The organism is Acidovorax facilis, assembly GCF_023913775.1.
Classification (GTDB): domain Bacteria; phylum Pseudomonadota; class Gammaproteobacteria; order Burkholderiales; family Burkholderiaceae_C; genus Acidovorax; species Acidovorax facilis.
In genome coordinates, this window is record NZ_JAMXAX010000036.1 from 1 (window position 1) to 42,034 (window position 42,034).

General features: G+C 62.1%; 40 protein-coding genes and 1 pseudogene. 32 read left to right on the forward strand and 9 right to left on the reverse strand.

Features of this window, described 5'->3' with window-relative positions:
- The coding region (gene dnaG, locus NFX52_RS12430; RefSeq protein WP_252635660.1) for a DNA primase at positions 1-1,555 on the reverse strand (1,555 nt) is incomplete at its 3' end.
- A gap of 60 nt (positions 1,556-1,615) precedes the next feature.
- On the opposite strand from dnaG, the gene NFX52_RS12435 reads away from it, so the two are divergent.
- The 3 genes from NFX52_RS12435 to NFX52_RS12445 are packed head-to-tail and all read left to right on the forward strand — an operon-like array spanning position 1,616 to position 6,090.
- The gene (locus NFX52_RS12435; RefSeq protein WP_252635661.1) at positions 1,616-2,719 is read left to right on the forward strand and encodes an ABC transporter substrate-binding protein; all 1,104 of its coding nucleotides are present in this window, start codon (positions 1,616-1,618) and stop codon (positions 2,717-2,719) included.
- Positions 2,720-2,722: 3 nt separating this feature from the next.
- Positions 2,723-4,393 (forward strand): diguanylate cyclase domain-containing protein, encoded by a 1,671-nt coding sequence (locus tag NFX52_RS12440; protein WP_233559231.1) that lies wholly within the window; start codon positions 2,723-2,725, stop codon positions 4,391-4,393.
- A 50-nt stretch (positions 4,394-4,443) separates the two neighbouring features.
- Complete coding sequence (locus tag NFX52_RS12445; RefSeq protein ID WP_055398674.1) at positions 4,444-6,090, forward strand: acyl-CoA synthetase; 1,647 nt, start codon at positions 4,444-4,446, stop codon at positions 6,088-6,090.
- Positions 6,091-6,099: 9 nt separating this feature from the next.
- On the opposite strand, the gene NFX52_RS12450 is transcribed toward NFX52_RS12445, so the two are convergent.
- The 3 genes from NFX52_RS12450 to NFX52_RS12460 all read right to left on the reverse strand — a co-directional run bounded on the left by NFX52_RS12450 (position 6,100) and on the right by NFX52_RS12460 (position 7,948).
- Positions 6,100-6,363, reverse strand: a complete 264-nt coding sequence (locus NFX52_RS12450; RefSeq protein ID WP_055398673.1) for a hypothetical protein — start codon at positions 6,361-6,363, stop codon at positions 6,100-6,102.
- Entirely contained in the window at positions 6,360-6,857 is a 498-nt protein-coding gene (locus NFX52_RS12455; protein ID WP_055398706.1) for a hypothetical protein, read from the reverse strand. The genes NFX52_RS12450 and NFX52_RS12455 overlap by 4 nt, the downstream gene beginning before the upstream one ends.
- A gap of 191 nt (positions 6,858-7,048) precedes the next feature.
- Positions 7,049-7,948, reverse strand: a complete 900-nt coding sequence (locus NFX52_RS12460; protein WP_055398672.1) for a helix-turn-helix transcriptional regulator — start codon at positions 7,946-7,948, stop codon at positions 7,049-7,051.
- A 192-nt stretch (positions 7,949-8,140) separates the two neighbouring features.
- Between NFX52_RS12460 and NFX52_RS12465 the strand changes: the two genes are divergently transcribed.
- The 3 genes from NFX52_RS12465 to NFX52_RS12475 all read left to right on the forward strand — a co-directional run bounded on the left by NFX52_RS12465 (position 8,141) and on the right by NFX52_RS12475 (position 10,528).
- Positions 8,141-8,686, forward strand: a complete 546-nt coding sequence (locus NFX52_RS12465; RefSeq protein ID WP_055398705.1) for a carboxymuconolactone decarboxylase family protein — start codon at positions 8,141-8,143, stop codon at positions 8,684-8,686.
- Between the two features lie 237 nt (positions 8,687-8,923).
- Positions 8,924-9,553 (forward strand): pyridoxamine 5'-phosphate oxidase family protein, encoded by a 630-nt coding sequence (locus NFX52_RS12470; protein ID WP_055398704.1) that lies wholly within the window; start codon positions 8,924-8,926, stop codon positions 9,551-9,553.
- A 219-nt stretch (positions 9,554-9,772) separates the two neighbouring features.
- Positions 9,773-10,528, forward strand: coding sequence for a sulfite exporter TauE/SafE family protein (locus tag NFX52_RS12475; RefSeq protein ID WP_055398671.1), 756 nt, complete (start codon positions 9,773-9,775; stop codon positions 10,526-10,528).
- 178 nt (positions 10,529-10,706) lie between these two features.
- Here NFX52_RS12475 and NFX52_RS12480 read toward each other — a convergent pair.
- Positions 10,707-11,021, reverse strand: a pseudogene (locus NFX52_RS12480) (IS110 family transposase); the annotation flags it as partial.
- 154 nt (positions 11,022-11,175) lie between these two features.
- On the opposite strand from NFX52_RS12480, the gene NFX52_RS12485 reads away from it, so the two are divergent.
- The 3 genes from NFX52_RS12485 to NFX52_RS12495 all read left to right on the forward strand — a co-directional run bounded on the left by NFX52_RS12485 (position 11,176) and on the right by NFX52_RS12495 (position 12,267).
- Positions 11,176-11,529, forward strand: a complete 354-nt coding sequence (locus NFX52_RS12485) for a hypothetical protein (RefSeq protein ID WP_156358750.1) — start codon at positions 11,176-11,178, stop codon at positions 11,527-11,529.
- Between the two features lie 101 nt (positions 11,530-11,630).
- Positions 11,631-11,819: a hypothetical protein gene (locus tag NFX52_RS12490; protein WP_156358749.1), complete on the forward strand. Its 189-nt coding sequence runs from the start codon at positions 11,631-11,633 to the stop codon at positions 11,817-11,819.
- A 133-nt stretch (positions 11,820-11,952) separates the two neighbouring features.
- Positions 11,953-12,267, forward strand: coding sequence for a hypothetical protein (locus NFX52_RS12495; protein WP_156358748.1), 315 nt, complete (start codon positions 11,953-11,955; stop codon positions 12,265-12,267).
- 131 nt (positions 12,268-12,398) lie between these two features.
- On the opposite strand, the gene NFX52_RS12500 is transcribed toward NFX52_RS12495, so the two are convergent.
- From NFX52_RS12500 to NFX52_RS12515, 4 genes are all read right to left on the reverse strand, one after another.
- Positions 12,399-14,234 carry a gamma-glutamyltransferase family protein gene (locus NFX52_RS12500; protein ID WP_055398669.1) on the reverse strand — a complete coding sequence of 612 codons (1,836 nt, stop codon included), beginning with the start codon at positions 14,232-14,234 and terminating at the stop codon, positions 12,399-12,401.
- 181 nt (positions 14,235-14,415) lie between these two features.
- Positions 14,416-15,990: an alkaline phosphatase D family protein gene (locus NFX52_RS12505; protein WP_055398668.1), complete on the reverse strand. Its 1,575-nt coding sequence runs from the start codon at positions 15,988-15,990 to the stop codon at positions 14,416-14,418.
- Between the two features lie 173 nt (positions 15,991-16,163).
- The gene (locus tag NFX52_RS12510) at positions 16,164-17,708 is read right to left on the reverse strand and encodes a GGDEF domain-containing protein (RefSeq protein ID WP_055398667.1); all 1,545 of its coding nucleotides are present in this window, start codon (positions 17,706-17,708) and stop codon (positions 16,164-16,166) included.
- Positions 17,709-17,813: 105 nt separating this feature from the next.
- On the reverse strand, positions 17,814-18,788 hold the full coding sequence (locus NFX52_RS12515) for an NADPH:quinone oxidoreductase family protein (protein ID WP_008905961.1): 975 nt from the start codon (positions 18,786-18,788) through the stop codon (positions 17,814-17,816).
- A 139-nt stretch (positions 18,789-18,927) separates the two neighbouring features.
- Here NFX52_RS12515 and surE point away from each other — a divergent pair, with 139 nt between their 5' ends.
- From surE to NFX52_RS12630, 23 genes are all read left to right on the forward strand, one after another.
- Positions 18,928-19,716 carry a 5'/3'-nucleotidase SurE gene (gene surE / locus NFX52_RS12520; RefSeq protein WP_055398666.1) on the forward strand — a complete coding sequence of 263 codons (789 nt, stop codon included), beginning with the start codon at positions 18,928-18,930 and terminating at the stop codon, positions 19,714-19,716.
- Entirely contained in the window at positions 19,716-20,486 is a 771-nt protein-coding gene (locus NFX52_RS12525; RefSeq protein ID WP_055398665.1) for a protein-L-isoaspartate(D-aspartate) O-methyltransferase, read from the forward strand. Before surE ends, NFX52_RS12525 begins: the two co-directional genes overlap by 1 nt.
- A gap of 12 nt (positions 20,487-20,498) precedes the next feature.
- A complete protein-coding gene (locus NFX52_RS12530) occupies positions 20,499-21,413 on the forward strand; it encodes a peptidoglycan DD-metalloendopeptidase family protein (protein ID WP_252635662.1) in 915 nt (304 codons plus the stop codon).
- 8 nt (positions 21,414-21,421) lie between these two features.
- Positions 21,422-22,459, forward strand: a complete 1,038-nt coding sequence (locus NFX52_RS12535) for an RluA family pseudouridine synthase (protein ID WP_369801356.1) — start codon at positions 21,422-21,424, stop codon at positions 22,457-22,459.
- Positions 22,460-22,605: 146 nt separating this feature from the next.
- Positions 22,606-23,361, forward strand: coding sequence for an SMC-Scp complex subunit ScpB (gene scpB / locus NFX52_RS12540; protein WP_055398663.1), 756 nt, complete (start codon positions 22,606-22,608; stop codon positions 23,359-23,361).
- Positions 23,361-24,950 carry a pseudouridine synthase gene (locus NFX52_RS12545; RefSeq protein ID WP_055398662.1) on the forward strand — a complete coding sequence of 530 codons (1,590 nt, stop codon included), beginning with the start codon at positions 23,361-23,363 and terminating at the stop codon, positions 24,948-24,950. The genes scpB and NFX52_RS12545 overlap by 1 nt, the downstream gene beginning before the upstream one ends.
- Before the next feature lie 90 nt (positions 24,951-25,040).
- Complete coding sequence (gene ndk, locus NFX52_RS12550) at positions 25,041-25,466, forward strand: nucleoside-diphosphate kinase (RefSeq protein ID WP_015013410.1); 426 nt, start codon at positions 25,041-25,043, stop codon at positions 25,464-25,466.
- Between the two features lie 87 nt (positions 25,467-25,553).
- The gene (rlmN, locus tag NFX52_RS12555) at positions 25,554-26,675 is read left to right on the forward strand and encodes a dual-specificity RNA methyltransferase RlmN (protein WP_121505919.1); all 1,122 of its coding nucleotides are present in this window, start codon (positions 25,554-25,556) and stop codon (positions 26,673-26,675) included.
- Positions 26,676-26,711: 36 nt separating this feature from the next.
- Entirely contained in the window at positions 26,712-27,545 is an 834-nt protein-coding gene (pilW, locus tag NFX52_RS12560; RefSeq protein WP_055398660.1) for a type IV pilus biogenesis/stability protein PilW, read from the forward strand.
- A complete protein-coding gene (locus NFX52_RS12565; protein ID WP_055398659.1) occupies positions 27,538-28,449 on the forward strand; it encodes a helix-turn-helix domain-containing protein in 912 nt (303 codons plus the stop codon). The genes pilW and NFX52_RS12565 overlap by 8 nt, the downstream gene beginning before the upstream one ends.
- A gap of 20 nt (positions 28,450-28,469) precedes the next feature.
- On the forward strand, positions 28,470-29,732 hold the full coding sequence (gene ispG / locus NFX52_RS12570) for a flavodoxin-dependent (E)-4-hydroxy-3-methylbut-2-enyl-diphosphate synthase (protein WP_199726978.1): 1,263 nt from the start codon (positions 28,470-28,472) through the stop codon (positions 29,730-29,732).
- Positions 29,733-29,887: 155 nt separating this feature from the next.
- Positions 29,888-31,153, forward strand: coding sequence for a histidine--tRNA ligase (gene hisS, locus NFX52_RS12575; protein WP_055398702.1), 1,266 nt, complete (start codon positions 29,888-29,890; stop codon positions 31,151-31,153).
- 14 nt (positions 31,154-31,167) lie between these two features.
- Positions 31,168-31,854: a YfgM family protein gene (locus NFX52_RS12580; RefSeq protein WP_055398657.1), complete on the forward strand. Its 687-nt coding sequence runs from the start codon at positions 31,168-31,170 to the stop codon at positions 31,852-31,854.
- 2 nt (positions 31,855-31,856) lie between these two features.
- Positions 31,857-33,023, forward strand: coding sequence for an outer membrane protein assembly factor BamB (bamB, locus tag NFX52_RS12585; RefSeq protein WP_156358747.1), 1,167 nt, complete (start codon positions 31,857-31,859; stop codon positions 33,021-33,023).
- A 13-nt stretch (positions 33,024-33,036) separates the two neighbouring features.
- The gene (gene der, locus NFX52_RS12590) at positions 33,037-34,380 is read left to right on the forward strand and encodes a ribosome biogenesis GTPase Der (protein WP_055398655.1); all 1,344 of its coding nucleotides are present in this window, start codon (positions 33,037-33,039) and stop codon (positions 34,378-34,380) included.
- 106 nt (positions 34,381-34,486) lie between these two features.
- Positions 34,487-34,741, forward strand: a complete 255-nt coding sequence (gene hfq, locus NFX52_RS12595) for an RNA chaperone Hfq (RefSeq protein WP_010464175.1) — start codon at positions 34,487-34,489, stop codon at positions 34,739-34,741.
- 69 nt (positions 34,742-34,810) lie between these two features.
- Positions 34,811-35,977: a GTPase HflX gene (gene hflX / locus NFX52_RS12600; RefSeq protein WP_156358746.1), complete on the forward strand. Its 1,167-nt coding sequence runs from the start codon at positions 34,811-34,813 to the stop codon at positions 35,975-35,977.
- 54 nt (positions 35,978-36,031) lie between these two features.
- Complete coding sequence (hflK, locus tag NFX52_RS12605; protein WP_055398653.1) at positions 36,032-37,408, forward strand: FtsH protease activity modulator HflK; 1,377 nt, start codon at positions 36,032-36,034, stop codon at positions 37,406-37,408.
- A gap of 9 nt (positions 37,409-37,417) precedes the next feature.
- Positions 37,418-38,326, forward strand: a complete 909-nt coding sequence (hflC, locus tag NFX52_RS12610) for a protease modulator HflC (RefSeq protein ID WP_055398652.1) — start codon at positions 37,418-37,420, stop codon at positions 38,324-38,326.
- A 31-nt stretch (positions 38,327-38,357) separates the two neighbouring features.
- Complete coding sequence (locus NFX52_RS12615; protein ID WP_055398651.1) at positions 38,358-38,540, forward strand: DUF2065 domain-containing protein; 183 nt, start codon at positions 38,358-38,360, stop codon at positions 38,538-38,540.
- 90 nt (positions 38,541-38,630) lie between these two features.
- The gene (locus tag NFX52_RS12620; RefSeq protein ID WP_055398650.1) at positions 38,631-39,779 is read left to right on the forward strand and encodes an ATP phosphoribosyltransferase regulatory subunit; all 1,149 of its coding nucleotides are present in this window, start codon (positions 38,631-38,633) and stop codon (positions 39,777-39,779) included.
- A 27-nt stretch (positions 39,780-39,806) separates the two neighbouring features.
- Positions 39,807-41,183 carry an adenylosuccinate synthase gene (locus NFX52_RS12625; protein ID WP_055398649.1) on the forward strand — a complete coding sequence of 459 codons (1,377 nt, stop codon included), beginning with the start codon at positions 39,807-39,809 and terminating at the stop codon, positions 41,181-41,183.
- Positions 41,184-41,240: 57 nt separating this feature from the next.
- Positions 41,241-41,765 carry a phosphoribosyltransferase gene (locus tag NFX52_RS12630; RefSeq protein ID WP_055398648.1) on the forward strand — a complete coding sequence of 175 codons (525 nt, stop codon included), beginning with the start codon at positions 41,241-41,243 and terminating at the stop codon, positions 41,763-41,765.
- The last annotated feature ends 269 nt before the right edge of the window (positions 41,766-42,034 follow it).

The following is a 42,034-nucleotide window of genomic DNA, read 5'->3' on the forward strand; positions in this document are numbered from 1 at the left end:
TCTTCCAGTTGCTCTTCCAGTCGCCACCCTTGCGGAATGCGGGCCTGTTGTTGCCGTAGCCGCTGCCATTGCCATAGCTGCCTGGATATCCTCCGGCCGGTTCCCCTTGGGGCGGCCACGTTCCGGCATCGGGCGGGGCGTCCCAGGACGGCGGTTCGTGATCGTAGGCCGCCGGGGCCTGCCGGGCTGGCGCACTGCCTGCGCCGGGGTGACCAGAGTAGCCAGAGTGGGAGGACCGGGGTGCCTCGCGCGACGTGGCCTGGCCCCACAGGTCGGCCAGGTCCTGGGCCTTGAGCTGGGTCAGGTCCGCCAGATCGCTGAGCACCTGGCGCTTGAGCACGCCATCGGGCAGGGCCGTCCACAGCGGGCGGGCGTTGCTGGCCATGTGGGCGCGGCCCTCGGCGGTGGCCAGATCGCAGCCATCACTTGCTGATTCAACCAGGAAGCGGCTGAGCGGCACGGCCTCGGCAATGCAGCGGGCAAAGGCGTCGGTGCCGTGCTCGCGCACGTAGCTGTCGGGGTCGTGCTCGGCAGGCAAAAACAAGAACTTGATGCTGCGCGTGTCGGTGGCGTGGGACAGGGCTCCATCGAGTGCCTTGCGCGCAGCGCGACGACCTGCCGCGTCGCCATCGAAGCTGAACACCACCGATTCGGTGAAGCGCAGCAGCTTTTGCACATGTTCAGGTGTGCAGGCCGTGCCCAGCGTGGCCACCGCATTCGGAAAGCCCAGCTGCGCCAGCGCCACCACGTCCATGTAGCCTTCGGTGACCAGCGCGTAGCCGTGCTCGCGGATGGCGGTGCGCGCCTCGAACAGACCATACAGTTCGCGCCCCTTGTGGAACACCGGGGTTTCGGGTGAGTTGAGGTACTTGGGCTTGTCATCGCCCAACACCCGCCCGCCAAAGCCGATGCATTCGCCCTTGACGTTGCGGATGGGGAACATCACCCGGTCGCGAAACCGGTCATAGCGCTTGCCGCCATCTTCGTCGTTGACGATGACCAACCCGCTCTCTTCCAGCAACGGGTCGTCGTACTGGGGGAACACGCTGGCCAGGCTGCGCCAGCCCTCCGGTGCGTAGCCCAGGCCATAGCGCTTGGCCACGGTGCCCGAGACGCCACGGCCTTTGAAGTAGCCGATAGCGCGTTGTGACTCGCGCAGGTGGCGGCGGTAGGCGTTGGCGGCTTTTTCGAGCACATCGGTCAGCGTGGCCTGCTTTTGGCGGGCGGCGGCGGCGCGCTCTTTTTCCTGCGGGGAGATGTCGTCGTCCGGTACCTGCAGGCCCACCTGCTGGGCCAGATCCTGTACCGCCTCGACAAACCCCATGCCCGCGTGTTCCATGAGGAAACTGATGGCATTGCCGTTTTTCCCGCAACCAAAGCAGTGGTAGAACTGCTTGGCGGGGCTGACGCTGAACGAGGGGGATTTTTCGCCGTGGAAGGGGCACAGCCCCATGAAATTGGCGCCACCTTTCTTCAATGGCACGTAGCGGCCCACGATGTCGACCACATCGACGCGGGCAAGCAACTCCTGAATGAAAGACTGTGGGATCGTCACACCCCGTATTGTCCGCGTAAACTATTTGTTACCAGATATTGCAGAAGCGGGGCTTTCGGCATGGCAGTCACGTTGCGGCACCAGGCGGTGGGTGGGGCAGGCACCCCGGCGCAGCACATGCTGCGGCGCCGGGATGTGGCTGTGCTGCTGCCGCTGGTGGCAACAGGCCTGTGGCCCACGGCCGCGCAGGCGGCGCCGGTGCTGCGTGTGCTGTCCTGGCCCGGGTATGCCGATCCCGATATCGTCGCGGTTTTCGAGAAGCGCCATGGCGCCAAGGTAGAGATCACCACCGTCGCCTCTGACGATGTGCTGCGTGCCAAGCTGGCCAACCCCCAGGGAGTCGGTTTTGACCTGGTGGCCGCCAATACGGCCGAAATTGCGCGGCTGGTGGTCCGCCGGCTGCTCGCACCGTTGCCCGTGCACAACATCCCCAACACCGAGCGGCAGCTGCCGCGCTTTCGGCAACTGCATGCCATCGCTGGCATTGCGCAGGGTTCGGACGTGTATGCGATGCCCTACACCTATTCAGAGATGGGGCTGATCTACGACCGCCAGCAGATCAGTACCCCGCCTGCCTCCATTGCCGTGCTGTGGGACCCCCGCTGGCGCGGGCGCGTGCTGGCATTTGACGGCAGCAGCCACGGTTTTTCGCTGGCTGCGATGTACCGGGGGATGGCGCCGTTCCATATCCCTGCCGCGCAGTTCGGCCCGCTGGCGCGGGATCTGGTGGCCCTGCGCCGCAACGTGCGCTCGTTTTACAGCCTTCCCGAAGAGTCGCTGGAGCTGTTTCGCAAACACCGCATTGCGGTCATGCACGCCAACTATGGCCAGCAGCAGCTCAAGCAGTTGCGGGATGCGGGGCTGGATGTGGGCTATGTGGTGCCGCGCGAAGGGGCGCTGGCCTGGCTGGACTGCTGGGCCATCACCCGCAGGTCCACCCAGGTGGCGCTGGCCACCGAGTGGATCAACTACATGCTCGACCCCTCCGTCAGCCGCGAACTGACCCGGCGCCAGGGCCTGGCCAACACGCTCGAAGAGCCGCTCGCGCTGTCGGGCGATGCCCCCGCAGGCGCCATCGTGTGGCTGGAGCCCGTGGAGGACGAGGCCCGCCGCGCGCAGCTGTGGCAGCGCATCCTGTCGGGCGACCGACCGAACCGGTTCTGAGCCATGAAAACCCGCATGAAATGGGGCATTGCGCTGCGGCTGGGGATGCTGCTCGCGTCCTTCAGTGTGTTTGCGGCCATTCTTGCGGGTTACTACACCTTTGATTCCAGCCGCGCGCGCCTGCAGGGGCGGGCCGAACAGGCGTTGCTGGCCACCACGCAGGTGCTGGCGCGCCACATGCAAGCCGGCTTTGGCACCGTGGCGCGCGACACGGCTTTTCTGGCCAGTGTGGCGGCCATAGAGCAGGACAAGAACGTGCTGGCTGATGTGTTTCGTGCCAGCTTGATCACACACCCGAGCTACCTGCAGATCCGCTTCATTGGCGTGCAGGACTTTGGCCTGGAGCTCGTACGCATCGACCGGACTGGCGACGCGTGGGTCCGCGCCAGCGAGGACGAACTGCAGGAGAAGGCCCACTTCCCCTTTGTGTTCGAAACCCTGGCGTTGGCGCCGGGCGAGGTCTATGTGTCGGAGTTCGGCATCAACCACGAAGGCGCAGCCGATGCCGAGCCGCTGCCCGTGTTCAGCATGGCTTCGCCCGTGGTGCGGGGGGGGCAGGTGCGTGGCGTGGTGGTGGTGCGTGTGGCGGCGCAGCATTTCCTGCGTAGCTTCAATACAGCGCTGCCCGCGCCTTATGGTTTCTTCCTCAGCAACCGCTGGGGCGATTTTCTGGTGCACCCGGACGCCAGCCAGACCTTCGGGTTCGACCGGGGCCAGCGCATCCTGATCCAGGACAGCTTTGCGCCCGTGGCCGCACTGGTCGGGGGCCACCAGGAAGAGGTGGTGCTCAGCCTGCCGGGCACTGACGACGAAGAGGCCCGCGTCTTCTCGTTCGTGCGCATGCCCTTCGGGCGCGAGGAGGAAAAGCGGTTCATGGTGGTGGGGCTCTCGCAACCACTGGCGGCGGTCCAGGGCGAGGTGGTGAACCTGGGCAACAGCATCCTCAAGATCCTGCTGGTGCTGAGTGCCGTGGGGGTGGTGCTGGCGGCGTTGGTTTCACGCGTGGTCACCCAGCCCCTCAAAGCCATGGTGCGCGCCACGCAGGCACTGCCGCAGGGCCGTCCCCACGGCGTGCTGCCGGTGGATCGCGAGGACGAGGTGGGTGAGCTGGCGCGCAGCTTTCAAGACATGGAGCAGCAGATCCTGCGCCAGATGACCGAACTCAACGCCAGCCGCGATGCCATGGCCCACCTGGCACACCACGACGCACTCACCGGCCTGCCCAACCGACGCATGTTCGAGCAGCGCCTGGCGCAGGCGCTGGAGCTGTCGCGCCGCAGCGGGCGTGACTGCGCGCTGCTGTTTGTGGACCTGGATGACTTCAAGGCCATCAATGACGGGCGGGGGCACGCCGTGGGCGACCTGGTGTTGCAGGCCGTGGCCCGCACCATCGTAGGCGCCGTGCGCCAGGCCGACACCGTGGCCCGGCTTGCGGGCGACGAATTCACCGTGTTGTGCGAGAACGTGGATTCCGAAGATGCGGCCCTGCAGATCGCTGCCAAGCTGGAGCAGGCCTTCGAGTCTCCGCTCGACATCGAAGGCCAGCCCTTCCCGGTGCGAGCCAGCATCGGCGTGAGTCTGTTCCCGCGCGACGCGCACGACGCGCACACGCTGCTGGCCAGCGCCGACGCGGCGATGTACCGTATCAAGCAGAGTCGCCGCCGAAGGGTTTGAGTCAGCCTGGGGCGGTAGGCTGCGTTCTGTTTACCTCTCAGCACCGACCCATGACCTCCATCTTTGACCAGCACCTGCCCCGCACCGAAGCCAACTTCGCTGCCCTGTCCCCCCTGTCGTTCATCGAACGCACGGCCGAGGTCTACCCCGACCGTCTGGCCATCGTGCACGGCACGCTGCGCCAGACCTGGGCACAGACCTACGCGCGCTGCCGCCAGCTGGCCAGCGCGCTGACCCAGGCCGGCATTGGCAAGAACGACACCGTGGCCGTGATGCTGTCCAACACCCCACCCATGGTGGAGGCGCACTTTGGCGTGCCCATGGCCGGCGCGGTGCTCAACACCCTCAACACCCGGCTCGACCCGGAGGCCATCGCCTTCATGCTCGACCACGGCGAGGCCAAGGCCGTGATCGTGGACCCGGAGTTCAGCGGCACCATGGCCAAGGCGCTGGCCCTGCGCACGGGCACCACCCCCATCCGCGTGATCGAGGTGCAGGACGCGCTTTATGGCCCCGCCTTTCAAAGCCTGGGCGGCACCGACTACGAAGCCTTTGTGGCCAGCGGCGATGCGGCCTTTGCCTGGAGCCTGCCCGCCGACGAGTGGGATGCGATTGCGCTGAACTACACCAGCGGCACCACGGGCAACCCCAAGGGCGTGGTCTACCACCACCGGGGCGCGGCCAGCAACGCCATCAGCAACGTGCTGGAGTGGGACATGCCCAAACATGCGGTGTACCTGTGGACGCTGCCCATGTTCCACTGCAACGGCTGGTGCTTTCCGTGGACCATCGCAGCCCGCGCAGGCGTCAACGTGTGCCTGCGCAGGGTGGACGCGCAGGCCATCTTCGACGCCATCCGCAACCACGGTGTCACGCACTACTGCGGCGCGCCCATCGTGCACGGCCTGCTGGTCAACGCGCCCGATGCGATGAAGGTGGGCATCCCCGCAGGCGTCAAGGCCATGGTGGCGGGCGCCGCGCCACCGGCCTCGATGATCGAGGGCATGGAAAAAATGGGGTTCGACCTGACCCATGTGTACGGCCTGACCGAGGTGTATGGCCCCGCCACCGTGTGTGCCAAACACGAAGCCTGGGATGCCCTGGACATCGGCGAGCGCGCCCGCCTCAACGCCCGCCAGGGCGTGCGCTACCACCTGGAGCGCGACGTGCGCGTGCTCGACCCCGAGACCATGCTGCCCGTGCCACAGGACGGCGAAACCATGGGCGAGATCATGTTCAAGGGCAACATCGCCATGAAGGGCTACCTCAAGAACCCCAAGGCCACCGACGAGGCCTTTGCAGGCGGCTGGTTCCACAGCGGCGACCTGGCCGTGCAGTACCGCGACGGCTACATCAAGATCAAGGACCGCAGCAAGGACATCATCATCTCGGGCGGCGAGAACATCTCGTCCATCGAGGTCGAAGACGTGCTCTACCGCCACCCCGACGTGCTGGCCGCCGCCGTGGTGGCCAAGCCCGACCCCAAGTGGGGCGAGACGCCCTGTGCGTTTGTGGAGCTGAAGGCCGGTGCGCAGACCACGCCCGAGGACATCGTGGCGCACTGCAAGAAGCACCTGGCGGGCTTCAAGGTGCCGCGTGCCGTGGTGTTTGGCGAGCTGCCCAAGACCAGCACGGGCAAGATCCAGAAGTTCGAGCTGCGCAAGCAGGCCGGGTCGGCGGCCGCCATCAACGTCTGATCACCCGGCTCAGCCAAAACCGCACGCCAGCGTCTGCCGACCGTCCTCCAGGTTGTATTCGGACTTCCAGTAGTGCCGGTCTTCGATGGCGGTGAACTCCACGCCAGGCCCGGTCGGGTAGGCCTTCGCGAAAGGGCGGCGCAGGATCACGAGCAACTCGCACCGGGGCGGCCAGTCCGCCACCTCGTCGATGACGTTGCCCTGCGCCAGTTCGGCCTCCAGGATCACGCGCAGCGGGGCGGCCAGCGCGGCGAGAACCTGCTGGCGGCTCATGCGCAGGGCTGGCTGGCGGCTAGGGGCCTCGCCGACCGCTGGGTCGCCGCATCGTCCAGCAGCCGCTGCAGCGCCTGCACCTGCCACTGGTGCTCCGGCTCAAACGCCGAGAGGTCTTGCACCGCATACCCGCCATAGGCATACACCGTGGCATAGGCCGCGTAGCTGGCGGCCTCCAGCGCCCGGCCCGCCAGCGCTTTGGCCACAGCGTAGGTGGCCGACACGGCGGCATGGGCCGACCCGTCCAGCGACTGCGAGCCCCGGTGGTGCGAGGCCACCGCTTTCAGCCGCTCTGCTGCGTTGGCCAAAGTGGCCGCATCCACTGTGCCCGCCGTGAACGCGGCCAGCACGTCGAGGCCGGCGATGGCCTCCGGATCTTCCAGCAGATGGCGCACGCGCTGCACACAGGCCAGGCCAAAGGCCAGGCGCAGCGGGGTGTGGGCGTCGCTGGCCAGCCCGCAGTCGGCTGCCAGTTGGGTGAGAGCGGCGTTCATGGTGTGCATCCTTTCCGGCGGCTGATCCATTTACAGAGTTTTGCTATCATTTACATAGCTTTTTGCGCAATCAGGATAAGCGTCAGGGCCTGTTTTTATCAAAATCCTGGCGCTGCGCAGCCGGCGCTGGAAATTGTGGCGGCCCGTGGGCCGCGCGTCCAGCCGGGCAGAGGAGGTGGCGGCTTAGCTCGCTATGCCGCAAGGCCCTCCAGCCAGACCCGTGGCGACATGCCCACCTTCTGCGCAAACACGCGCGACAGCGCCGAGGGGTTGGCGTAACCCAGCTCGTTGGCAATCGACTTCAACGACCGTCCGCCGCGCAGATGGGCCTGCGCCAGCGTCAGCCGCCAGTGCGCCAGGTAGTCGGCGGGGGTGTCGCCCACCACGGCCTTGAAGCGGGCCGCAAACGCGCTACGCGACATGCCTGCCTGCTGCGCCATCTGTGCCAGGCTCCATGGCTGGCCTGGCGCATCGTGCAAGGCGGTGAGGGCGCGGGCCAGGGCAGGGTCGGCGAGACCCGTGAGCAGGCCGGGCGGCATGCGCGCCTGCTCGGGGTGGTCCAGCAGCCAGCGCAGCAGCTGCAGCAGCACCACTTCAAACAGCCGGTCGGCCAGCACGCGGTGGCCGCAGCGCAGGCGGTCGGTTTCGGCAAACAGCAGGTCCAGCGACTGCTGCAGCCCGTCCACCTTGCCCAGGGGCAGCAGCACCAGCGGGGGCAGGGCGCGGGCCAGCGGGTGGCTGGCACCACCGTCAAAGTCCAGCGCCGCGCAGGTGAAGTCCGAGCCCTCCGTGGGCGCGTTGTGAAAAAAATGCTCCAGCGGTCGGGCGTAGAAGAGCAGGCTGGGCTCAGCTACCTCCAGCCGCTCCAGTGGCCCCGCCTGGGGCTGGTGCGTCACCACCATCTTGCCACGGCGCAGCACATGCAGAAACCCGCGCCCGGGCGCCGCCGCAAAGTGGGTCACGCCGCACAGCGGGCCGCTGTGGAACAGGTGGGCGCGCACCCGAAAGCGCTCCAGCAGCGACGACAGCCGGTCAAACGGAGCGGGTGCCTGCATTGGCAGAGGCGTGGTGCAGGTGTTGCGGGCATTCATGGTGATTCTGGATGATTGGGTATGAATAATGGATTTTATGTGTCCAATGGTACGCGCTGACGCTGGACACTGCAGGGGTGCTGAGAACAGGCACCCGGTGCTTAACCCCTTAACCAAGCACCGGCCCTTTAAACCAAACCGTCTTTCATGACCTTCAAGGAAATCCACACCATGTCCGCTAACTCCTCTTCCATTGCCCGCGTCCCCCTCGTTGACCGCACCGCCGCCACCGGCTCCGTGCGCACCGTGCTCGACCAGATCCACGGCGCTTTCGGTGCCACCCCCAACATGTTCCGCGCGGTGGCCAACTCGCCTGCCGCGCTGCAAAGCATGTGGGCCGCCTTTGGTGCGCTGGGTGGCGGCGTGATCGGTGTCGCACTGGGCGAGCAGATTGCCGTGGCCGTGGCCAACCGCAATGCCTGCGACTACTGCCTGGCCGCCCACACTGCGCTGGGCCGCAAGGCAGGCGTGAGCGGCGACGATTTGGCCGCCGCGCAGTCGGGAGAATCCGCCGACCCGCGCACCGCCGCCGTGCTGCGCTTTGCGCTGAAGCTGGTCAATGAACGTGGCCAGGTGGATGCCACCGATGTGCAGGCGCTGCGCGACCAAGGCTGGAGCGACGAGCACATCGTCGAGATCGTGGGCCATGTGGCGCTCAACCTGTTCACCAACTACGTGAACGTGGCGCTCGCGGTGCCGGTGGATTTCCCCGGCGTCAAGCTGCGTCCCGCACGCTGAACAAAGGAGTGGCGCGTGTCTTGCCTACGGGCCGGATTGCGCACCGCCCCTGGCGCGGCATGTGCCGTGCCAGTGCCATGCGCTGGGGGCAGGGCAGTGGGGCCGGCACTCCCACGTGCCGGACTCCATGCGTGCGCTTTTTGCACGCGTGACCTGCCGCAAAGTCGTTTGTCGGGGCGGCGGGCCTGCCGCACCATGGCTGTTCTGTTGCCACCCTACCCCAAGGAAGCTACCGCCATGACCCCCGCCCGCGACGAGCACGCCATCGACACCCTGCCACGCCTGGAGGCCTTGCTGGGCCCACTCAGCGATGCCTCCGTCCACAAAGAGCTGCCGTATGTGCACCCCGCCTACCGCGCCATGATCGCGGCGTCGCCCTTTGCCGTGCTGGCCACCACCGGCCCTGGCGGGCTGGACGCCTCGCCGCGTGGTGACCCGGCGGGCTTTGTGCAGCTGCAGGACGATAAGACCCTGCTCCTGCCCGAGCGTCGTGGCAACAACCGCGCCGACAGCCTGCGCAACATCGTGGCCGACCCGCGCGTGGCGCTGCTGTTCCTCATCCCCGGCGTGGGCGAAACCCTGCGCGTCAACGGCCACGCGCGCATCAGCGTGGCGCCCGACCTGATGGAGCGGTTCGTGGTCAACGGCCAGCCGCCCAAATGCGTGATCGTCGTTGATGTGCAAGCCGTGTACTTCCAGTGCGCCCGCGCCATACAGCGCTCGCGCCTGTGGAGCGCTGTACCGCCTGGCACCCCGCGCACGGTGCCGACCCCTGGTGCCATCCTCGCGTCCATCACGCAGGGCCGGTTTGACGGCGCCACCTACGACCGCGAACTGCCCGCGCGCCAGCAAGCCACGTTGTATTGATGGACAAGCTGTGTGCGGGCCAAAGTGCTCCTGTGCCCGAGTGGGCCCGCGAACCAACCTGCACAATGGACCCGGCTGGCTTGGCAGCCCCTTAAAACGAATTGCGTGTCTGCGATCTACCGAAGCCGTTCAGGCGGAGCTGGTCGAAGCCTTGTGCAGCGCTCCGACAAGCTCAGCGTGAGCGGATTGTTGAACGCAGCCGATAGCAGTGGAGGTGCAATGGATTCCGTGCTGTTGATCGTAGCCCTGGGCGCCGTGGCCGCCGGGTTTGTGCAGGGCCTTTCGGGCTTCGGCTTTGGCATGGTGGCCATGTCCTTCTGGGCCTGGACGCTGGAACCCCGCCTGGCCGCCGTGCTGGCCGTGTGCGGCGCGCTCACGGGCCAATTGGTGGCAGCGGCCACCGTGCGCCGGGGTTTTGACCGGGCGCGCCTGCTGCCCTTTGTGCTGGGCGGCCTGGCGGGCATCCCCATCGGCGTGGCCGTATTGCCCCGCCTGGACATGGACGCGTTCAAGGTCATCCTGGGCACGCTGTTGGTGCTTTGGTGCCCGGCCATGCTGATGGCCAAACAGCTGCCCCGCATTACCCGGGGCGGCCGCGTGGCCGACGCGGTGGTGGGCCTGGCCGGTGGGGTGATGGGTGGCCTGGGCGGCTTCACCGGCGTGCTGCCCACCCTGTGGTGCACCTTGCGCGGTCTGGACAAGGACGTGCAGCGCGCCATCATCCAGAACTTCAACCTGGCCATGCTGCTGGTGACCTTCATCACCTACCTGGCCACCGGCCTGGTTACCCGCGAAGCGCTGCCCCTGGTGGCCATCGTCATACCTGCCATGCTGGTGCCTACGCTGCTCGGCGCCAAGCTGTACCACGGCATCAGCGAGGCGCGGTTTCGGCAGATTGTGTTGGGGATGCTGACGTTGTCCGGGGTGGCGATGCTGGTGGCGAGTGTGCCCAAGCTGTTGGCAAGGTGGGGGTGATTGTGAGATTGCTCACCTATTGATAGCTGCTAGCGCTTGATGGATAAGCGCTAGAGGTTTTTTTTGTTAGATCCAGCGGACAGGCAGTGCCCCTGGCAGCCACTTTCACTACATGGGTGTAGGTCATGGGGGTGGACACATCACTATGGTCCAGCAACACGCGGCTTTTGATGTCCTTGACGGCTTCACAGATGGCAGCGGCATCAGCCGCATCGTTCTTGCCGCACTTACCGGGGAGACGGTAGGGGGCGACGAACTTGGGCGCCATCAGGCGCACGGTGTGGCCGAACCTCTGGAATTCGCGAGCCCAGTGGTGGGCGCCAGAGCACGCGTGCATACCAATGAGACATGGTGGCAGCGCGGCGATGAGTTCGAGCAGCTTGGCACGCAGCACACTGGGACGCAAAAGTACCGGCTTGCCTGTGGCATCAACGCCATGCACAGCAAAGACGTTCTTTGCCAGATCGATTCCGATGGAGACAATGGCAGACATGGACTTCCCCTTCCAACAAGCGAGTGAGTTGATGAGAGATCGAACTTCCCATTGTGGCAACTGGATGCCTTATGCCACAACTGCGCGGTTCACTCGGGACGGGGAAGTCCCTTCCATTCGTTAGATTGATTACATAGAAAGAAGGAGTTGTTATATGAGTTTTTTTGGTAGTGTCGTAAAAGGCATTGGCAATGCAGCCCAAGATGTAATTAAAAAGGGCATTTCTGAGAACTGGAAAAAAATCAATTCGATGTCGCAAAATAGACTAGAAGAAATTTATAGCGAGCGAGAGGAATCAGGCCAGCGCGACACAACTCATACTCTCATTGTTTTAGCTCTTGTTGTAAAAAACCCCTTTATCATTGATTCATCTTCAAATAGCGAAGATTTAATTAGAAAAGTAAAAAGCATTAAGCGCAGCATCGAACTTGAGGAGTCTCGCGAGTTCCGAGAAATTCGAGAAGCAATTCGATCGTTCGAGAATAAATTCAGCTCCTCCGATAGCTAATTTGACTTATAAATCTAACCTGGTCACCAAATTAATCCGTATAATGGTGGCTTAATTTATTCGCTAGAATTTAAATTCCATTGACAATAAGGAAGCAACGAATGTCCACGCTCGAATCAATAACTGCTGGTCTCAAAGAGTTACTTGAAGCCGCCAAAGATCTTCCCACAGAAAAAGTCGCAGTCGTCGGACTTATTCTTCTCGGAACAGGAGCAATTTTGAAGGATTTGGCATCAGGCAATGCGGCCGAGGCAATCGAAAAAGCAAAGGGAATAATTGACTCCCAATAGTTCTAACTATTCGTCGCAGCCGACCGCCTACGGCGGCGGCTGAACTCAAGGCGTTAAGCAGAACAAGGCCCACCCACCGCCGAGGAACGCCAGCATTGCCGTCCGAACTCATGAAATTCCCTGGGAGTGCAAATTGTCATACTTCTACATGCCACTTCAGCTGGCCCCCACAGCGCTCTCCCAGCCCATCCTTCCAAATTGGTCGTTCAATCTCTTTCAGGTCAACTTGGGAGCGACTTCAAACGCCAAGGTAGAGCAAGCCGCGCTGGAGAAGGTTGGCAGTTACGGCAAGCAAATTGGCAGGCTCGCAGAGGCACTGGAAGTTGTGATCCACCAACTCCATCTTCTCGACAGTGCGGACCTTTCGCGTGAAGACAAGGATGCCCTGCAAGTTTTCCTTGGCGACGTTGCAGCGGTTCGCAAGATCAAGGCAGGCCTTCAGCCCTGAATGGCCTGTTCGGGCACAGCTTGTCGAAGCCTTGCGAGTCGCTTCGACAAGCTTGTGGGGCTCGCAGCGTGAAGGGTTTCAAGTCCGGCTGCAGATGGAAGTGTTGATGCCGAGGCATCAACACCTCCATCTCAATCCCCCATCACCACCCCTTCACGCCGTGGGTCGGCCCCGCCCATCCACAGCTTCTTGCCGTGTGCCTGGCCACGCGTAATGGCCTGCAACCCACTCGTCATATTCATCTCGCGCACCTCGGCGCCGCGTGCGCGTAGGGCTTCGACGGTGGCGGGCGGGAAGCGCTTTTCTTCCAGCAGCGTGGGGCCGTTCATCGAGCCGAAGTTGGGCAGGTTGATGGCCTGTTGGGGCATCAGGCCCCAGTTGAGCACGCCGTAGAGCGTCTTGGCGGTGTAGTGGATGATGGCCGCGCCACCGGGGCTGCCGCCGCTCATCAGCAGCTCGCCGGTGGCCTTGTCGAACACGAGGGTGGGTGCCATGGACGAGCGGGGGCGTTTGCCGGGCTGCACGCGGTTGGCGATGGGCTGGCCTTGGGCGTCGGTGGGGGCAAAGCTGAAGTCGGTCAGTTCGTTGTTCAGCAAGAAGCCCTTGACCATCTGCCGCGCGCCGAACTGGTCTTCGATGGTGGTGGTCATGGCCACAGCGTTGCCAAAGGCATCGACGATGCTGATGTGGCTGGTGCCGTATTCGGGCTGGTCGGGCATGGGGGCGTAGCTGGTCTTCACGGCGGCTGGGTTGCCGGGCTGGGCGACCTTCATGCTTTGCGTGCCGATGAGCTTGGCGCGTTCGGCCAGGTAGGCGGGGGCGATCAGGCTGGTCCAGCTGCCGCCGGGTGGCTGCACAAAGTCAGGGTCGGCCACGTACAGCGCACGGTCGGCAAAGGCCAGGCGGGCGGCCTCGGTGTACAGGTGCAGCCAGTCGGCGGATGGGATGCCGTCTTGCAGGGGCTTGGCGGCGGCGTCGGTGTTTTTCAGGATGCCCAGGATCTGCCCGATGGCAATGGCGCCCGAGCTGGGCGGCGGGAAGCCGCAGATGCGGAAGTCTTTGGCCTGCACCTGGTAGTCGTCGCACAGCGCTTCGCGCTTTTTGGGTTGGTAGCCGGCCAGGTCGGCCATGCTCAGTTTGCCGGGGTTGGTGGGGTGTTTTTGCACCTTGTCCACGATGGCCTGGGCGATTTCGCCTTCGTGCAGGGCCTTGCTGCCTTCGGCGGCAATCTTGCGCAGCACGGCGGCCAGCTCGGGGTTGCGCAGGTTCACACCCACATCGCGTGCGTCGCCGTCGGCCTTGTAGAAATAGGCGGCAGCCACCGGGTCCTTCTTGAGGTGCGGGTCGGCCTTGACCAGGGTGTTGAGCCGTGCGCTGACTTTGAAGCCGCCTTCGGCCAGGGTGATGGCGGGTTGGAACAGCGTGGCCCAGGGCAGCTTGCCGTGCTGCTTGTGCGCCATCTCCAGCATGCGCACGGTGCCGGGCACGCCGACCGAGCGGCCGCCCACCACGCCGTCGTAGAACTGCACGGGTTTGCCGTCGGCGCCGAGGAAGAGTTTTTCGTCTGCAGCGGCGGGGGCGGTTTCGCGGCCGTCATAGGCCTCCACGGTTTTGCCGGTGCTGTGCAGCAGGAAGGCGCCGCCACCGATGCCGCTCGATTGCGGCTCCACCAGGGTCAGCACCATTTGCACGGCAATGGCTGCGTCGATGGCAGAACCCCCGGCCTTGAGGATCTGGTAGCCCGCATCCGTGGCCAGCGGGTTGGCGGCGGCCACGGCAAATTTCTCGGTGGCCCAGCCGGGCTTTTCGGTGTAGCCGGACGAGCCTTCGGGCTGGGCGGGCACGGTGTAGGCGAACTGTGCCGGGGCGCTGGCGCAGCCTGCCAGCAGCACGGCCGAGGCCAGCAGGCTCAGGCTGAAGGTGATGGCACGAGGGGAGGGCAGGGGGTGCGTGGTGGTTTGGGGCATGGACAACTCCTGGGTGGCTAGAAGCGAAGGGGCGAAGAAGTGGCCATGGTACGCGGACCGGCCGGAGCGACGCCGGGGCGTTACATCGCGCTACAGGCTCCGAAGATTTGGGTGTTTTTAGCCTCTGGCGCTTATCCATAAAGCGCAAATAGCTATAAATAGCATAGCATTCAAGCAACCGTCATGCTGGCTTGGGCCCGGGCCGCCCGTTTTCCACCACAAAGCGGGCGAGCGTGGTGGCGGCACTGTCCGCGCGCAGCGGGTCGTCCAGCACGCGCAGGGTGGTGGTCCAGCGCGTGGGGGTGATGTCTGCCAGCCCATAGCCGCGCTGGTCGCAGCGGGCCAGCAGCACATGCGGGTTGTGCCGGGCGATGGCGTCCACCTTATCTTGTGTGGTGCCCGAGCGCGAGCTGATGGACGTGCCGCAGAACTCGCTGGCCACCACGGGCGACTCTGGGCGATCGGGATTGGCGTGCACCCGGCACACATAGTTCTGGTGGATGTCGCCGCCCAGCAGCACGGTGTTGCGCGGGGCGTGCTGGGCCACGGCCTGCAGCAGGCGCGCGCGGGCTGCGGGGTAACCGTCCCAGTTGTCGGCGGACGTAACGCCCGAAGGGTAGTGGCGCGGCGAAAGCAGGGTTTGCTGTGCCAGCACGCTCCAGTGGGTGGCGTCTTTGGTGTGTGCGTCGGCGGCCAGGCCGGTGTCCAGCCACTGCTCTTGCGTTGCGCCCAGCAGCGTGCGGGCGGGGCTGGCCAGGTCGGCGCAGTCTGCCGCGCGCACAGCGCCCGCGCTGGTGGACTGGGGCGTGCGGCAGGCCTGCCAAGTGCGGTACTGGCGGCTGTCCAGCAGGTGGATGTGGGCCAGGCGCCCCCAGCGAAGGCGGCGGTAGACCTGCAGGGCGTCCCAGCGGGTGCCGGAGGCGGGGCCGTTCAGGCTGGCGGCGCGCAGCGGCATGTTTTCGTAGAAGGCTTGCCATGCGGCGCCTCGCAGCGTCAGAAAGCTGCCATCGTCGCCCTTACCGGTACCACTGGCGTAGTCGTTCTGCACCTCGTGGTCGTCCCAGGTCACGGCCCAGGGGCAGGCAGCGTGGGCGGCTTGCAGGGCGGGGTCGCTTTTGTGCAGGGCGTAGCGGTCTCGAAAATCCGCCAGCGTGGTGGCGTGGCGCAGGTTGTGGGTGCGCGCCAGGTCTGTGGTGTTTTTGGGCGAGGCGTACTCGTAGATGTAGTCGCCCAGAAACAGCACCAGGTCGGGCTGGTCGGCCACCAGATGGTGCCAGGCGGCGTAGTGCCCGTGTTCCCAGCGCTGGCAGGAGGCAAAGCCGATGCGCAGCGTGGCGGGCAGGTCACCGGGGGCCGGGGCCGTGCGCGTGCGGCCGGTGGCGCTGATGGCATCGCCCAGCATGAAGCGGTAGTGGTACCAGCGGCTTGGTGCCAGGCCCTGCAGCTCCACATGCACGCTGTGGCCGAGCGCAGGCAGGGCGGTGGCTTCGCCTTTTTGCACGATCTGTGCAAAACGCACATCGTGCGCCACCTCCCACCGCACGGTGTGGGCCGCTTGCATCAGCGCCGGGTTGGCCAGCACCAGCCGCGTCCACAGCACCACACCGTCGGGCGCCGGGTCTCCACTGGCCACGCCCAGCGCGAAGGGGTTGCTCTGTAGTGCTGGTGCGTTGCTCCATGCCCAGCGGGGCAGTTGGGTGGCAGCGGCGGCCAGGATGGCCTTCCGCAAAAATGCGCGTCTCTGCTCTGGATTCATTGCGGGGCGCTGGATAGGTGCGCTGCGCTTAGAACCGGCGCGGCCCAGGCCAGCGGCCACCGCGGGAGGGCCGCCAAGCTGCGGATGCGGCGCTTCGCTTGCGTGCGCTGGTGGCGTCCCCCTCCCGAAGGAGAGGGGGAAGGCGCCGACGGCGACTCAGGGGGTGCTTCACCCTATGCCGCCATGACCCGGTTCTTGCCCGATCGCTTGGCCAGGTACATCGCCTGGTCGGCGCGGCGGATGGCGTCGGGGCTGCCTTCGCTGTCGTGCAGCTGGGCCACACCAGCGCTGAACGTGATGAGCACCTTCTCGCTGCCCTGCAGGAAGAAGCGTGTGGTCAGCTCGCGCTGCAGCCGCGTCATCGCGGCCACGCCGCTTTCTACCGAAGTGTCGGGCAGCACCAGCACGAACTCTTCGCCGCCATAACGCGCCAGCAGGTCCTGTGGCCGCATGACTTCGCGTGTGACTTGGGCCAGGTGCACCAGGGCCGCGTCCCCGCCCGAGTGGCCCAGGCGGTCGTTGATGGTCTTGAAATTGTCCACGTCCAGCAGCGCCAGGCACAGCGGCGAGCCCAGGCGGCGCGCGCGGGCGATTTCGCGCTCCATGGCTTCGTCCAGGCCCTTGCGGTTGAGCGAGCCGGTGAGCGGGTCGTGCCGGGCCTGGGCGCTGGCGCGGTCCAGCTCTTCCTGCAGCTTGGCGACTTCAGCGCGCTTGGCTTCGGTGCGCTCGCGCAGGTCGTGAAGCTCGTCGTGGGCCACACGGCTGTCCAGCGCCATCGAACGGGTGGCGGTCATCACCTCTTGCAGCACGGGGGCGATTTCCTCAAGCGTGTTGGCCTTGCCGATCAGGTCGGCGCAGCGTGCCATGGTGCCCTGGTAGGTGGTGCTGGACGCCGTGATTTTGGCCAGCCGTTCGATGAAGGTGGCCAGCATGTCCTTCATCTGCTCCTGCGCTTCCACGGTGCGCGCCTTGGCCTCGGTCTGCTTGAAGATCACGTCCTTGAGCCGGCGCTGCACATCGTCCAGGCGGCGCAAAGTGAGCGGCGGCGTGGATGCGGCCATCAGCGCCTCGGCCTGGCCTTGCAGCCAGCGGTCTTCCACGCTGAGCACGGCGATGTTCTCGAACACCATGTGCAGCAGCTCCAGCAGGCTGGAGCGGATGGCGGCCTGGTCTTCGGTGGCAAACGACAGCCGGTAGGTAAAGTTGCCCAGCATGAGCTGGACGGTGGAGATGGGCGGCGCGGGCTCTTTCAGAAAGGCGATGAGCTTTTGCGCCATCTCGATCACGCGGGCATCGTCTTCGCCCAGCGCGGGCAGCGTGTTGTCGATCAGGCGGGCGAGCATCTGCGCGAACTCGTCCGGCAGGACACCAGGGTTACCGGGGGCGGTGGTGCTTGCAGCGGTCTCTACTGGGGCTGCAGCCGCCGCCGGGCTCAACCCCAGGTTGGCGTAGCCGACCAGCACACTTTGTAGCGAAGTCCAGTCTTTGTTGTTGACGGCGCGCTCAAATTGCCCCAAGAGCCGCTTCTGGGCCGGTGTCTGCCCTGGCAGCACCCGCAGGATGTGGTGCAGTTGGCCGTCCGGGAACGGCTGGGGGCTGCGGGTTCCTGCGATCTCGTCGTACAGCGCCAGGTAGTTGTCGGGCGTTGGGGGCAGGCGGCGGGTAGCCAGCTGCTTGAGCGTCTCGCGCGCAATTTCGGAAGGTGGTCGGTCGGCCATGTGCGGACACCAGTGTCAGAGGAAAGCAGGAGGTGCGAGTGTGACACAGCGCCGCTTTCTGAGGGGCTGGCTCTGCCAAGCCTTGTGGCCTGGCAGGCGCAGGCGTCAGTTCACCATCACGAGCTTGCCCATCACCCCCCGTGAACCCATGTGCGCGTAGGCGGCGGGCAGCTCGGCCATGGGCATGGTGCGGTCGATCACGGGCTTGATCTTGCCCTGGGCATACCACTGCGCCAGCTCGCCCATCATGGCGGCGTTGGCCTTGGGCTCGCGCTTGGCGAAGTCGCCCCAGAACACGCCCACGATGGAGGCGCCCTTGAGCAGCGCCAAGTTGAAGGGCAGGGCCGGGATGGGGCCGGAGGCAAAACCCACCACCAGGTAGCGGCCGCGCCAGGCAATGGAGCGGAACGCGGGCTCGGCAAAGTCGCCGCCCACAGGGTCATAAATCACGTCGGGGCCCTTGCCGTCGGTCAGCGCCTTGATGGCGTCGCGCAGGTTGTCCTTGCTGTAGTTGATGGTGGCATCGGCCCCGATGGAGGTGCACAGCGCACATTTTTCATCGCTGGAGGCCGCTGCAATCACGCGCGCGCCCATGGCCTTGGCGATCTGGATGGCGGCCGTGCCCACGCCCCCGGCGGCGCCCAGCACCAGCACGGTCTCGCCCGCCTTGAGCTGTGCGCGGTCTACGAGGGCATGGTGCGAGGTGGCGTAAATCATGATGAACGCCGCAGCGTCCACGTGCGAAAAGCCATCCGGCAGCGGCATGCACAGGGCTGCCGGGGCGATGGTGTGGGTGCCAAAACCGCCGGTGCCAGACAGGCAGGCCACGTTCTGGCCGACCTTGAGGTGGGTGACGCCTTCGCCCACGGCTGCCACCACGCCTGCGTACTCCGAGCCGGGGACGAAAGGCAGGGGCGGTTTCATCTGGTACTTGTTCTGCACGATCAGCAGATCGGGGAAGTTCAGGCTGGCCGCCTTGATCTCGATCAGCACCTCGCCCGCCTTGGGCGTGGGCGTGGGCAGTTCGGTCCAGGCCAGGGCGTCAACGCCGGTGGGGTTGGTGCAAAGCCAAGCGTGCATGGGAAAAGTCTCCTGTCAATGTGGTCTGCATGATAGGCGGGGCACCCGGGCGCACGATGTCCCACGAGCGACGGAGGGCGGGCCGTTGGGTGTGTGCGGGTACCCCACCTACAATCCGTTGCAAGCTCTACCGCAACCCATGAAAATTCTGATCTCCAACGACGACGGCTACCAGGCTCCGGGCATCGTGGCGCTGCACGATGCCCTGAAAACCCTCGACGGGGTGGAGGTTGAAGTCGTCGCGCCCGAGCACAACAACAGCGCCAAGTCCAATGCGCTGACCCTGCATTCGCCACTGTATGTGCACAAGGCCCACAACGGCTTCCGCTATGTGAACGGAACGCCGGCCGACTGTGTGCACATCGCTCTGACGGGGCTGCTGGGCTACCGGCCCGATCTGGTGGTGTCGGGCATCAACAATGGCGCCAACATGGGCGACGACACCATTTATTCAGGCACCGTGGGCGCCGCGATGGAGGGTTATCTGTTTGGCATTCCGGCCATTGCCTTCTCGCAGGTGGACAAGGGCTGGGGCGAGATCGAGGCTGCAGCGGCCAAGGCGCGGGAGATTGTGGAGCAGATGCGCGCCCAGAACCTGGTGACCGATACACCCTGGCTGCTGAATGTGAACATTCCCAACATGCCGCTTGCGGCGCTGCAGCCCATCAAGCTGTGCCGCCTGGGACGCCGCCACGCGGCCGAGCGCGTGATCGTGCAGGAAAGCCCCCGGGGTGAGGCGATGTATTGGATTGGTGGCGCGGGAGCCGCCAAGGACGATGCGGAGGGCACGGATTTCCATGCCACGGCGCAGGGCCATGTGTCCATCACGCCACTGAAGGTGGACCTGACCGACCATGACAACCTTGGCTACTGGGCGCAAACGGCGTCCCGGCTTGCGGCAGGGGCGGCTGGCGCCCCGGAGCTCTGATGCAGCGCCGCCCTGGATTCCCGGCCCGGCTGCCCGGATCGGGTCCTGCGGCAGTCCGGTCCACGCCGGTGGCTCCCGCTGCGCGCAATCCAGTGGCGGCACCCCCTGTGGGCGTTGGGCTGGATTCTGCGGCGGTGCGCGCGCGCATGGTGCAAAAGCTGGCGGCAGGGGGCATCACATCGGCTGCGGTGCTGCAGGCCATGGGCACCGTGGAACGCCACCGTTTTGTGGACAGCGCCCTGGTCAACCAGGCGTACGAGGACACCAGTCTGCCCATTGGCTTGGGGCAGACCATCTCCAAGCCCAATGTCGTCGCCCGCATGTGCGAATTGCTCCTGGGCGCCGAAGGCGCACGCACCGGTGGGCTGGGGCGTGTGCTGGAAATCGGCACGGGCTGCGGCTACCAGGCCGCCGTGCTGAGCCACCTAGCGCGCGAGGTCTACACCCTGGAGCGCCTGCGTGGCCTGCACGACAAGGCGCGCAACAACCTGCGCCCATTTCGGCTGGCCAATGTGCACCTGCTGTTCGGTGACGGCATGCTCGGCTATGCCAAGGGTGCGCCTTACGCGGCCATCATTGCCGCAGCCGGTGGTGACGCTGTGCCCCAGGCCTGGTGCGATCAATTGGCCGTGGGCGGCAGGCTGGTTGCGCCCATGGCGCTTGCGGGGGGGCAGCAGATGTTGCTTGTGATCGACAAAACCCCACACGGATTGAAACAAAGCGTGCTGGAGCCTGTGCATTTTGTCCCTCTAAAATCGGGGATTGCCTGAAGGGAATTGCTTATGTTCGTATCGCGTGGTCTTGTGGTTGGGTTTACTGTTGCACTGGCGGGTTTGGCGCTCAGTGGCTGCGGCACCCGGCTGAACAAGGCTCCAGTGGAAGACCGAGGCACATCCTCCTCCGCTCCCTCATCTTCTACACAGCCAGGTGTGGTGGTTGGCGCCCCCATCAAGCCACTGCCAGGTGCCGAAAATGCGGGCAAACCTGGCTATTACACAGTCAAGCCTGGAGATACCCTGATCCGAATCGGGCTGGAGTCCGGCCAGAGCTGGAAAGACATCGCGCGCTGGAACAACCTTGACAACGCAAATCTGATCGAAGTGGGCCAGGTTCTGCGCGTAGCGCCACTGGTTGCTGCTTCGCAGGCGGTCGCGTCGGACAGCGGCGTGGTCACCCGTCCTGTCACGTCTTCCTCCATCACGCCTGCAGCACCTGCGAGCACGCCTGCCCCTGCGGCCAGTGCCGCGAAACCTGCAACATCGGCGGCTTCTGGCCCTGTGGTGGCCGTTGCCCCCGCCACGCCTGCCGCACCCGCTGCCGCGGCCGAGGATGACATGGCGTTCATCTGGCCTGCGCCTGGCTCGTTGATTGCCGGTTTTGACGAGGCACGCAACAAGGGCTACGACATTGCTGGCAAGGCAGGTGACCCGGTCTTGGCCGCCGCCGATGGCCGCGTGGTGTATGCGGGCGCTGGGCTGCGCGGATACGGCAACCTTGTCATCCTCAAGCACAACAACACGTTTTTGACGGCATATGCCCATAACCAGACCTTGCTCGTCAAGGAAGATCAGGCCGTGCGCAAGGGGCAAAAAATCGCCGAGATGGGCAGCACCGACGCCGATCGCGTCAAGCTGCACTTTGAAATCCGCCGCCAGGGCAAGCCGGTGGATCCATCGCGTTACCTGCCTCCCCGTTGAGCCCGGCTGTGGCTCAACCGCCTCTGGGCGCATCTGGCAGTGCGGATGAACCGGCCGGAGCCGCAGATGACTTGCTGAGCGAGGAGTCTGAAGGACTGGCGGACGAATCCGGGAGCGAGCTACGCTCCACGCAGATCGGCGCCGGGCAGCACGCCGCCCGGCTGGACAAGGCACTGGCCGATCTGGTGCCCGAGTTCTCCCGCAGCTATCTGCAGCAATTGCTGGTGCAGGGGTTGGTCAGCCTCAATGGCAAACCGGTCACGAAGTCGGCGACCCGGGTGAAGGTGGGCGATCAGGTGGTGCTGGAAATGCGGCCCACGCTGCAGAGCCAGGCGTTTCGGCCCGAGCCCATGCACATTGAGGTCGTCCATGAGGATGCGCATCTGCTGGTGGTGAACAAGCCCGCTGGTCTGGTGGTCCACCCCGCGCCGGGGAACTGGAGTGGCACCTTGCTCAACGGCTTGCTCGCCCGCGACGACAAGGCATTGACCGTGCCACGCGCTGGCATCGTGCACCGGCTCGACAAGGATACGAGTGGCTTGATGGTGGTTGCCCGTGATCGTGCCACCATGGACGCGTTGGTTGCACTGATTGCGGAGCGCAAGGTACAGCGCCAGTATTTGGCCATGGCCCACGGCGCCTGGTCGGGACCCAAGACGCGAACTGTGGATGCTCCCATCGGCCGGGATCCACGCAACCGCCTGCGCATGGCGGTGGTGGACTTGGCACTCCATGCTGGCAAGTTGGCACGGACCGATATCCGCTGCCTGGCTGGTACGGACGACGGTTGCTGGGTGCAATGCACCCTGCACACGGGGCGCACCCACCAGATCCGGGTGCACATGGCATCTCTGAAGCACCCACTGGTGGGGGACAGCCTCTATGGGGGAGCTCCGCTCGGGGCGATGCAGCGGCAGGCCCTTCATGCCTACCGCCTGGCCTTTGTGCATCCCGTCACGGGCCAGGCGCTGGAATTCCATGCTCCTGTGCCCGAAGACATGCGCCAAGCCCTCTCCTTGTGGGGGCTGGGCTACAATGCGCCCTGACGGCCAGACTGGCCCCAGCCCGAAGACGGAATCCCGCCGGGCTTCTGCGTCGCGCCAGCGCCCTTGCACAGCGCGCCATTGATTGCCCCTGCTGTTGATGTGCCACCCGTTGCAACGCGTGGCACTTTTCCAGGAATCGCTGAACCATGAACACGGTGGATGCCAAACGGGTCCTCGAAACTGCGCTGATCTGCGCGCAGCAGCCTGTGCCCCTGCGTGAGCTGCGGGTACTTTTCAATGATGCTCTGGGGTCGGACACGCTCAAGTTGCTGTTGCAGGAGTTGCAGCTTGAATGGACGCAGCGGGGTGTAGAGCTGGTGCAGGTGGCCACGGGCTGGCGTTTTCAGAGCCGTCCCGAAATGCGTGAATACCTCGACAGGTTGCACCCCGAAAAGCCTCCGCGCTATTCGAGGGCCACCATGGAGACACTCGCGATCATTGCGTATCGCCAGCCGGTTACGCGCGGCGACATCGAGGACATCCGGGGGGTAACGGTCAATAGCCTGATCGTCAAGCAGTTGGAAGACCGGGGCTGGGTCGAGGTCATTGGTCACCGGGAAACGGTGGGGCGCCCCGCGCTGTTTGCAACCACCCGGCAGTTCTTGGATGACATGGGTTTGCAGTCGTTGGACCAATTGCCGGTGCTTGACGACCCCTCGGGCAATGCGAATGTGCTGGAAGCAATGGCCGCTGCAGCGCAAGGAGTGATAGAGCCGGAATCAACGCCTGAGGCCGAGGCTGAACTGCTGGCTGTGGCGATGGATAGTCAGCCATCAGAGTCTTTGGAGGCTGTTGCCGCCAGTGGGCAGTTGCTGCGTGTGGATGATTTTTTTCAGAGTGCGGAGACGGATCTCCGTGATGACGATGCCGATACCCCGGGTGGTATCCAGGGAAATACTTGATGAACGATTCGACCCCCGAAATCCCGGCCGATCTGCCGGATGCTGATCCTTCAGCGACCGCCGCAGTGCCCAAAAAAGCCGCTGTCAAACGTGCCCCGCGCAAGAAAAAAGTCGAGCCAGCGCAAGCCGTGGAAGTGCAGGATGCTGTGGACGTGCGCGTTTTGGATGCTGCTGAGGCACCTGCCCTGGCCGGGGGGTTGCCGCATGGGTTGAGCCAGCAGGATGTACCGGTCGCTCCTGTGGTTGCGCATGAGCCTGCAATTCCACAGGTAGAGGCGGGGGCGTCTGACGCCACCCCCGAACCTCGCCATGGCGAGCACCAGAATCGTGGGGACGGGCGGGCTCGGCAGCCGCGCCTCGACGGCGCTGGGCGCGACAAGCGCAAGGTGGGTGCTCCTGCGGTTCAGGGATATCAATTTGAAGATGTGGTGTCGGGGCGCTTCGATGAGGATGATGCCTCCGCAGAGATGGTTCCCGCTAAGCGGGTGCTTCTGCCCCAGGTGGAAACCCCCAAGCTTCACAAGGTGCTGGCGCAGGCGGGACTTGGCTCGCGCCTGGAGATGGAGCAACTTATTCTGGAAGGGCGCATCTCCGTCAACAACGAGCCAGCCCACATCGGCCAGCGCATCCAGTTCGGCGATCAGGTCAAGGTCAATGGCAAACCCATCCGCTACCGCATAGACCCGCCGCCAGCGCGGGTGATTGCTTACCACAAGCCTGTGGGGGAGGTGGTGACCCATGACGATCCCCAGAACCGGCCCACCGTCTTTCGCAAGCTGCCCCGGCTCATGCAGGGCAAATGGCAGTCGGTCGGGCGCCTGGATCTGAATACCGAAGGCCTGCTGCTGTTCACCAGCTCGGGAGAGCTGGCCAACAAGCTCATGCATCCTCGTTTTGGGCTGGAGCGCGAATACGCTGTGCGTGTGCTCGGCGCCCTCAGCAATGAGGAAAAGCAGAAGCTGCTCGATGGCGTGCGCCTGGACGATGGCATGGCGTCGTTTGGTTCCATCGAAGATGGTGGAGGCGAAGGTTCCAATTGCTGGTACCGGGTCACCATTTCCGAAGGGCGCAATCGCGAGGTGCGCCGCATGCTCGAATCTGTGGGCCATGCGGTCAGTCGGTTGATCCGCATTCGTTACGGTGCCATGGTGCTGCCACGGGGTCTCAAGCGCGGTGCCTGGCTGGAACTGGATGAGGGCGACATCCGGGCCCTGGTGCAGGCGGCGGGCGCCGGGCGTCCGGAAGCAGCGGAAGCTCGTTCGGATGAAGGGTCGGGGGCTGGCGGCGGACGGAGTGGCAACAAGCGCAACCGGGGGCGCAATGGCCCCCGCGTGGGCGACGGGCCGCGCCGCGACATGTCGCAGGGTGCGCCCGGTGGTCCCCGAGGGCAGAAACCCCGCCGTGATGGGGGGCAAGGGTTCGACCGTGGCAACAATGCAGGTGGTGGAGACCGCCCGCGCGGCGCGGCGCAGCCCGATCCGATGAAAACATCGGTGGGCTATATCGGCATGGACAGTCTCTCGCGGCATCGCCAGGACAAACGCCGCCCTGGTGGCGGAGGTCCACGTCGGGGCGGGGGCGGGCGCTAGGCGCTGTGCTGCCCCGGGCTCCCCGGTTAGAATCGAGGGCTTTGTCCGGTGGACAAACGAATCACAGCAACATCAATTCAGGAAATCAATATGGCAATCGAACGCACTCTCTCCATCATCAAGCCCGACGCAGTGGCAAAGAACGTCATCGGTCAGATCTATGCACGCTTCGAAGCGGCAGGTCTCAAGATCGTGGCTGCACGTATGGCTCACCTGTCGCGCCTGGAGGCCGAGCAGTTCTACGCTGTGCACAAAGAGCGTCCTTTCTTCAAGGATCTGGTGGATTTCATGATCTCCGGTCCTGTGATGATCCAGGCTCTGGAAGGTGAAAACGCGATTCTGAAAAACCGCGAACTCATGGGCGCCACGGACCCCAAGAAGGCAGAAGCCGGCACCATCCGCGCCGACTTCGCGGACAGCATCGATGCCAATGCAGTGCATGGCTCCGACGCTGCGGAAACTGCCCAGGCAGAAGTGGCTTTCTTCTTCCCTGGTCTGAACATTTACTCGCGCTGATATGGGTGTCCCCATGCCTGTTCCCGCACACGTGGGATACCTGCGCCATGGGGACGACTGCGTTCGGCCCACCCCGGGGAGGGCGCAGTGACCACCAATCTTTTGGAATTTGATCTCGACGGTCTGGCGGCTTTCTGCCAGCAGTTGGGTGAAAAGCGGTTTCGCGCCACGCAGTTGTTTCGCTGGATTCATCAGCGCGGCGCCAGTGACTTTGACGCCATGAGTGATCTGGCAAAGGCCTTGCGCGACAAGCTCAAGGGCTGTGCTCGCGTCGAGGCCTTGCCCGTCATCTCCGAACATGTCTCCTCAGACGGCACGGTCAAGTGGCTGTTTGACGTGGGGGATGGCAATGCGGTCGAGGCGGTTTTTATTCCCGAAGATGATCGCGGAACCCTGTGTATATCCTCGCAGGCTGGCTGCGCCGTGGGTTGCCGCTTCTGTTCCACGGGGCACCAGGGCTTCAGCAGAAATCTCACCACAGGGGAGATCGTTGCACAGCTTTGGTTTGCTGAACATTCCCTGCGCCAGCGCCTCCAATCTGAGGACCGCGTCATTTCGAATGTGGTGATGATGGGAATGGGAGAGCCGCTGCAGAACTACTCGGCCCTCGTTCCGGCCTTGCGCGTCATGCTGGACGACCATGGGTATGGTTTGTCACGCAGGCGGGTCACGGTTTCAACGTCGGGTGTGGTTCCGATGATGGACCGCTTGTCCGTGGATTGTCCTGTGGCTCTCGCGGTGTCTTTGCATGCGCCGAATGACCCCTTGCGCGACAACCTGGTGCCGCTGAACCGCAAGTATCCCATTGAAGAATTGCTTGCTGCCTGCAATCGATATCTGGCGCATGCGCCGCGCGACTTCATTACGTTTGAATACTGCATGCTCGATGGTGTCAATGACCAGGTTGAGCACGCACGGCAGCTGATCGAACTTGTCAAGCCCGCCCGTGGTGTGGGTGTGCGCTGCAAATTCAACCTGATTCCTTTCAATCCGTTTCCCGCGTCAGGGCTGTTGCGTTCGCCACAAAATCAGGTGCTGGCTTTCGCCAAAGTCTTGAGCGAAGCGGGTATCGTCACGACCGTGCGCAAGACCCGCGGAGATGATATCGACGCTGCGTGCGGTCAGCTCGCAGGCGATGTCAAGGACCGCACAAGGGCTGCCGAGCGCATGGCAAAGCAGCGGACAATCGTGCTCAAACCGGTGACTTGATCAACAAGCAATCGGCATACTTCAAGGAGGCTCTACATGGTGAGATTGGTTGGACGCTGGCAGCAATGGGGCCGCTGGACTCTCACGGCATGTGGCGTGGTGGCCTGCGTGGCTGCGCTTCAAGGGTGTGCAACCAATAGCGGCATGCCGACCGCCGACGCCAACGCGGGAATGATCACCCCGTCTGATGAGCCAGAGACGCGGCGCCGCGCCCGTATCCGTCTGGAGCTTGCTTCCAACTATTTTGAGAATGGTCAGACGGCCGTGGCGCTCGATGAAGTCAAGCAGGCGCTTGCAGCTGATCCCACCTACGCCGATGCCTTCAATCTTCGTGGCCTCATCTACATGAGGTTGAGCGATTTTGCCCAGGCGGACGACAGTTTTCGCCGAGCATTGGCGCTGCGGGGCGGGGATCCCAATCTGCTGCACAACTACGGTTGGTTGTTGTGCCAGCAGCAAAAGTACGCCGAGGCGAATCAGCACTTTGGTCGGGCTCTCGCAAATCCTGCATACACAGCACGCAGCAAGACCTTGATGGCCCAAGGCCTGTGCCAATCAGGCGCTGGCCAGTTTGCGGAGGCCGAGCAGTCGCTGCTGAAAGCTTATGAACTGGATGCGGCAAACCCTGTGGTCGGTTATCACCTCGCGGCACTTTTGTTGCGTCGCAATGAATTGACCCGGTCTCAGTTCTATATCCGGCGGCTCAACAACAGCCAGTACGCCAATTCCGAGTCGTTGTGGCTGGGGATCAAGGTTGAGCGCGCTTTGGGTGATTCCGTGGCCATGAAGCAACTGGCTGACCAGTTGCGCAAGCGTTTCCCGGACTCACGGGAGTTGGGTGCATACGAGCGTGGGGCTTTCAATGAGTGAGGTTTTGGAAAGTGGTGGGGTGACAGCGGGTAGTTTGCTGAGGGAGGCGCGACAAGCGTCTGGTATGCACATCGCTGCCTTGGCTGTGGCACTGAAAGTGCCAGTCAGCAAGCTGGAAGCGCTGGAGGCGGATAACTATGAGGCCTTGCCCGATACAGTGTTTGTGCGTGCGCTTGCCTCCAGCATGTGCAGAACGCTCAAGTTGGACCCAGCCCCCATTCTGTCGCTGTTGCCACAAAGTAAAAGCCCTCGCTTGGCTACAGACAGTGCGGGATTGAACGCTCCGGTGAAAGGCAGTATCGGGAAATCGTCTTCCTCATCGGCTTCCTTTTCCTCCGGGTCTACCTCACGGTCCGTAACGGTGGTGGTTTTGGCGCTGCTGGTGGGGGCACTGATCCTGGTCTTTTTCCCCAGGCAGCAGGACGGTGTAACGAGCTCGCTTGTTGCCCCCGCATCGATCCAACCGCCGGCCAATGTGGTCGAGCAGCAGGCCGCCCCTGCTGTCACGGGTGCGTCGGATGCAATCCCCGCTGCTGCCCAGCGCATCCCCGACGTTTCTCTGCCGTCAGTGGCAGGTCGCACAGACGCGGCTCCCGCCGTTGCGGCTGCTGCTACTAACAACGCTGCGTCAGCCCCAGTGGAGGCGGCAAGCGCTACAACGCCACCGGCCGGGGCATTGGTGCTGCGCGCGCGCAGCGAATCCTGGGTGCAGGTGCGTGATTCCGCAGGCACCGTGGCGTTGCAAAGGAATCTTGCGGCGGGTGAGTCGGTGTCTGTCGCAGGCCAAATGCCGCTGGCCGTGGTGATTGGTCGTGCCGACGTGACAGAGGTATTCGTGCGCGGAAAGCCTTTTGACTTGGCGCCTGTGTCCCGTGAGAACGTAGCTCGCTTCGAGGTGAAATAATGGAACGGTTACCTTGTGAGATGGAGCCCATTGCGGTGGCGTCCCCCTTGCCACGACGGTCCCGCCAAGCCAGGATTGTGTGGGGATCGCGCGTGGTGACCGTGGGCGGGGATGCTCCGGTGCGAGTGCAGTCCATGACCAACACAGACACCGTGGATGCCATTGGCACGGCCATTCAGGTCAAGGAACTGGCGCAGGCCGGCTCGGAGTTCGTCCGGATCACGGTGAACACCCCTGAGGCCGCAGCGGCAGTACCCTACATTCGTGAACAATTGGACCGTATGGGAGAAAGCGTCCCCTTGGTGGGGGACTTTCACTACAACGGGCACCGGCTTCTTACGGATTTTCCTGAGTGCGCACAGGCGCTCTCCAAGTACCGCATCAATCCCGGCAACGTAGGCAAGGGCGACAAGAGGGATCGGCAGTTCGGCCAGATGATCGATGCAGCCATTCGCTGGAACAAAGCCGTGCGTATTGGTGTGAATTGGGGCAGCCTTGACCAGGACTTGCTGGTTGATTTGATGGATGCCAACAGCCGCCGTGCTACTCCTTGGGAAGCACGCCAAGTGATGTACGAGGCGTTGATTACCTCGGCCATTGAATCTGCGCGCCGGGCCGAAGAAATGGGCCTTGATGGCAACCAAATCATCTTGTCCTGCAAAGTCAGCGGTGTGCAGGACCTGATTTCTGTGTACCGTGAACTGGCACGCCGCTGCGACTACCCTTTGCACCTGGGACTCACGGAAGCAGGCATGGGAACCAAAGGCACAGTAGCGTCGGCTGCTGCGTTGTCTGTGTTGCTGCAGGAAGGTATTGGTGACACCATTCGCGTGTCTCTGACGCCCCAGCCCGGTGAAGCGCGCACACAGGAGGTCGTGGTGGCCTCCGAGATACTGCAGGCTCTGGGCTTGCGTGTATTTGTTCCCAGTGTCACGGCGTGTCCTGGCTGTGGTCGCACTACCAGCACCACCTTCCAGGACCTCGCCAAGCAGATTGATGATTTTCTGCGTGCCCAGATGCCTGTATGGCGCGTTCGCTATCCTGGCGTCGAAAACTTGCGTGTTGCGGTGATGGGATGCATTGTCAATGGGCCTGGTGAGAGCAAGCACGCGGACATCGGCATCAGCCTGCCTGGTACGGGGGAGGCGCCAGCAGCCCCGGTGTTCATTGATGGCGAGAAGGCGATGACGCTGCGGGGTGACAACATCGCCCATGAATTCCACCAAATTGTCGAGCAGTACATCGAAAAGCGTTTTGGCGCCGCCGCTGTGACTTTGGCCTGAGCGTTGCTCGCCTTACCCTGATTGATACTGAGCCGCTATCTTGAGATGGTGGGTGATGTCCTTCGAATAGTTGCCAGATAGAGAAAAGAACAGTTGTGAGTAACGAAAAAAGCGCTTCGTCGACCAAGCCGGAAAAGCTGGTGGCCGTGAAAGGCATGAACGATATCCTGCCTCCTGAATCCGCCCGATGGGAGTGGCTGGAGTCCAAGGTCCGCACCCTTATGGCTCGATATGCCTATCGCAACATCCGTACGCCGATTGTTGAGCCCACGGCGCTGTTTGTTCGTGGCCTCGGTGAGGTCACGGACATCGTCGAAAAAGAGATGTACTCATTTGAGGATCGTCTCAATGGCGAGCATCTCACTTTGCGTCCCGAAGCGACTGCAGGGGTGGTTCGCGCAGTCGCTGAACATTCCATGCTGTATGACGGAGGCAAGCGCCTCTACTACATGGGGCCCATGTTCCGCCATGAGCGTCCGCAGCGCGGGCGGTATCGCCAGTTTCACCAGATTGGCGCTGAAGCGCTCGGCTTTCCTGGTGCGGAGGTCGATGCGGAATTGATTCTTCTAGCCCACTCGCTGTGGCGCGAACTGGGGTTGCAGAACGTGCGCCTGGAACTGAACAGCCTGGGTGAACCGCATGAACGCAAGGCGCACCGAGCAGCGCTGATTTCGTACCTAGAACAGCATGTCGAGGTGCTGGATGAGGAGGCGCGTCGGCGTTTGCATAGCAATCCGTTGCGCATTCTGGATACCAAGAACCCCGCTATGCAGGCTGTGGTGGAGGCTGCGCCTCGATTGATTGATTTTCTGGGGCCAAAGTCGCTCGCGCACTTTGATGCTGTGAAGTCCATTCTGAGCGCCAATGATGTGGCCTGGACAGTGAACCCCCGGCTGGTTCGGGGCATGGACTACTACAACCTTACGGTCTTTGAGTTTGTCACTGATCAGCTGGGGTCGCAGGGCACCATTTGTGGTGGTGGTCGCTACGACTATCTGATAGAGCAGATCGGTGGCAAGGCAGCCCCGGCGGTGGGTTGGGCGCTGGGGGTTGAGCGTGTGCTTGAACTGCTCAAGGAGCAGACCAGCACGGTCCCAGCCCTTGTACCTGATGTCTATGCCGTGATTCCCTCTGTGGCGGCGCTGCCCGTGGCTGTGACCACCATCGAGCGCCTGCGGCAGTTGGGCCTCAGTGTGCAGATGCATGCTGCGCCTGCAGGGGGCGAAGGTATGGGCAGCATGAAATCCCAATTCAAGAAGGCAGATGGGAGTGGCGCGCAGCACGCGCTGGTCTTTGGGGACGATGAGCTGTCCCGGGGGATGGTTGTCGTCAAGTCATTGCGCGATGGTGTGGGTGCACAGTCTGACCATCCGCTAGATTCCCTGGCCGATTGGGCCTCCAACCTACAATCCAACCGCTAAACAGAACACATTCCATGGCAAATCACCTTGATCTCGAAGAACAAGAGCAGCTTGATCAGCTCAAGCATTTCTGGAACACCTGGGGCACCCTCATCAGCTCCGTGCTGATTTTGGTGGCAGGCTCCTTGGTCGCCTGGAACGGATACCAGTATTGGCAGAACCGGCAGGCAAGCCAGGCCGCAGCGCTCTACGATGCTGTAGACGTGGCTGCCCGAGCGGGTGACCAGGCGCGCATGGCACAGGCGTTTGCCGACCTCAAGGCCAAGTATGCGGGCACTACCCAGGCCAGTCAGGCGGGGCTTGCATTGGCCAAGACCATGGTTGAGGCAGGCAATGCTGATGGCGCCAAGGAGGCGCTTGCCTGGGTGGCTGCTCAGTCGGGAGATGATGGTCTCAAGGCATTGGCCAAGGTTCGCTTGGCCAGCGTGCTGATGGATCAAAAAAACTATGACGACGCACTCAAGCAGTTGTCTGGCAGCGCTCCTTTGGAATTTGAAGCGGTCTTTGCAGATCGCAAGGGAGACATTTATCTGCTGCAGGATAAGCGTGCGGAAGCTATTGCGGAGTATGCCAAGGCCTATAAGTCCTTCGAGGAGGGGGTGGAGTACCGTCGTCTTGTGGAGGTAAAGCTCGGTGCTCTGGGTGTTTCTCCACAAGGTGTTGCAGTAGCTGCCGCCGGATCCATTGATGGGGTGAAATAGCCATGGCATTCATTTGTGGAGACGGAGCAAAGGGCAGGGTGTTCGGCCTGCGGTGCATTTCTTCAGCGGTCCTGGTTGCCACATTGGCTGGATGCTCGCTGTGGAACAGCGGGAGCTCCAAGCCGATGCCGGCAGATCTGGGGGCCAATGTTGCAGTGCTGGGTGTGCGGCAGGCTTGGACTGCGCGCATTGGCAGCGTTGCTGGATTGCCACTTGATGTCCATTCCGCAGGCAATGTGGTGACTGTTGCCTCCTCCGACGGGGTTGTGGCGGCCATCGACGCCCGAACCGGTGGCGACGTTTGGCGTGTAGCGCTTTCAGAGCCTTTGTCTGCGGGGGTGGGTAGCGACGGAAAATCGGCTGCGGTTGTTTCCCGCAGCAACACCTTGATCGTTCTGGATGCTGGCCGTGAGCGGTGGCGCCAATCATTGGCTGCGCAAGTATTCACCCCCCCTCTCGTTGCGGGTGGACGCGTATTTGTGCTTTCGGCCGATCGTTCTTTGGCGGCATTTGATGCGGTGTCTGGCCGCAAACTCTGGAGTCAGCAGCGCCCCGGTGAGCCTCTGGTTTTGCGCCAGGCGGGCGTTTTGCTGGCTGTTGGAGATACCTTGGTTGCGGGGTTTTCCGGCCGTGTTGTAGGTCTGAATCCAGACAATGGCAGCGTTCGTTGGGAGGCTCCTTTGGCGAGTGCGCGGGGCACCAACGACGTTGAGAGGCTGGTGGAGTTGGTTGGGCGTACCAGCAGAGTAGGCGATTCCATCTGCGCACGTGCCTTCCAGACGGCTGTGGGTTGTGTCAATGCCGCCAGAGGTGCAGTGACTTGGACGCAACCCGCCAGTGGTGCCGATGGCGTGCATGGAGACGGGGAGGCCCTGTTCGGTGCCGAGGGCAATGGCACGGTCATGGCGTGGCGTCGCAGCGATGGTTCGCGTCTGTGGGCCACCGACAGGCTCAAACACCGCAAACTGACGGCGCCCTTGTTGCTCGGCCGCTCTGTCGTAGTCGGGGACGACACAGGCCTCGTCCACCTGCTATCCCGCACAGACGGCTCTCCGCTCAACCGCATCGCCACGGACGGATCTGGCATTGCCGCAGCACCCGCTGTAGCCGCAGATACGTTGGTGGTAGTTACTCGCAATGGTGGTGTCTACGGATTCCGTCCAGATTGATGGATTTTATTTAATGAAGCCAGTTATCGCCCTCGTGGGGCGTCCGAATGTCGGCAAGTCCACGCTCTTCAACCGCCTGACCAAGTCCCGCGACGCCATTGTTGCGGACTTTGCAGGGCTTACGCGTGACCGACATTACGGCAATGGCAAGCAGGGCAAGCACGAGTACATCGTCATCGATACCGGCGGTTTTGAGCCTGATGCATCGAGCGGAATTTACAAGGAAATGGCCAAGCAGACGCAGCAGGCCGTTGCCGAAGCTGATGTGGTCATTTTTGTGGTGGATGCGCGCGCAGGTGTATCTGCGCAAGACCATGACATCGCCAATTATTTGCGCCGCCTTGGTAAACCTTGTGTACTTGTTGCCAACAAGGCCGAAGGCATGCTGGAAGGCGTGCAACTCGCCGAGTTCTATGAGCTGGGTCTGGGCGAGGTTTACCCTGTGTCTGCTGCCCATGGCCAGGGTATTCGAAGCCTGGTGGAGATTGCGCTGGAGCCGCTTCAGCTTCCTGACCCCGACGACTCTGATGTTGAATCTGACAAAGGCATCATCAAACTTGCTGTGGCAGGTCGGCCGAATGTTGGCAAATCGACGCTGATCAACACCTGGCTCGGCGAAGAGCGTCTGGTTGCGTTTGATATGCCGGGAACGACCCGTGATGCGATCACGGTACCCTTCGAACGCAATGGGCAGCGCTTTGAATTGGTGGATACGGCGGGATTGCGCCGCAAGGGAAAAGTTTTCGAGGCGATAGAGAAATTCTCGGTCGTCAAGACGCTCCAAGCCATTGAATCGGCCAATGTGGTGCTGCTGTTGCTCGATGCTACCCAGGGTGTCACTGATCAGGATGCGCACATTGCGGGGTACATCTTGGAGAGCGGGAGAGCCGTGGTCGTTGCGGTTAACAAGTGGGATGCCGTTGATGACTACCAGCGTCAGTTGTTGGAGCGGTCTATCGAGACCCGACTCGCATTTCTGAAATTTGCGTCCTTGCATTTCATCTCTGCAAAAAAACGGCAGGGTTTGGGGCCGGTGTGGGCGTCGATTGCCCAAGCCCACAAGGCGGCGACCTGCAAGATGTCAACGCCGATATTGACGCGCCTGTTGCTAGAAGCTGTTCAATTTCAGAGTCCGAAACGCGCAGGCATGTTTCGACCAAAGATGCGATATGCCCATCAGGGAGGCATGAATCCCCCGGTGATCATCATCCATGGTAATTCGTTGGAACACGTCACAGATGCCTACAAGCGCTTTCTGGAGGGCCGCTTCCGCAAGGAATTCGACTTGGTGGGTACACCGCTCCGGATAGAGATGAAGACATCGCACAACCCCTTCGCTGATAAAGAGGAAGCCTAGGTCAAAGGCTGGATTCCCAAAGGGCCATGTATCCTGAGGCGGGGTTGTGCTCCGTGCTGTGGTAAGGTGCTGGTTTACAACAACATTTTTGAACACGGAGAATATCGTGAGCAACAAAGGCCAGCTTTTGCAAGACCCCTTCCTCAACGCTTTGCGTCGGGAGCATGTTCCTGTTTCCATCTATCTCGTGAACGGAATCAAACTGCAGGGGCAGATCGAATCGTTTGATCAGTACGTGGTGTTGCTGCGCAATACAGTCACCCAGATGGTCTACAAGCATGCCATTTCCACCATCGTGCCGGGCCGCGCGGTCAACTTTTCTACTGCCGACACTTCTGATGCAGATAGCAACAACGCTTAAGTTGTTGTTTGTGTTGCCGTTGTCGCGTCTTGCCCTGATCGGGCGAGTGGGCAATCTACTTTGCAATCGATGACCGCATCGTCGGAAGATGGCACCCCGGTGCTTCTGGTTGGGGTTGACTTTGGTCTTCCTCACTTCGACGGCGATCTCGAAGAATTGGGATTGCTTGCCCAGACAGCGGGTATGAAGCCTGTCGCCCGCTTGACGTGCAAACGCAAGGCTCCGGATGCTGCCTTGTTTATTGGTAGTGGCAAGGCGGATGAAATCCGTACGTTGGCACAAATGCATGGCGCGGCGGAAGTCTTGTTCGATCAGTCGCTCAGTCCGGCGCAACAGCGAAACCTGGAGCGTCACCTTGAGCTTCCAGTCAATGACCGAACGTTGTTGATCTTGGAAATCTTCGCGCAACGTGCCCGCAGCCACGAGGGCAAACTCCAGGTGGAGTTGGCAAGATTGCAGTATCTCAGCACCCGCCTTGTGCGCCGCTGGTCGCATCTGGAGCGCCAAACAGGGGGCATTGGTGCGCGCGGCGGCCCAGGTGAAAAACAGATTGAACTGGATCGTCGGATGATTGGCGACGCTGTCAAGCGTACGCGCGAGCGCCTCGTGAAGGTCAAGCGCCAGCGGACTACCCAGAGAAGGCAGCGTGAGCGACGCGATACGTTCAATATTTCATTGGTGGGATACACCAACGCGGGTAAGTCCACGCTCTTTAATGCGCTGGTGAAGGCACGCGCCTACGCTGCAGACCAATTGTTTGCAACACTAGACACCACAACACGGCAACTCTATTTGGGCGATGCTGGGCGATCGGTATCCCTCTCGGATACCGTAGGGTTCATTCGAGACCTTCCCCATGGCTTGGTGGATGCATTCCAGGCAACGTTGCAAGAGGCCATTGATGCGGACCTTCTGCTTCATGTAGTGGATGCTTCCAATCCGGGCTTTCCTGAACAAATGGCTCAGGTTCAAAAGGTCTTGAACGAGATTGGTGCAGCTGACATCCCCCAGATACTTGTGTTCAACAAGTTGGATTCTCTACAGGCTGAGCAGCGCCCCCCGCTTCTTGAAGACCAGTACGACGTGGATGGGCATGTCTTCCCGCGCTTGTTTGTGAGTGCTCGTTCTGGTGAGGGGTTGGATGCCCTGCGCCATGCGCTCTCGCTAAGGGTACTTGCCGCTCAAAAATGCATGACCCCTGATGCCGCCATTGAATTGCCAGGGGCCGCGCCCTGATTGGGCACAATGCCAGCATTACCAATGCCATCCAGAGAACCAGAGACTTTGCGCATGAATTTTCAAAATCGCACCCTACGCTGGGCTTCGCTGCCAGAACGTATTCGGGGCATGTTCAATCTGAATGACCCTCGGTGGGGGCGCGGCGACGATAACAAGGCAGACGACAGTGCACGTCCGGAGGAGCGTCCTGCTACGCCTCCTCCTGCTGGAAATCGTGGCGGCGATCAGCGGCCTGGCAACGGGCAGCCGCCCGACCTTGATGAGCTTTGGCGCGATCTCAATAAGAAGCTCGGAGGTTTTTTTGGCTCCAAGAACGGCGGTGGCCGTGGTCCGGGCAACGGTGGTAGTTCTGGGGGGGGCTTCCAGCCAGATATGAAGAGCGCCGGTGTGGGCGTGGGGCTGATCGCTGGGATTGTCTTTGTGATCTGGATGGGAACAGGATTTTTTATTGTTCAGGAAGGTCAGCAGGCGGTCATTACCCAGTTCGGCAAGTACAAAAGCACCGTGGGTGCAGGTTTTAACTGGCGTTTGCCGTACCCCATCGAGCGCCACGAACTGGTATTTGTCACCCAGATTCGGTCTGCCGATGTGGGGCGAGACAGCATCATCAAGAGCACCGGTCTGCGTGAGTCGGCCATGCTCACGGAAGATGAAAATATCGTCGAGATCAAGTTCGCGGTCCAGTACCGCTTGAGTGACGCCCGCGCGTGGCTGTTTGAAAGCAAGAACCCTTCGGATGCGGTGGTTCAAGCTGCGGAGACGGCAGTTCGGGAGGTGGTCGGGAAGATGCGCATGGATACGGCATTGGCCGAAGAGCGTGATCAGATTGCTCCCCGTGTCCGCACACTCATGCAAACCATCTTGGATCGCTACAAGGTAGGTGTCGAGGTGGTGGGTATCAACCTGCAGCAAGGTGGTGTCCGTCCACCTGAGCAGGTGCAGGCCTCCTTTGACGATGTCCTCAAAGCGGGACAGGAGCGTGAGCGGGCCAAGAATGAAGCCCAAGCCTATGCCAATGATGTGATTCCGCGTGCAGTGGGGTCCGCATCGCGCTTGAACGAAGAAGCTGCAGCCTACAAGGCCCGGATTGTTGCCCAGGCACAAGGTGATGCGCAGCGGTTTTCTTCGATTCTGGCAGAGTATCAGAAGGCTCCACAGGTGACCCGGGACCGCATGTATCTGGAGGCGATGCAGCAGATTTATGGCAACGTAACCAAGGTGCTGGTTGAATCACGGCAGGGTTCCAACCTGTTGTATTTGCCACTGGACAAGATCATGCAAAGTGTCGCCAGCGGAGGGGGGGCATCAGATGCTCCAGCTGCAAATACTACGGCCCCCGTTGCGGTGCCTGCAGCCCCTTCGACCACTTTTTCGAATGATCCCCGCGCGCGTGACAGCAGTCGCACACGCGATCGTGAAACTCGCTAGGAGCAACTCGTGAACAGAGTCGGATTTATTGCATCTACCCTCTTGGTGGTGCTGGCCCTGATGAGCTCCATGCTTTTTGTGGTGGACCAGCGCCAGTTTGGTGTGCTTTACGCCTTGGGGCAGATCAAGGAAGTGATCACAGAGCCAGGCTTGAATTTCAAGCTGCCCCCGCCTTTTCAAAACGTGTCGTACATCGACAAACGCCTTTTGACGCTGGATAGCAGTGACACGGAGCCCATGTTGACTGCGGAGAAGCAACGGGTGGTCATCGACTGGTATGTGCGGTGGCGTATTTCCGAGCCAACGGAGTACATCCGTAACGTTGGACTGGATGAGAGTGCCGGAGCGATGCAACTCAATCGCGTGGTGCGCAATGCTTTCCAGGAGGAAATCAACAAGCGCACCGTCAAGGAGCTTCTTTCTCTGAAGCGGGAAGCGCTGATGGCTGATGTGAAGCGCGAAGTGCTGGAGACCGTTCGCGGCGCCAAGCCGTGGGGTGTGGATGTTGTCGATGTTCGCATTACCCGCGTCGATTACGTGGAGGCGATTACGGAATCGGTGTATCGGCGCATGGAGGCCGAGCGCAAACGCGTGGCCAATGAACTCCGTTCTACGGGGGCGGCGGAAGGTGAAAAAATTCGTGCTGATGCAGACCGCCAGCGCGAGATCACTATTGCCAATGCCTACAGGGATGCACAGAAGATCAAAGGCGAAGGTGACGCTGAAGCCGCGCGCATTTACGCCGAGGCGTTTGGGCGGGACCCGCAGTTTGCGCAGTTCTATCGAAGCTTGGAAGCCTACAAATCCAGCTTCAACAAGAAGAGCGATGTAATGGTTCTGGACCCCTCGTCATCAGAGTTTTTCAAGACATTCCGAGGTGGAAACTCTGCGGCTATGCCTGCAGCACCCCGGAAGTAGTCCCCCTGCTGATTGTCGACATCCTGCCGCTGTGGATTCGGAAAGCCTCTGGGCAGCGCTCGCCTTGGTGCTGGTGATTGAGGGACTGCTGCCATTTCTTTCGCCTCAGAGTTGGCGGCGTGCAGTCGCTCACATTGCGCTGCTGCAGGATGGCCAGATTCGATTTTTCGGTTTGCTGGCAATCGTTGCTGGCGTGTTGATGCTCTGGCTCTGAACAGCGCCAGAGCCGATAGCGGGTGGAGTCTCTCTGGGCTCTTCGCCGCTCCCGGTAGAATCACGGTTTTAACAGCCTCCCCTTTTTTCCATGTCTGCTTGGGTCCTTCCGGATCACATTGCCGATGTCTTGCCGTCCGAAGCACGGCACATCGAAGAATTGCGTCGCGGGCTGCTTGATACAGCCCGCTGCTACGGCTATGAGCTGGTCATGCCCCCGTTGCTGGAGCATCTTGAATCCCTGTTGACGGGTACGGGAGAAGCTCTCGATCTCCAGACCTTCAAACTGGTGGACCAGCTCTCGGGGCGATCCATGGGACTCCGAGCGGACACTACCCCCCAGGTCGCTCGAATTGACGCGCATTTGCTCAATCGCAAGGGGGTGACTCGCCTCTGTTATTGCGGGCCAGTGCTGCATACCCGGCCTGATCGTCCGCATGCCACCCGCGAGCCGCTCCAGTTCGGCGCAGAAATCTTCGGGCATGCTGGGCTGGAGGCTGATCTTGAGGCGTTGCAGCTCGCCCGGGAATGCTTGCGCATTGCCAATGTGCCCAGCACCACGATTGACCTGGCGGATGTGCGCATCGTGCGCAATCTTCTGGCGGGCGTGTCCGTGAATGTCCAGGTGTTGAGCGGTATCCATGCGGCACTGGCAGCCAAGGACGCGGCTGAACTCGCGGCATTGACCCGAGATTTCCCTGTGGAGTCGCGCGAGGGTTTGTTGGCGTTGCTTCAGCTCTATGGGGATCAGGGTGTGTTGATTGAGGCTCAAAAAGCCTTCCAGCGCTTTCCTGGCATATCTCAAGTGCTATCAAATTTAAATTGGCTGGCATCCCGCCTTGAGGGGGCTGCTGTCACTTTTGATCTGGCCGATCTGCGTGGCTATGCCTACTACAGCGGTGCACGTTTTGCGATCTATGCCCCGGGCGCAAGCGATGCGCTCGTTCGGGGTGGCCGTTATGACGAGGTGGGGGCTGTGTTCGGCCGCAATCGTCCCGCAGCGGGATTTAGTCTGGATATCAAGCAGGTAGTGGGCGTGGTCTCTCCACGGGCATTGAAAGCTGCTATCCGTGCTCCCTGGGGAGAGTCGGATGAAGTGAATGCAGCCATCGCGGAACTCCGCACGTCTGGTGAGACGGTGGTTTGTGTTTTGCCGGGGCATGAGAGCGAAGTGGACGAGTTCCACTGTGATCGGGAACTGGTGCAGATTGCGGGCCGCTGGGTCGTGCAGGCTGTTTAAGCAATTGACAATTGAATTGGGTTTGAGATGAAAGCAACCAAAGGTCGCAACGTAGTGGTGGTCGGAACCCAGTGGGGTGACGAAGGCAAAGGCAAGCTGGTTGATTGGCTGACCGAAAGCGCGCAAGGTGTCGTCCGTTTTCAAGGTGGGCACAACGCGGGCCACACACTGGTCATCAATGGTGTCAAGACGGCACTACACCTGATCCCTAGTGGCATCATGCGCCCAGGCGTCAAGTGCTACATCGGCAATGGTGTTGTCTTGTCGGCAGCCAAGCTGTTTGAGGAAATCGAAGGCCTTGAAAAAGCGGGCGTCGAAGTGCGTTCACGCTTGCGAATCAGCGAAGCTTGCCCGCTGATTCTTCCGTTCCATGCAGCCATGGATGTGGCGCGAGAAGCTGCACGTGAACAGGGTGGAACGGAAAAAATTGGAACTACTGGTCGCGGTATTGGCCCCGCGTATGAAGACAAGATTGCCCGTCGTGCCCTGCGGGTGCAAGACTTGAAGTACCCCGAGCGGTTTGCTGCCAAGCTTCGTGAATTGCTGGATCTGCATAACCATATCCTTACGACCTATCTGCGCTCGGGCACCTTCGTGTTTGGTGATGCACTCAAGCCGTATATCGAGGACGGCAAGGTTCAGTTCGATGTGGTGTATGCAGAAGCGATGCGCCATGCTGAGTTGCTCAAGCCCATGATGGCTGATGTATCGCGCGAGCTTAACGACGCCCATCGAGATGGTGCCAATCTTCTGTTTGAGGGCGCACAAGGTACGCTACTCGATGTGGATCATGGGACCTACCCCTATGTCACATCGAGCAATTGTGTAGCCGGGAACGCAGCGGCCGGCTCGGGCGTCGGTCCCGGCATGTTGCATTACATACTCGGTATTACCAAAGCGTATTGCACCCGCGTTGGCGGCGGCCCTTTCCCGACGGAGCTGGACTGGGAAGTGCCTGGTACGCCTGGGTATCACATGAGTACGGTGGGCGCTGAGAAGGGTGTGACCACGGGGCGTAGTCGTCGATGCGGCTGGTTCGATGCTGCGCTGCTCAAGCGTAGCGCTCAGGTCAATGGCCTCTCCGGTTTGTGTATCACCAAACTGGATGTTCTGGACGGGCTGGAAGAACTATTGCTCTGCACCGGGTATGAACTCGACGGTGAGCACATCGATCTTCTGCCCATGGGCGCGGAAGATATCGCACGCTGCAAGCCTGTCTACGAGACATTGCCAGGCTGGAGTGAGTCCACCGTTGGCGTGACTGACTACGTCAAATTGCCACAGAGCGCTCGCCGTTATCTGGAGCGTATTGAACAGGTTACGGGTGTGCCTATCGATATGATCTCCACCAGCCCCGACCGTGATCACACCATCATGATGCGTCACCCTTATGTCGCTGGTTGATGATTTGAAATTCCCAGTGACTTCCGCACCCACAGCTATGTATCCAGGAGCCACCGCATGTTGACCGAAGACGGCAAACACCTTTACGTCAGCTATGACGAGTACCACAGTCTTATTGAGAAGCTGGCGCTCAAGGTGCACCAATCGGGCTGGGCGTTCGACACGATCCTGTGCCTTGCCCGGGGAGGGTTGCGTCCTGGCGATATTTTGAGCCGCATCTTTGACAAGCCCTTGGCCATCATGTCCACAAGTTCTTACCGCGCCGAGGCTGGAACGGTGCAGGGGCATCTGGATATTGCGCGGTTCATCACGACGCCCAAGGGTGAGATCGCAGGCAAGGTGCTACTGGTGGATGACCTTGCGGACTCAGGTTACACCTTGCATGCGGTGATCAACATGTTGAAGACCAACTATGCACCCATCACCGAGCTGCGCAGCGCTGTGATCTGGACAAAGGGCTTGTCGACGTTCACGCCAGACTATTCGGTGGAATTCCTGCCGACGAATCCCTGGATCCATCAACCGTTTGAGGGTTACGATAGCTTGAGCCCTGAGAAGCTGTTGGAAAAGTGGCGAGTGTGAAAGCCGGGTGTATCGGTCTTTCGAGGGGGATGTAAAAATTTCTCTCGAAAATTCTTCTTGCCCTCCAAACTAGTGCTATAGCCGAGGGCTTCGCTGCTGAGGCGGTTCTGCAGAAATGTGGTGACGCTGAAGATGTGGTGGGGGGGTTTAGGTCCTGTTGCTGCTGATGTCGAGAAGGTGGATGAAGAAATTTTGGTTTTGGGTTGTAGGTGGTGTAAAAACCGGTATATAATTCAAGGCTTCGCTGAGTAGAGCAGGGTGTCGCAAGA

Bases quoted from the DNA above. Each gene is read 5' to 3' on its own strand.
- NFX52_RS12435 (WP_252635661.1), top strand. From the start codon at position 1,616: ATGGCAGTCACGTTGCGGCACCAGGCGGTGGGTGGGGCAGGCACCCCG.
- NFX52_RS12440 (WP_233559231.1), top strand. From the start codon at position 2,723: ATGAAAACCCGCATGAAATGGGGCATTGCGCTGCGGCTGGGGATGCTG.
- NFX52_RS12445 (WP_055398674.1), top strand. From the start codon at position 4,444: ATGACCTCCATCTTTGACCAGCACCTGCCCCGCACCGAAGCCAACTTC.
- NFX52_RS12450 (WP_055398673.1), bottom strand. From the start codon at position 6,363: ATGAGCCGCCAGCAGGTTCTCGCCGCGCTGGCCGCCCCGCTGCGCGTG.
- NFX52_RS12455 (WP_055398706.1), bottom strand. From the start codon at position 6,857: ATGAACGCCGCTCTCACCCAACTGGCAGCCGACTGCGGGCTGGCCAGC.
- NFX52_RS12460 (WP_055398672.1), bottom strand. From the start codon at position 7,948: ATGAATGCCCGCAACACCTGCACCACGCCTCTGCCAATGCAGGCACCC.
- NFX52_RS12470 (WP_055398704.1), top strand. From the start codon at position 8,924: ATGACCCCCGCCCGCGACGAGCACGCCATCGACACCCTGCCACGCCTG.
- NFX52_RS12475 (WP_055398671.1), top strand. From the start codon at position 9,773: ATGGATTCCGTGCTGTTGATCGTAGCCCTGGGCGCCGTGGCCGCCGGG.
- NFX52_RS12485 (WP_156358750.1), top strand. From the start codon at position 11,176: ATGAGTTTTTTTGGTAGTGTCGTAAAAGGCATTGGCAATGCAGCCCAA.
- NFX52_RS12490 (WP_156358749.1), top strand. From the start codon at position 11,631: ATGTCCACGCTCGAATCAATAACTGCTGGTCTCAAAGAGTTACTTGAA.
- NFX52_RS12500 (WP_055398669.1), bottom strand. From the start codon at position 14,234: ATGCCCCAAACCACCACGCACCCCCTGCCCTCCCCTCGTGCCATCACC.
- NFX52_RS12505 (WP_055398668.1), bottom strand. From the start codon at position 15,990: ATGAATCCAGAGCAGAGACGCGCATTTTTGCGGAAGGCCATCCTGGCC.
- NFX52_RS12510 (WP_055398667.1), bottom strand. From the start codon at position 17,708: ATGGCCGACCGACCACCTTCCGAAATTGCGCGCGAGACGCTCAAGCAG.
- NFX52_RS12515 (WP_008905961.1), bottom strand. From the start codon at position 18,788: ATGCACGCTTGGCTTTGCACCAACCCCACCGGCGTTGACGCCCTGGCC.
- surE (WP_055398666.1), top strand. From the start codon at position 18,928: ATGAAAATTCTGATCTCCAACGACGACGGCTACCAGGCTCCGGGCATC.
- NFX52_RS12525 (WP_055398665.1), top strand. From the start codon at position 19,716: ATGCAGCGCCGCCCTGGATTCCCGGCCCGGCTGCCCGGATCGGGTCCT.
- NFX52_RS12530 (WP_252635662.1), top strand. From the start codon at position 20,499: ATGTTCGTATCGCGTGGTCTTGTGGTTGGGTTTACTGTTGCACTGGCG.
- scpB (WP_055398663.1), top strand. From the start codon at position 22,606: ATGAACACGGTGGATGCCAAACGGGTCCTCGAAACTGCGCTGATCTGC.
- NFX52_RS12545 (WP_055398662.1), top strand. From the start codon at position 23,361: ATGAACGATTCGACCCCCGAAATCCCGGCCGATCTGCCGGATGCTGAT.
- ndk (WP_015013410.1), top strand. From the start codon at position 25,041: ATGGCAATCGAACGCACTCTCTCCATCATCAAGCCCGACGCAGTGGCA.
- pilW (WP_055398660.1), top strand. From the start codon at position 26,712: ATGGTGAGATTGGTTGGACGCTGGCAGCAATGGGGCCGCTGGACTCTC.
- NFX52_RS12565 (WP_055398659.1), top strand. From the start codon at position 27,538: ATGAGTGAGGTTTTGGAAAGTGGTGGGGTGACAGCGGGTAGTTTGCTG.
- ispG (WP_199726978.1), top strand. From the start codon at position 28,470: ATGGAGCCCATTGCGGTGGCGTCCCCCTTGCCACGACGGTCCCGCCAA.
- hisS (WP_055398702.1), top strand. From the start codon at position 29,888: ATGAACGATATCCTGCCTCCTGAATCCGCCCGATGGGAGTGGCTGGAG.
- NFX52_RS12580 (WP_055398657.1), top strand. From the start codon at position 31,168: ATGGCAAATCACCTTGATCTCGAAGAACAAGAGCAGCTTGATCAGCTC.
- bamB (WP_156358747.1), top strand. From the start codon at position 31,857: ATGGCATTCATTTGTGGAGACGGAGCAAAGGGCAGGGTGTTCGGCCTG.
- der (WP_055398655.1), top strand. From the start codon at position 33,037: ATGAAGCCAGTTATCGCCCTCGTGGGGCGTCCGAATGTCGGCAAGTCC.
- hflX (WP_156358746.1), top strand. From the start codon at position 34,811: ATGACCGCATCGTCGGAAGATGGCACCCCGGTGCTTCTGGTTGGGGTT.
- hflK (WP_055398653.1), top strand. From the start codon at position 36,032: ATGAATTTTCAAAATCGCACCCTACGCTGGGCTTCGCTGCCAGAACGT.
- NFX52_RS12620 (WP_055398650.1), top strand. From the start codon at position 38,631: ATGTCTGCTTGGGTCCTTCCGGATCACATTGCCGATGTCTTGCCGTCC.
- NFX52_RS12625 (WP_055398649.1), top strand. From the start codon at position 39,807: ATGAAAGCAACCAAAGGTCGCAACGTAGTGGTGGTCGGAACCCAGTGG.
- NFX52_RS12630 (WP_055398648.1), top strand. From the start codon at position 41,241: ATGTTGACCGAAGACGGCAAACACCTTTACGTCAGCTATGACGAGTAC.